A 55,649-nucleotide genomic window follows, 5' to 3' on the forward strand; every position below is an offset into this window, starting at 1 on the left:
GCGGCGTTATATTTCCTAAATTCGAAGCGAATTCTGTCGGTTTCCGGCCTATTGAGGGGGTGGGGATCGCTCCGGCCTTCTTTCGGACATCCACCTCCGGGCGGAGCGATCACCGAAAGACCACATCCGTAGAGGTGGTTGCTTGCTCTTGGATAGGCTTTGTCGAACGTTGACCGAACGCGCGAGGCACTCCTGATGATGGCCATACTTCCTGACCGGACGCTCGTGACCCCCGCCCCCCAGGCGATCGGCGGCACGGTGATCGTCGTGGACGACGACGCCTCCATCGTCGAAGGGCTGGCCCTGCTGCTGGATGGCTGGGGATACGAGGTCCTGACGGCGATGACCCTGGCGCAGCTCGACGACCGTCTGCGCCAGCGGCCGGTCCTGCCCGATCTGGTGGTCGCCGACCATTTCCTGCCCGGCGGCGAGACCGGCGTGCAGGCGGTGGAGCTGGTGCGCAGCCATGCCGGCCGGCCGGTGCCGGCGATCATCCTGACCGGCGACACCACGCCGGAGCGCGAGACGGAGGCGGCGGCGCTGGGCTGCCGGCTGCTGCACAAGCCGGTGCAGGTCGCCCCGCTGCGCGACGCGGTGGACGCCCTGATCCGCTGCTGAGGCGTCCGGCGGTCCCCGCTCCCCCTACAGCTCTTCGGCGATGTCGAGAAAGGCGTCGACCACCCGGGGATCGTAGCGGATGCCCGACAGGCGGCGGATGTCCTCCACCGCCGCCTGATGGCTGCGGGCGGGGCGGTAGGGACGGTCGCGGGTGATGGCGTCGTAGGCGTCGGCCACCGCGACGATCCGGGCACTCAGCGGGATCCGCTCTCCGCGCAGCCCGTCGGGATAGCCGCTGCCGTCCCAGTTCTCGTGATGCGACCGGGCGATCTCCGCCCCCAGATGCAGATGGCTGCGGTCTTCCGCCAGACGGCTCGCCCGGTCCAGCAGGGTGGCGCCGGCCAGCGTGTGCTTCTGCATCGCCGCCCGCTCCGACTCGTCGAGCGGGCCGGACTTGCCGAGGATCGCCGGCTCCACCGTCGCATTGCCCACGTCGTGCAGGATGGCGGCGAGCCCGACCATGCCCAGGAAGGGCTCGTCGATGGTGTCGCGGTAGAACCCCTGCTGGTGCAGCCGGCGGGCCAGCCGCTCCGTCACCGCGGCGATGCGCAGCGAGCGTTCGAACCGGCTGCCGCTGCGGCTCTCCTCCGGCTCGCCGCCCGCCCGCTCGGCAAGGTCGGCCAGCGCCGCCAGCGTGCCCTCCTGCGCCCGGTGCAGCATCTCGTAGCGGTGCAGGTTGTCGAATCCGATGGAGATCTTGCCGCAGAACAGCTCGATCAGCCGGCGGTCGAGGTCGGACAGCGGCCGGTCGGACCGCAGGTAGACGACGTTCTCACGGTCGTTCGGCGCCCGGATGTAGAGCGTGCAGTGGTCGCCGGCGAACTGGTGTCCGCGGCTCTCCAGGCAGCGGCGCACCGCCTCCAGCACGGCGGGATCGACATGCTCGGTCGCCGGCTCGTCGATCAGCGCCTCGTACCGGCCCGATCCGGCCAGGACATAGAGCCCCTCGGGCGCATTGTCGCGCACGTCGCGGCGCTGCACGCACAGGATGGCGTCCGGCCCCACCCCCAGCATGCCGGAAAGCTGCGTCAGCACCCCGCGGCGAAGAGCTTCATCGAACGCACGCGGAACAGCGACGACGACGCCTCGATGATCTTCTCCAGCCCGCGGCGGTTCGCCTCGATGGTGGTGATGTCCTCGTAGGAGCGCAGCGCCGCGACCGTCGTGGTGAAGAGCTGCTGGGCGGTGAGCTGCGTCTTCGCCTTGTAGTCGTTGATGTCGTAGTCGAGGATCACCGCCCGTTCCGGCGCCTGTCCCGGCTGGCCGGTGCGCAGGATGATGCGGACGTGGCGGTTCTTCAGCTCCTCCCGGATATGGTGGACGAGCTGCAGCCCGGCGTCGTCGGTCTCCATCACCACGTCCAGCAGGATGATGGCGATGTCCGTCTCGCTGGCCAGCACGCGCCGCGCCTCGGCGGCGGAGAAGGCCGAGATGAAGTGGGCCGGGCGGCCCTTGTAGACGAAGTCGGCGAGCACGAGCTTGGTGATCGCATGCACTTCCGGCTCGTCGTCGACGATCAGCATCTTCCAGCATTTGCCGGGTTCCGCCGCGCCGCCGCCGCCATCCGCCTCGTCCAGGAAGAACAGATCGTCGTCCGTGTCGCTCATCGCTTGCTACAGCCCTGCTGCCGGGTGGCCCTTGGCCGGGACGTGAACCGGCGGGCAATATCATGGAAAAAATACATTAAGAAAGGTCAAAAAGTTTCAAGTTCGATCACGTTACAATCGATCCCGCGCTGTGCCAGAGTGCCGCAGACCCCATCCACCTGCAACCGCGTGAACGGCCCTACCCCTACGTCGTACAAGGCCCTGCCGCCGCGGAAGACCGGCCAGACCATCGGCGGCAGCTCCCGGTAGGCAGCCCCCGGTCCGGCGGCGAAGCTCTGCCAGGCGCGCATCCCCTCGGCATGGTTCAGGTACTGGCCGAGCTTCACGGCATAGAGCATGCCGGGCTCCAGCGGCGGCATGCCCGGCAGCGGATAGGGCGCCACCACCCCGATCAGCCCGTCCACCGGGGCGATGGCGCGGGTCCGGCCGGGCAGGGTCAGGGTGGCCTGCCCGTTGGACACGTCGAGCAGTCCGACGACGTCGCCCTTGCGCAGCGTGAAGCCGCGGCGCTTGCGGTTGTCGAGGATCTCGGTGGCGGAGATCGGGCGGGAGGCGACGACATAGCCCTGGGCCGGCACCTGGGCGGCCAGATCCCAGGCGGCCTTCGGCACCACCGCGGCGGTGCGGCCGCTGGCGGCCGCTGCCGGCTCCCCCGGCTTGGCCGGTTTGGGCGGCGCCGCCGTCGCCCCGCCGATGGAGGCGCGGCCGGTGATCATCAGGGCCGGATCCAGCGAATCGGACGGGACGTAGCCGATGGGCTGGCCGCCGATGGCCACCTTGGTCCAGGAGGTGCCGCGCGGCGTGTCGAGCGCGTTCAGCACCTTGCCCTGCTGCAGGGTCATGATGATGCGGGCCTCCTGCGAGGGGCCGATGCGCACCTCCACGTCGCGGTTCAGCACCGCCTCTCCCGACAGCGGGGCGCCGATCGCGACGGGGCTTTCCGCCAGCGCCGGCCCGGGCGGCATCCCGCCCAGCAGCGCCGCCAGCAGCCAGGCCGCCCCCAACGCCCGTCCCCACCAGCCCGTCATCGCCCGCATCCCCGTCTTGGCCGTTCCGTCCCACTATAGATAGGACGGGTTATCCCAACAGGTCGTGAATCGCATCGGCAAGACGGCGCACCGGCGGCGACAGCGGGCCGGGCGCGCGGTGCAGCGCCATGTCCACGTCGGGCAGCTCGGGAAAGCCGTCCGCCGGTCCCAGCCGGCGGAGCTGGGGCGGCACGGTGCAGGCCTCCATGGCGGTGACGCCGAGGCCGCCGAGCACGGCGCCATGGACGGCGACGACGCTCTTGCTGGTGAAGACGGTGCGCCAGCCGCGCCCCATCCGCTCCAACGCCGAAACCGCGAGGTCGCGCACCACGCAGCCCTTGGGAAACAGGGCGAGCGGCAGGGGATCGGACTGCTCCACCCCCGGGGCCGGCGGGGCGACCCAGACCGTGCGCTCCTTGCGGATCAGCTCGCCGGTCCGGTCCTCCGGGTGGCGGGTGACCAGCACCAGGTCGTACTGGCCGCGGCCGATCCCGGCGATCAGGTCCGGGCTGTTGCCGCAGACCACCTCCACCATCACCTCCGGGTCGGTGCCGGCGAAGCGGGCCAGCACGTCGGGCAGCAGCATGGTGGCATAATCGTCGGGCGTGCCGATGCGGACGCTGGCGACCGTGCTGGTGCGGCGCATCAGGGCCATCACCTCGTCGTTCAGCGTCAGCATGCGGCGGGCGTAGGTCAGCAGCACCTCGCCGTCGCGGGTCAGCCGCACGCCCTTGGTGTCGCGTTCGAAGACGCGCTTGCCCACCGCCTCCTCCAGCCGGCGCACCTGCTGGCTGACCGCGGCCTGGGTCCGCCCGACCAGCTCCCCGGCCCGCGTGAAGCTGAGCGTTTCGGCAACCGCCACGAAGGCGCGCAGCAGGTCGGTGTCGAGATTGGCGGGCATGGGAGACTCGGGTTGCACCGGCGGACAGGCGCCGGCCCTGGGACCATCGGCAGGATCATTGAAGCAGACCGTCCCGGCCGCCGCAATGCGGGCCGCGGCGGGTCAGAGGCGCATCCCGCTCATTACGGGGGATAATGACCTCATAAAGCCTATTCGTTTCATCGGCTTTACGGTCCGCGTCATGGTGGGGCCAACCAACCCGAAAAGAACGGAACCACCACCATGGGCGTCTTCGACGCGATCACCACCATCGTGCTGGAGGCCGGCCGCATGGAGCGGCCCCAGCGCCCGATGAAGCCGCTGCGGGAGCCTGTCCGCCTGCGGCTGAGCCATATGCCGGACCTGCGCAACTGCGGTCCGCTGCTGGTCCTGCTGGGCATCCTGATCCCTTGAACCCAGCGACCTGGCCGCCGCCCGATCCCCACGAGGGGCGGGCGGCGGCCTTTCTTTATCGGTCGGGAGCACCTGCCGCGGTTACTGGCCGACGCCGGTGCGCGGCCCCGTGCCCATGGCGCCGGAGTTCATCCCGGTGCCGCTTCCCATGCCCGCGCCGCCGGTGGAGCTGCCGAAGCCGGTGGCCGCCTGACGGGCGAACTGCACGAGCTGGGCGACCTCCTCCCGGTCATGCATCAGGATGATGCTGTTGCCGCGCCGCTCGAAGTCGGACGGGACCATCATCAGCGGCTGGTCGGCGTTCGGCACCTTCAGCGCGATGGCCGGCCGGCCGTCGGTGCCGGTGGTGACGTCCTGGATGGTGCCGGCGACGCCGCCGCCATGGCGGTACATCACCCGCTTGCCGACGAGATCGCGCGACGCGACGATGTCGCGGGCGCCGGTGTCCATGGTCTCGGACGAGCGGGCGGACGACTGGCCCTTGGCGGCGGACCCCGTCTGCGCCATGGCCGGAGCCGCCAGCAGGGCGATGACCGGAACCGCGACCGCGAGAAGCCTGCGCATATCAAATCCTCCCTGGATTAGGGCGGGCCAGCCGAACGCTCCGTCATGGAGCGCGGCCACCCGCACAGGGAAGGACACCTGCCGGCACGGTTTTGTTTCACCGCCCGGCCCGAGTTCGCCGAATGGGAGGGTTGCGGCAGAGGTCAGGCTGGCCGCCGCCGCAGCATCGGCAGGCCCTGCACCGGCCTGAAACAAAAAAGGGGCCCGAAGGCCCCTTTTCTCGCGGCGGCCGGAGCCAGCCGGTTACTCGTCGCCCATCTTGAGCGCGGCGATGAAGGCGCTCTGCGGGATTTCGACCTGGCCGAACTGGCGCATGCGCTTCTTGCCTTCCTTCTGCTTGTCCAGCAGCTTGCGCTTGCGGCTGATGTCACCGCCGTAGCACTTGGCGGTCACGTCCTTGCGCAGCGCGCCGATGCTCTCGCGGGCGATGATCTTGCCGCCGATGGCCGCCTGCACGGCGATCTTGAAGAGCTGGCGCGGGATCAGCTCCTTCAGCCGCTCGCAGAGCTGGCGGCCGCGGCGCTCGGCCTGGCTGCGGTGGACGATCATGGAGAGCGCGTCCACCGGCTCCCCGTTCACCAGGATCGACATCTTCACGAGGTCGCCTTCCTCGTAGCTGTCCATCTGGTAGTCGAAGCTGGCGTAGCCGCGGCTGATCGACTTCAGCCGGTCATAGAAGTCGAACACCACCTCGTTCAGAGGCAGGCGGTAGACCAGCATGGCGCGGGCGCCGGCGTAGGTCAGCTCGATCTGCTGGCCGCGCCGCTCGGTGCAGAGCTGCAGGATGCCGCCGAGATGCTCGTCGGGCAGCATGATCGTGGCCTTGATCCACGGCTCCTCGATGCGGTCGATCTTCATCACGTCGGGCATGTCGGCCGGATTGTGCAAATCCATCACCGTGCCGTCGGTCATGTAGAGCTTGTAGACCACCGAGGGGGCGGTGGTGATCAGGTCCAGGTTGAACTCGCGCTCCAGCCGCTCCTGGATGATCTCCAGATGCAGCAGGCCGAGGAAGCCGCAGCGGAAGCCGAAGCCCAGCGCCGCCGACGTTTCGGCTTCGTAATGGAAGCTGGCGTCGTTCAGCTTCAGCTTGCCCAAGGAATCGCGCAGCCGCTCGAAGTCGGCGGAGTCCACCGGGAACAGGCCGCACCACACCACCGGCACCGAGGGCTTGAAGCCGGCCAGCGGCTCGGCCGCCGGGCGGCGGTCCTCGGTGATGGTGTCGCCGACCTTGGTCAGCGTGATGTCCTTGATGGCGGCGGTGATGAAGCCCATCTCGCCCGGCCCCAGCTCGCCGGTCAGCAGCGCCTTGGGCGTGAAGACGCCGACGCGGTCGACCTCGTGCGCCGAGCCGGTGGACATGAAGCGGACCTTCTGGCCGACCTTCAGCCGCCCGTCGACCACGCGCACCAGGATGACGACGCCGAGATACGGGTCGTACCAGCTGTCGACCAGCAGGGCCTTCAGCTCGGCGTCGGCATCGCCCTTGGGCGGCGGCAGCCGCTCGACGATCGCCTCCAGCACCGCCCCGACGTTCAGGCCGGACTTGGCCGAGATCTCGACGGCGTCGGTGGCGTCCAGCCCGATCACGTCCTCGATCTGCTGCTTGACGCGGTCGGGCTCCGCCGCCGGCAGGTCGATCTTGTTGAGGACGGGGATGATCTCGTGGTTGTTGTCGATCGCCTGATAGACGTTGGCGAGCGTCTGCGCCTCCACGCCCTGGCTGGCGTCGACCACCAGGATGGAGCCCTCGCAGGCGGCGAGGCTGCGGCTGACCTCGTAGGCGAAGTCGACGTGGCCCGGCGTGTCCATCAGGTTCAGCGTGTACTGCCGGCCGTCCTTGGCCTTGTAGAGCAGCCGGACGGTCTGCGCCTTGATGGTGATGCCGCGCTCCCGCTCGATGTCCATGCTGTCGAGCACCTGCTCGCGCATCTCGCGCGCGTCCAGCCCGCCGCAGAGCTGGATCAGCCGGTCGGCCAGCGTGGACTTGCCGTGGTCGATATGCGCGATGATCGAAAAATTGCGGATGTGCGAGAGGTCAGTCATCGGGGCCCGGACGAACGAGAGTTTGCCGGGAACATAGGGCGGACGGGGGATGGGCGCAATGGCGGTGTCGGTCCCCTGCAATCCGTCACACCCGCCCCATCACCCCCCGGTACAGCTCCATGTACTCCTCCGCCGGGCGGTGCCAGCCGAAGTCGCGGGTCATGGCGTGGCGCTGCATGGCCTGCCAGCGCCCGGGCCTGCGGTAGAGGGTGACGGCGCGGCGCAGCGCCCAGATCAGCTCCTGCGCGTTGGCGTTGACGAACTGGAAGCCGGTGGCGCTGCCGTCGGCCGCCGCCGCCGGGTTGGCGTCCACGATGGTGTCGGCCAGCCCGCCGGTGCGGCGGACCAGCGGCAGCGTGCCGTACTTCAGCGCGTACATCTGCGTCAGGCCGCAGGGCTCCGAGCGCGAGGGCACGAGGAACAGGTCGGCCCCGGCCTGGATGCGGTGGGACAGCGCCTCGTCATAGCCGATGCGCACGCCGACCGATTGCGGGTTGGCCTGGGCGAGCTGCTTGAAGCCGCCCTCCAGCCCCGGCTCGCTGTTGCCCAGCACGACGAGCTGGCCGCCCCAGGACAGCCAGTGCCCGGCCGCCTCCAGCACGAGGTCGAGCCCCTTGTGCCAGGTCAGGCGGCTGACCACCGCGGCGACCGGCGCGTCCGCCCGGCGGTCGAGGCCGAAGGCCGACTGCAGCTCCGCCTTGCACAGTTCCTTGCCGCCGAGGTCGCCGGCGCCGTAGCGGGCCGGCAGATGCGGGTCGCGCGCCGGATCCCACACGGCATAGTCGACGCCGTTCAGGATGCCGCTCAGCGTGTCCGCCCGCCCGGCGAGCAGCCCCTGCAGGCCGGCGCCCTGCTCCTCCGTCTGGATCTCGTGGGCGTAGGTCGGGCTGACCGTGGTCAGGCGGTCGGCATAGAAGCAGCCGGCCTTCAGGTAGCCGATGCCGCCGTAATACTCGACCCCGTCGACCCGGAAGGCGGAGGACGGCAACCCGACGTCGCCCATCATCCAGGCGCCGAACCAGCCCTGATAGGCGATGTTGTGGATGGTCAGCACCGTCCCCGGCCGCCGCGGCCCGGCGAAGCGGTCGGGACGCAGGGCGAGATAGGCCGGCACCAGGCCGGTCTGCCAGTCATGGCCGTGCAGCACGTCGGGCCGCCACCAGGGATCGTAGCCCTCCTCCGCCGCGAAGCCGGCCGCCGCCCAGGACAGCGCGGCGAAGCGCATCGCGTTGTCCGGCCAGTCCTTGCCGTCCGGCCCCAGGTAGGGGTTGCCCGGGCGGTTGAACAGCGCCGGCGCGTCCAGCGCATAGGCCAGGACCCCGTCCGGCGTGCGGCCGATGCGCAGCCGGGCGCGGTCGCAACCCGGCAGGTCGGTGATCAGCTCGCCCACCTCGTGCAGGTTGGACAGCCCGTCGAGCACCGCCGGATAGCCCGGCAGCAGGAGCCGCACATCCGCCCCGGCGGCGTTCAGCGCGGGCGGCAGGGCGGCCGACACGTCGGCCAGCCCCCCCGTCTTGACCAGCGGGTAGCATTCCGGCGTGACGAACAGGACGCGCATGGACGATGGGCCTTTCTTGCTCTTCTTGTACTTCCTGTACTTCGGTCTTCCCCGCGCCCCGGAGGCCGGGACTCAGCCCTGCAGCCGCTCGATCATCTCGGCGGTGATCAGGCAGACCCCGCCCTCGCTGCGGTAGAAGCGCCGGGCGTCCTCCTCCGGATCCTCGCCGACGACGAGGCCGTTGGGGATCACCACGCCGCGGTCGATCACCACCTTCTTCAGGCGGCAGTGGCGGCCGATGTCGACCTCCGGCAGGACCACCGCCTGGTCGAGCTCGCTGTAGGAGTTGACGCGGACCGAGCTGAACAGCAGCGACTGCCGCACCGTCGAGCCGGAGATGATGCAGCCGCCCGACACCAGGCTGTCCACCGCCATGCCGCGCCGGTCCTCGTCGTCGAAGACGAACTTCGCCGGGGGAAGCTGCTCCTGGTAGGTGAAGATCGGCCAGTCGCGGTCGTACATGTTGAGCTGCGGCGTGACGTGGCAGAGGTCCAGGTTGGCCTCCCAATAGGCGTCGATGGTGCCGACGTCGCGCCAGTAGGGCTCCGAATCCGGGCCGTTCAGGATCGCGCTGTCGGCGAAGTCGTGCGCCATCACGCGGGCGCCGCTCTTCACCAGATGCGGGATGATGTCCTTGCCGAAATCGCGGCTCGACCCCGGCTGGTCGGCGTCGCGTTCGAGCTGGGCATAGAGGAAGTCGGCGTTGAAGACGTAGATGCCCATGCTGGCCAGCGCCTTGTCGGGCTTGCCGGGGATGGCGGGCGGATCGGCCGGCTTCTCCACGAAGTCGATGACGCGGTGCGTCTCGTCGATGTGCATGACGCCGAAGCCGGTGGCCTGTTCCCGCGGCACCTCGACGCAGGGGACCGTCACGTCGGCCTGCCGCGCGATGTGGTCCAGCAGCAGCGCACCGTAATCCATCTTGTAGATGTGGTCGCCGGCCAGGATCAGGATGTACTCCGGCTCGTGCGCGCGCAGGATGTCCAGGTTCTGGTACACGGCGTCGGCGGTGCCCTGGTACCAGGCGGTCTCGCTGATGCGCTGCTGCGCCGGCAGCAGGTCGCAGAACTCGTTCATCTCGCCGCGGAAGAAGTTCCAGCCGCGCTGCAGGTGGCGCAGCAGGCTGTGCGACTTGTACTGCGTCAGCACGCCGATGCGGCGGAAGCCCGAGTTGATGCAGTTCGACAGCGCGAAGTCGATGATGCGGAACTTGCCGCCGAAATAGGTGGCGGGCTTGGCGCGGCGGTCGGTCAGCTGCTTCAGCCGGCTGCCGCGTCCCCCGCGAGCACCAGGGCGATCGCGCGCCGCGGCGCAAGACGCAGATCCCGTTTGTCGAGCATGGCGGTGTTCCTCTCCCTAAGCCGTCTTCTTGCCGTTTTCCGCGCGGCCGGCGCAGGCGTGACCGTGCCACAATCCCCGACCAGGGCCAATAGGCCGAGGAGGCGGAAAGCGGCCTACACCGGTGGACCTGTCGCCGCAGGGGCGGACTACGGCGAAAGCGCAAGGCCGCATGCCCCGGACCGCAAAAACTGCACAAAAATTCATCATCTGGCCGGCAGGCGGTCACTCTGCCGGGCCGGTTCGCGCGCTTCGACAGGAATCAACAGCCCAAGGCACGGAAGTTGCGCGGAAAACAGCCTCCGGAAAACAGCCTATTTTTTGAGCAGAGAGGGTCCGCGACTCGCCGGAGGCTGCCCGTTGCCGATCCTGCGGCGGCGACAACCCTGGCGATTCATAGCCCTTTCGACGTGGCACGCTTCTTGTAGATGAAGGGCTGTCCTTGGTCCCGCCCGCCGCCCCGCCATCGCCGGGGATGGGGCGGCCGGGACGGGGTCACCCAACGCGGCCCCCCGGCGGTTCCACCGGAGCCCCGGACCAGCCGCGACGGGCCGAAAGCGATTAGCGAGAAAGAGGAGCCTCGATGAACCGTCTGTTCCTTCTGGCCGCACCGACACTGGCGGTGACTCTGGGCTTGGCCGGGCTGCCCGGCGACGCCCTTGCGCAGGATGCGGCCGCCGCCGCCGCGCCGGCCGGTCCCACCCTCAGCAACGGCGACACCGCGTGGATGCTGGTATCGACGGCGCTGGTGCTGATGATGACCATCCCGGGCCTGGCCCTGTTCTACGGCGGCATGGTCCGCAAGATGAACGTGCTGGCCACCGTGATGCAGAGCTTCGCGATCACCGCGCTGATCAGCGTGCTGTGGTACGTCATCGGCTACAGCCTGGCCTTCACCGGCGAGGGCGCCTACGTCGGCGGCCTGGACCGGCTGTTCCTGAAGGGGCTGGACTTCACCAAGGCCTTCACGCTCGGCGAGGGCACCTCGGCGGCGGTCCCGACGACCATCCCCGAGCCGGTCTTCATGATGTTCCAGATGACCTTCGCGATCATCACCCCGGCGCTGATCACCGGCGCCTTCGCGGACCGCATGAAGTTCTCGTCGCTGCTGGTCTTCACCGCCCTGTGGTCGCTGGTCGTCTATGCGCCGATCGCGCACTGGGTCTGGCACCCGGCGGGCTTCCTGTTCGGCCTGGGCGTGCTCGACTTCGCCGGCGGCACCGTCGTCCACATCAATGCCGGCGTGGCCGGTCTGGTCGCGGCGCTGGTCATCGGCAAGCGCAAGGGCTACCCGAACGAGAACTTCATGCCGCACAACCTGGTGCTGTCGCTGATCGGCGCCTCGCTGCTGTGGGTCGGCTGGTTCGGCTTCAACGCGGGTTCCGCGCTGACCGCCGGTCCGCGCGCCGGCATGGCCTTCGCCGCCACGCACATCGCCACCGCCGGTGCGGCGCTGGGCTGGATGTTCGCGGAGTGGGCCGCCAAGGGCAAGCCGTCGGTGCTCGGCATCATCTCGGGTGCGGTCGCCGGCCTGGTCGCCGTGACCCCGGCCGCGGGCTTCGTCGATCCGACGGGCGCCATCATCATCGGCATCGTCGCCGGCGTCATCTGCTTCTGGTCGGCCACCAGCCTGAAGCGCATGCTGGGCTATGACGACAGCCTGGACGCCTTCGGCGTGCACGGCGTCGGCGGCCTGATCGGCGCCATCCTGACCGGCGTGTTCGCCAAGATGTCGGTCGCCAACAGCGAGGGCGCCTTCGCCGCCGTCCTGAAGGACGCCCCGGACACCACGCTGGGCATGCTGGAAGGCAACGCCGCCGCCCTGTGGATCCAGATCCAGGGCGTGGTCTGGACGATCGGCTGGTGCGCCATCGCCACCTTCGTCCTGCTGAAGGTCGTGGACGTGGTGATGGGCCTGCGCGTCGACGAGGATGTGGAGCGCGACGGCCTGGATCTCGCCCTGCACGGCGAAACGATCCACTGAGCCCGCTCCGACCGGATCACTCTGTCCCTCCATCCGAACTGCCGCCGGGTCTCCCCCGGCGGCTTTTCTTTTGGGGGCTGGCAAGCCGGGGGACGGGCCGGCGGGGGACGGGCGCCGCCGCCGCGCCGTCAGACGCGCAGCACGCGGTCGGGCGGGAAGGACAGGGTCGTGGTGGTGCCCTGGCCGGGGTTGCTGACGATGGCGAGGCTGCCGCCATGCAGTTCGATCAGCCGCTTGGTCAGCGGCAGCCCCAGCCCGGTGCCGACATGGCGGCGGCTCAGCGCGCTGTCGATCTGGCCCCAGGGCTCCAGGGCCTTCGCCAGCTCCTGGTCGCTCATGCCGATGCCGGTGTCCTGCACCGACAGCTCCAGCCCGCCCGCCTCCGGCAACCGGCCGGTCAGCAGGACGGTGCCGCCGGCGGGCGTGAACTTCACTGCGTTCGACAGCAGGTTCAGCAGCATCTGGCGCAGCTTGCGCTCGTCGGCGTGCAGCGGCGGCAGGGACTCCGGCACGGCGACCGCGATGCGCACCTGCGCGCGGCCGGCGCGCTCCGTCAGCAGGCGGGCGCAGACCGCGGCGGTGCGGGGCACGTCGACCACCCCCTCATGCAGGACCAGCCGCTCGGCCTCCGCCTTCGACAGGTCCAGCAGGTCGTTGATCAGCTCCATCAGATGCCGGCCGCTCTCGGCGATGTCGTGGGCATAGTCGCGGTAGAGCGGCACGGCATGCGGCCCAGCACCTCCTGCTCCAGCAGTTCGGCGAAGCCCATCATGGCGTTCAGCGGGGTGCGGATCTCGTGGCTCATGTTGGCGAGGAAGGCGGTCTTGCGCTTCACCGCCAGTTCGGTCGCCCGCCGGGCCTCGGCAAGCTGCACGAGACGGTGGTCGGACTGGTCGGCCAGCGCGGCCAGCAGGCCCGCCGTCGTGGCGGTGCCGAGGCAGCGCCCCTGCCCGTCCACCACCAGGAAGAGGCCGCCGGCCGGTTCGGCCCGCGCCACCCGGCGCGCGACATCCTCCAGCGTCAGCGAGCCGTCGACCAGCAGGACCGGCTCCTCCATCACGCGGGTCACCGGCAGGGCCGGCGGGGCCGCCTCCACCGCCGCCCGCCCGACGAGGCCGAGCGGCGCGCCGTCGCGGTCGACCACCGGCAGGGCCGCGGCATCCTGCCCGTGCCGCATCCCCTCGAACAGGCGCAGGGCCGCGGCGCAGGTCGCCTCCGCCGGCACCGGGGGGACCGGGACGGCCAGCGCCGCGGCGCCGGGTTCGGCATCCGCGTCGCAGTGGGGACTCGTCCGGCTGCTCGGGTCGGGACTGGACACGATACTCCTTCGCTCCTGCCGGAAGGGACCGCCTGAACGCCCGGCGGCGACCCGAAGGCCGGACGCGGACGGCGGCCTGATCCAGATAGGCTATCTTCCCTTTATGAGCAATTGGTTGCCGGCCGGGCCACGGCCGGGGCCGCCACTTCGCCGCCCTTTTTTCCGGCGGTGGTTGTCCTGCCCCGGCCGCCGCGCTACTCTGGCGCCATCGCCGCCCGATCCCGATCAGCACCGCGCGCAGCCCGGCCCGTCCGGTACGCGCCGCATCGCCGTGCCCGGCCCCGGCCCACGGCCCGGGCGGGCGTCAGGGCGGACGGCGCAAGGCCGAGTCGCCGCGGCATCGTGCAGCCGATGCACAACGGCCGCCGGAGGGAGGCCCGGACAAGTCCCTGGCGCAAAAGGGAAAAGCGGGGCTTCGGCCCATTGTGCGGCCGGAAGGATCCGCACAATGCGCACCACGCCGCCCGAGGGGGGGTCAGGCCACCGGGGCCGCCGGCATCTGCACCACCGGCTCCCCGGTTCCGGCGGTGACGCGGACGTCCACGGTCATGCCCAGATAGTCGGATGGCGCCCCGGTCCAGGAGCCGCCGAGCGGGATCGCCTGGCCGGGATCGCGGGCGACGGCGACGCGGATCAGGTTCTTGCCGCCGATGATGCCGTTGGTCGGATCGAACTCCACCCAGCCGGCGCCGGGCAGATAGACCTCCACCCAGGCGTGGGTCGCCCCGCCGCCCTGGATGCCGCAGCCGCCGGCGGCGCCGGGGTCGAGCGCCGGATCGTAGAGGTAGCCTGAGACGAAGCGCGCGGCGAAGCCCAGCGAGCGCACCGCCTCCATCATGAACAGGGCGAAGTCGCGGCAGGAGCCGCTGCCGCTCTCCAGCGTCTCCACCGGCGGCTGGGTGCCCTCGGCGTCGCGCGCCTGGTAGGTGAAGCCTTCCTTGATCGCGACGGTCATGGCGGCCAGCATCGCCTGGGTCTCAGGGATGCCGTCGGCCCCGGCGACGAAGCGCTTGGCCCAGTCGTCCACCTTGTGGTCGGGGTCGGGATAATGGCGCTGGGTGGTGCGGGCCAGATCCGGCACCTCCTCCGCCGAATAGCTGAAGGGGTAGGTCCGGGCGTAGTCCTCAATGGGAAACTCGATGGCCTCAGCCCCCGAGTCCGCCAGAGGGAAATGCGCCACCTTGATGTGGCTCTCGAAGGTCAGCTCGGCCGCTTCGCCCGCGAAGCTGGCGACGGCGATGGAGTTGCCGAACACGTCGTGCAGCCAGCGCACGCGGGACGGCGCCGGGGTGATGGTCAGGCCGGTCGCCAGCAGCCGCAGGTCGTGGCTGTCGCGCGGCCGGAACATCAGCCGGTGGTCGCCGAACGTCACCGGCCGGGCATAGCGGTAGGTCGTGGTGTGGCGGATATCGAGAATCTTCATCGCAGCCCCCTTCTGGCTGCCGGGCAGGCCGCGCCGTCGCGGTCGGCCGGTGCGGCGACGACGCAACGGGGACATTTGAGAATGGTTCCGAAACACACTATTATACTTGGGTATTGGTGATATGTGGGCATCGGGCCGGACGGGACGGCGCAGGACCGTCGGGCATGATCGCAAACCGCTGTGGACAGGGACCATCCATGCCGTCGCGCCTCGAAGAGCTCTGCGTTCAGAAGGGGTTGAAGATGACCGACCAGCGGCGCGTGATCTCGCGCGTCCTCTCGGAGGCCACCGACCATCCCGACGTGGAGGAGGTGCACCGGCGGGCGTCCGCCATCGATCCCCGCATCTCCATCGCCACCGTCTACCGCACCATGCGCCTGTTCGAGGAGGCGCACGTCATCGACCGCCTGGACTTCGGCGACGGCCGCGCCCGCTACGAGAAGACGCGGACCGACCACCATCATCATCTGATCGACGTCGAGACCGGCGAGGTGGTGGAGTTCGCCAGCGAGGAGATGGAGCGGCTGAAGGAGGCCATCGCCCGCGAGCTCGGCTACGACCTGATCGGCCACCGGCTGGAGCTGTACGGCGTGGCGCGCAGCCGCCGGCAGGAGCCCCAGGGAGACTCGTGAGGCCGGTGACTCGCAAGGCGGGAGAGTCGGAAGGTCGGGGGCCGTCGTCCGCCGGGCTATCCTCCGGATTCGCCAGCCGGACCGCGCAGGGCTGATCCGGTATCGATTGCGGAGTGCGCCGGGTGCGGATCTGGGCGGACCGCCGCCTCGCCACCACGTTACGCCCACAGCGACGCAACCGATGGACCACGGCCTCGCGATGGACGACAGCAGCAAGGACCCGATTCTCGACCGCCTCGACCGGCTGTCGGAACGGCTGATGGAACGGATGGACCGGCTGGAGGAGCGCCTGCGCGCCCTGGAGCAGGACAATGGCGAGATCATCAGCCTGCTGATCGCCATCCGCGCCCAGCTCGAGGATGCCGCCTGCGACCTGATGATCGAACAGCCGGCCGACCCCGACGACGCCGAGACGGGGGATGGCGCGGGCGGCGGGGCCGCCGGCCGGGCTCCCTACCTGCACTGACGCCGGCCATCCCGCCAGGGCAACTCTGACCTCCGGTCCGTCTTCCGGAAAATCCCTTGCTCCGCCTTGCGGGCGGCCGGATAAGGGGGATCATGACCAGCCTCGCCGCCAGCCTGCCCCCGCGACCGGCCTCGCCGTGCCGCCTCCCCTCGCGATCAGGGCCGCGGGTGCCGCGACCGGCGTCGCCTTCTTCGACTTCGACGGCACGCTGATCCATGGCGACAGCCTCCTGATGTTCGTGGGCGAGGTGATCGGCCGCCACCGCGCCCGGCTGGCCTTCGCCGACGCCCTGCGCTCCGGCATGCACCGCCATGTGCGCGGGCGCGGGCCGGGCGTCGATTTTCCCGGCTCGGTCAAGACCATCCTGCTGAAGCGGACCCTGCGCGGCCTCCCCCTCGCCGACGCCCAGGCCGCCGCCGAACGGCTGGCCCGCCGCATCCGCTGGCACGAGCCGCTGCTGGAAACCCTGCGGACCCACCTCCGCGAGGGCCGCCGCGTGGTGGTGGCCACCGGCGCGCTGGACGTCTACATGCCGACCCTGCTGCGCGGCCTGGAGGTCGACGACCTGCTGGCGACCGGCATGGAGGTGGTGGACGGCCACCTGACCGGCCGGCTGAGCACCGGGAACTGCGTGCGGCTGGACAAGGCCCAGCGCGTCAAGGCCTGGATCGAGCAACACGGTCCCTTTGCCGAGACCTGGGGCTACGGCAACCGGCCGAGCGACCTTCCCATGCTGTCCATCCTCGACCGGGGCGTGGTCGTGACCATAAAAAAATTTCAAAAACGCCGGCCGGATCATTTACAAATTTCCGTTTAGCCGCTATATCCAAGGTCATATCGAGGAGGGGGAGGGGACATGTTCAGCATCGACGTCCCGATCGCGCCGCGCGGCTTCGGCGGCCGCCGCGCCGTCGTCGCCGACCGGGATGCGGAGCAGCGCGCCACCCTGTCCCGTCACCTCAACGACCGCGGCTTCCAGGTGTCGGAGGCCGCCAGCCCGCTCGACGTGCTCTCCATCATCGGCAGCCAGGCGCCGAGCGTCGCCTTCCTGTCCCGCGGCACCGCCGACCTGGAGCAGGAGGAGTGCGAGCGGACGGTGGCGCTCGCCTCGATGCTCTATCCCCGCACCCGCATCGTGCTGACCGCCGACAGTCCCCTGCTGCTGCAGGAGGGCGGGCACTTCACCATCCTGACCCGCCCGGTCCGGCTCGACCAGCTCGACCGCTGCCTGGAAGAGCTGGTGGCCTAACCGCTCGCCGCGGCGGTCTCCAGGTGGCGCAGCTTCTCCGGGTTCAGCACCTGGAACAGGCGCAGGATCCGGCCATCGGCCACCTCCAGCCCGATGATCGAGCGAAAGGTCCCGTTCAGCGAGGTCATCAGCCCCGGCCCGCCATTCACCAGCACCGGCACCATCTCCAGCGTGGTGTCGTACTTTCGCTGGATGCCGATCAGGAAGCGGGCGATGCGGTCGGGTCCGACCAACCTGTTGCGGGCCGTGCGCACGACCCCGCCGCCGTCGCTCAGCCACTCCGCCTGCTCGCCGAGCAAGGCCACGATGCCGGCATAGTCGCGCCGGGCGCTGGCCTCGGCGAAGGCCTCCGCCAGCTTCCGTCCGGCGGCGGCGATGCCGGACCGGGCCGGGGGGTGGCGGACGGTCGTCGCCGGCCCCTGCTCGGCGATCCTCGCCCTGGCGCGCCGCAGGATCTGCCGGCAGGCCTCCGGCGTCTTGCCCAGGATGGCGGCGATCTCGCCATGGTCGAGGTCCATCGCCTCGCGCAGGACGAAGACCGCCCGCTGCTCCGGCGTCAGCGTCTCCAGCAGCAGGAGCATGGCGAAGGGGACGGCATCCCGCTCCGCCAGGCTGTCCGGCGGGCCGTCGGCCCAGGACGCCTGGTCCCAGTGGGACACCTCCGGCTCGGGCAGCCACAGTCCGACATAGCGCTCCCGCGTGTGGCGGGCGCTGCGCAGCCGGTCGAGCGCCAGCCGGGTCACCAGCGTGGTGAGGAAGGCGCGCGGCGCTTCGATCGCCTGCGGGTCGATGCGGGTCAGGCGCAGCCAGGCATCCTGGACGATGTCCTCGGCGTCGCTGACCGAGCCCGTCATGCGATAGGCCAGCGCGCGCAGCCGCGCCCGCTCGGACCGGAACAGATCCAGGCGGGCGCGGCCGTCCTCGTCGCCGCAGGCGGCAGGAGACGCTTCGGTAAGCGGCTGCGCGGTCACGCGACGGCGGCCGCGGCGGGCTGGTCCCGGAACTGGGCGATGCCCAGCCGGTTCCAGGCGTTGATGGTCGCCACCGCCACCGTCAGGGCCGCGACCTGCCCGTCGCTGAAATGCCGGCGCAGCTCGGCGAGCCCCTGCTCGACCGCCCCATGCTCGGTGCGGGTCAGCATCTCGGCCCAGGCGAAGGCGGCCTTCTCGTCGGGATCGAACAGCGGCGACTGCCGCCAGCCGGCCAGCGCATCCAGCCGCTCCTGCGTCTCCCCCTCCCGCAGGGCCTCGCGGCCGTGCATGTCGATGCAGAAGGCGCAGTGGTTGATCTGCGAGACGCGCAGGTCGATCAGGTGGCGCAGCCGCTGCGGCAGGCCCGAGCGGGTGATGGCGGCGGAGACGCCGTGGAGCGCCTTGTAGAGATCGGGCGTGGCGGCGGGGACGGAAAAGCGCATGTCCATGGTGCTTCATCCTGTTCGGGTGACGATCGCCACCAGGACGGGGGCACCCGCCGGGCCGTGACGCATGGCTGCCATGCACGGCCGCCCGCCCCGCGTTCTCAGGCCCGGAGCTGGGCCACGGCCTCGCGGAGGATCGCCGTCTTGTAGGCGAAGCGGCCGGACGGGTCGCTGTCCTCGATCATCCCGATCATGATGCCGACGGCATGGGCAACCTGGGCCGCCAGCGCCGGATCGGCCTTGATCCGCCGCACGAGGTCGGCCAGCGCCGCGTCGTAGGGCTTGCCCTCGAACCCGTCCGCCGCGATGGCCTCGAACCGGTTGGCGAGGTCGAGGACCGACGCCCCCATTGGTGCGGATGCCATACCGCTCATACGAACAGCATGGCGCCACCCTTGGGCGCATCGTTCAGGAAGGTGACGACGCCGCCGGTCTTCACCGGGACATCCGGGCGCAACGCCTTGCCCTGCGGCAGCCCGAGCGCCCGCAGCCCCATCTCGCAGGCCATGACGGTGACGTTCAGGGCGACGCAGGCCTCCAGAAGCTCCTCGAAGGTGGCGAGTCCCTGGGCGGCGAAGAAGCGGTCGCGCTCCACCGGCCTGCTGCCGTCGTCGGCCGCATCCAGATCGTGCCAGCCCAGCACGCCCGGCTCCTCCTCCTGCACCAGCGCGCGCAGGGCGCGGCCGGTGAAGAACAGCGTGACGGGACGGTTGGTCGCCGCCGCCGCGCTGGCCATGACCAGCGCGTAATGGACGCGGTCGTAGCCGCCGGCGAAGACGACGATGGAAAGGCCTTCCGGGCCGGACATGGGAACGCTCCTCAGCTTGAGCGGCAGCGGCCCGGGGTCAGTGGCCGGACAGGTCGCGGATGGTCGGATGGCTGCCGCAGAGCGGGCAGTCCGGGTCCTTGCGCAGGGTGATCCGCTGGTAGGACGCATAGAGCGTGTCCATCATCAGCAGGCTGCCCGACAGGCTCTCGCCCAGCCCCAGCAGTTCCTTCATCACCTCCACCGCCTGCAGCGACCCGATGAAGCCGGCCAGAGCGCCGAGCACGCCGCCCTCCGAACAGCTCGGCACCATGCCGCGCGGCGGCGGTTCGCGGAACAGGCAGCGGTAGCAGGGATGCGGATCGCCGAGATGCGCCTTGAAGGTCGACACCTGCCCGTCGAAGCGCAGGATCGCGGCGGAGACCAGCGTCTTGCCGGCGAGATAGCAGGCATCGTTCAGCAGGAAGCGGGTGGAGAAATTGTCCGACCCGTCGGCCACCACGTCGTAGGGACCGATCAGGTCCATCACGTTGTCGCGGTTCAGCCGGGTCTTGTAAGGCTCCACCCGCACGTCGGGATTCAGCGCGCGGATGCGGGCCGCAGCGCTTTCCACCTTCGGAACGCCGACCGAGCCCTCGTCGTGGATCACCTGGCGCTGCAGGTTCGACAGATCGACCGAGTCGTCGTCCACCACCCCGATGGTGCCGACGCCGGCCGCCGCCAGATAGAGCAGCAGCGGCGCGCCCAGGCCGCCGGCCCCGACGACCAGCACCTTGGACTGCAAGAGCTTTTCCTGCCCCACGCCGCCGACTTCCGGCAGGACGATGTGGCGCGAATAGCGATGAAGCTGGGTGTCCGTGAATTCCATGGGAGGGAGCATAACGCAGTCCCGGCCGCAGCGTGCAGTTTCTTGCGGCAGCCCAGGCGCGGCACGGGCGCGCGGCCGTCAGGCGTCGCGCCGGCCGGGATGCCGCGGCGTGTCAGGCGGTGGTCTTGGTCTTGCCGCCTGTCTTCCTGGCGTCCTGGGCGGCCCACACGCGCAGGCGCTCCTCGCGCTCGCGCAGGATCTTGTCGATCGGCCGCTCTTCCACCGGCATGTCGATCTTGGCGGTCTTCGGGATGAAGTTGAGCTGATAGGGGATCTCGCCCGCCACGTTGCGCGGCGGCACCACCACCAGCTCATACTGGCCGGGCTGGATCTTGTAGCTCGGCTGGTCGAAGAAGCCGACCTGCTTTTCAGGGTTCATCGTGTCGCCGGAAGCGACGACCTTGCCGTCCTTGCCCATCAGCGCCCAGCGGGTGTAGGGCAGGCTGAGGTTGGCGGTGAACTCGCCGCCCTGCACCACGTTGACCGTGTGCTTCTGGACGCCCGGATCGGCCGTCGCGGCCTGCCGGGCCGTCGCCTTCAGCGTGGCGCCGCTCGACAGCATCATCACGTTCTGCCGGACGCTGACGTCCAGCGAATACTCCCGCATGTTCACGCCGCGCATCGTCTGCGAGATGATCGCCGTGTAGGTGCCGGCCCCCAGCTTGGCGCTGGCGTCCGCCGCGTCCTGCTGCGACTTCATCGTCGCCACGACCTTGTTGTTCTGGTCGACGATCTGGACGGAGGTGTAGGAGTTGTTGATCTTGAAGTTGAACTCGCCGGGCTTGCTGACCGTGAACTGGCGGTAGTCGGTCGACATGCCGCGCCCGTTCAGCTCGTTGGTCAAGCCACGGAGCTGGAACCAGTTCATGGTCGATGCGTTCGGTACCGTGACGCCCATGGTGGTATCCCCCCGCCCAGCGAAGCCCACTCAATTTAGTAAAATTCGATCTTTCCGTCGAAAAGAGACGGCCGCGCCGGCCGGCACGGGAGCGCACACCCTCTGCGCCCGAGGGGGTAGTCTACCCCAGACGGCGGGGCCGGGCAATCCTCGCTGTAAGGTTGCGTCGCGGCAAGCCCCGTTACGGGCGGGCCCGAGCGAATGCCCGGACCCGCCCGCCATGCTTACTCCAGCCCTTCGAACAGGCCGGTGGAGAGGTAGCGCTCGGCGAAGGACGGCAGGATGACGACGATCTGCTTGCCCTCGTTCTCCGGACGGGCGCCGACCTCCAGAGCGGCCGCCAGCGCCGCACCCGAGGAGATGCCGACCGGCACGCCTTCCAGCCGGGCGACCTTGCGGCCGGTCTCGAAGGCACGCTGGTTGGAGATGCGCACGACCTCGTCGATCAGATCCTTCTTCAGGACGTCTGGCACGAAGCCGGCGCCGATACCCTGGATCTTGTGCGGGCCGGGCATGCCGCCGGACAGGACGGGGCTGTCCTCCGGCTCCACCGCGACGGTGCGGAAGCCGGGCTTGCGCGCCTTCAGCACCTCGCTGACGCCGGTCAGCGTGCCGCCCGTGCCGACACCGGACACCAGGATGTCGACCTGCCCCGCCGTGTCGGTCCAGATCTCCTCCGCCGTGGTGACGCGGTGGATCGCCGGGTTGGCGGTGTTCTTGAACTGCTGCAGCATGTAGGCGTTGGGATCGCTCGCCACGATCTCCTCCGCCCGCCGGATGGCGCCCTTCATGCCCTCCGACGCCGGGGTGAGGACGAGCTGGGCCCCCAGCAGCTTCAGCATCTTGCGCCGCTCGACCGACATGCTCTCCGGCATGGTCAGGATCAGGGTGTAGCCGCGCGCCGCCGCGACGAAGGCCAGCGCGATGCCGGTGTTGCCCGAGGTCGGCTCGATCAGGGTGGTGCGGCCGGGGGAGATGACGCCCGCCTTCTCCGCCGCGTCGATCATCGCGAAGCCGATGCGATCCTTCACGCTGGCCAGCGGATTGAAGAACTCCAGCTTGCCGATGATCTGCGCCTTCACCCCGGCGTCCGCGGCCAGCCGGTTCAGGCGCACCAGCGGCGTGGCGCCGATGGTGTCGAGGATGCTGTCGTAGATCTTGCCGCGGAATTCGGGAGCCGCCATGGTTCCACCTCTCGGATGTGTGTTATATTCGTGTTTTCACAGCATGCTGTGATTTTACGCCCGTTCAGGCGAGAATCAAATGGTAAAGTCGATCCGGTCTTCCGTCTCGCTCTCCACCCCAGCGCTGCGGGCCCGCATGCAGAGCTCCTCGATCGTCACCTCGTCGAGCTTCTTCATGCATTCCTCCTGCAGTTCCGCCCACAGCGGCCGCACCACCTTGTGGCCGAGGATCGAGCCCGCCGGCTCCTCGATCGGGTCGGTCGCCGTCTCCATGGACCGCACGACCCGCACGATCTCGCCCAGCGTGATCCGCCGCCGCTCGCGCGCCAGGCGATAGCCGCCGCGGGGACCCCGCACGCCGGCGAGGATGCCGTCGCGCACGAGCTGCTGCAGCACCTGCTCCAGATACCGCTTCGGGATGCCTTGGCGGCGGGTGATCTCGCCGGACTGCACCGGTTCGGTGCCGGCGTTGTAGGCGATGTCGAGCACCGCCTCGATGGCGAACATCAGCTTCTTGGAGATGCGGAGCATCAAAGGGACTCCCCTTGGAAACCAGACCGTGGCCGGCTCAGCGGCCGGTCGACCCGAAGCCGCCCGTGCCGCGGGCGCTTTCGGAGAGGGTGGACGCCTCGTGCCAGGTGACGCGGGCATAGCGGGCGACGACGAGCTGGGCGATGCGCTGGCCGCGCTCCACCGTGAAGGCCCGGTCGCCGTGGTTGATCAGGATGACCCCGACCTCGCCGCGATAGTCGGCGTCGATGGTGCCGGGGCTGTTCAGCACCGTCACCCCATGCTTCAGCGCGAGGCCGGAACGGGGACGGACCTGCCCCTCGAACCCGGCGGGCAGGGCCAGCACGATGCCGGTCGGCACCAGGGCGCGGGCGCCGGGCGCGATCTCCACCGGCTCCGTCACCGCCGCCAGCAGGTCGAGTCCCGCCGCCCCGTCCGTCGCATAGGCAGGCAGATCCAGCCCCTCGGCATGGGGAAGGCGCACGATGGGAACGGTGGCGGTCATGCGCTGCTCTCCTGCGGTGGTCATGCGAAATGTCCTGCGATGGCCTCGGCGAGCCGCGCGGCCACCGCGTCCTTGCCCATGGTCGGCCAGGATTCGGCACCGTCGGCACGGATCAGATGGACGGTGTTCTCGCTGCCGCCGAAGGTGCCGGTGCCCGGCGACACATCGTTGGCGACGATCCAGTCGCAGCCCTTGCGCGCCCGCTTGGCGGTGGCATAGGCCAGCACGTCGCCGGTCTCCGCCGCGAAGCCGATGACGAGCGCCGGGCGCCGGGCGCCGGGCTGCGACAGGGTGGCGAGGATGTCGGGGTTCTCCACCAGCACCAGCGAGGGCGGGCCGCCGCCCTCCTTCTTCAGTTTGCGCTCCGCCGCGTCGGCGACGCGCCAGTCGGCCACCGCGGCGGCGCAGACGGCGACGTCCGCCGGCAGGGCGGCCTCGCAGGCGGCCAGCATCTCGCGGGCCGTCTCGACCGGATGGACCGTGCAGCCGGGGGGATCGGGCTCCCGCGTCGGGCCGGTCACCAGCGTCACCGACGCGCCGAGCCGGGCGAGCGCCGCCGCGATGGCGTGGCCCTGCTTGCCGGACGAGCGGTTGGCGATGTAGCGCACCGGGTCGATCGGCTCGTGGGTCGGGCCGCTCGTCACCAGGGCGCGCCGGCCGGCCAGCGGGCGATGGACCGGTCCCGGCGGCAGGCCGGCGAAATGCGCGGCGATCGCATCGACGATCTCCATCGGTTCCGCCATGCGGCCGGGGCCGAACTCGTTGCAGGCCATGATCCCGTCATTCGGGCCGACCCGCCGGACGCCGCGGCTCTCCAGCAGCGCCATGTTGGCCTGGGTCGCCGGGTGCAGCCACATCCGGACATTCATCGCCGGGGCGACCAGCACCGGCTTATCGGTGGCGAGCAGCACGGTCGCGGCGAGGTCGTCGGCCATCCCCGAGGCCATGCGGGCCAGCAGATTGGCGGTGGCCGGGGCCACCACCACCAGGTCGGCCTCGCGCGACAGGCGGATGTGGCCCATCTGCGATTCGTCGGTCAGCGACCACAGGTCCCGGTAGACGGTGTCCTCCGTCAGGGCCTGCACCGACAGCGGGGTGACGAACTCCGCCCCGGCACGGGTCAGCACGGCCCGCACCGAGGCCCCCCGCTCGCGCAGGCGGCGGATCAGATCCAGGCACTTATAGGCGGCGATGCCGCCGGCGATGACCAGCAGGATGCGCTTGCCGGACAGAGCCGCATGATCGGCCGCGCTGTGATTGCCCACCGTCCCGCCGCTCGCCATTTGATCGCTCAATGGGAGATCTCCCGAAACGTCCTTATTGATTATGTACAATTCAGATATTCCATCACGACGTCAGGGACAAGCGTCGTGAAAGGCCCGCCTGCCCTGCAGCACGGGGATTGCGGCGGAAGCCCGGCCGAGGAATCGGCAACCGGTCGCGCGGCGGACCTCCGCACGGGTCTTTCCCCCGTATGGCCTGATGGCGTAACATCGGATTTTAGGAATTGACCGCTAGACGGGGCGTCGCGTTGCCGTCTCCACCTTCAGCCGAACGGCCCATGGCCCCCCGCTCCACTCCCGTCCTCCTGATCGAAGACACGCCTTCCCTTGCTCGGGTCTATGCCGAGTTCCTGAAGAAGGAGTCCTTCACCGTCATCTCGGTGGAGACGGGGAGCGACGCGCTTGACCAGCTCGCCGACGGCGCGCCGAAGGTGGTGCTGCTCGACCTGCAGCTTCCGGACATGAACGGGATGGAGGTGCTGCGCCGCATCGCCGCCCAGGCCCTGCCCTGCGCCGTCATCGTGATCACCGCCCACGGGTCGGTGAAGGCGGCGGTCGAGGCCATGCGCTACGGCGCCTACGACTTCCTGGTGAAGCCCTTTTCCGCCGACCGGCTGCTGGTCACCGTGCGCAACGCCATGGAGCGGCTGCGCCTCGCCCAGATCGTCGAGACCTACGAGCGGGACATCAGCCGCACCCGCTATCACGGCTTCATCGGCTCCTCGCTGGCGATGCAGGCGATCTACCGCATCATCGACAGCGCCGCCTCGTCCCGCGCCACCGTCTTCATCACCGGCGAATCCGGCACCGGCAAGGAGGTCTGCGCCGAGGCGATCCACCGGCAGAGCCCGCGCGGATCGAAGCCCTTCATCGCCATCAACTGCGGGGCGATCCCCAAGGACCTGATGGAGAGCGAGATCTTCGGCCATGTGAAGGGCTCCTTCACCGGGGCGGTGTCCGACCGCGAAGGGGCGGCGGCCCGCGCCGACGGCGGCACCCTGTTCCTGGACGAGATCTGCGAGCTCGCCCCCGACCTGCAGACCAAGCTGCTGCGCTTCATCCAGACCGGCACCTTCACGCCGGTCGGCGGCAGCAAGCTGGAGAAGGTCGACCTGCGCATCATCTGCGCCACCAACCGCGACCCGCTGCGCGAGGTGGAGGAAGGGCGCTTCCGCGAGGATCTCTATTACCGCCTGCACGTCATCCCGATCCACCTGCCCGCCCTGCGCGAGCGGGAGGACGACGTGCTGGAGATCGCCCGCCATTACCTGACCGACTATGCCGCCGAGGAAGGCAAGGGCTTCACCCACTTCACCGCCGAGGCGGAGCAGGCGCTGCGCGGCTACCACTGGCCGGGCAACGTCCGCCAGTTGCAGAACGTCGTGCGCAACATCGTGGTCCTGCATGAGGGCGACACGGTGACCGCCGCCATGCTGCCGCCGCCGCTCTCCACCGGCGGAGCCGGCGCCCATGGGGCCGGTCCCGCCGTGCCGCTCCACCACCCGCACGCCCTGCAGCCCGGGCCGGCGCCCCAGCAGGCCGCGCCGGCCGCCGCGCCCCCGGCTCCCCCGCCCCAACCGCCCGGCCCGAAGCCGATCCGGCCGCTGTGGGAGGTGGAGAAGGACGCCATCGAGGACGCCATCGCCGCTTGCGACGGCAACATCCCCCGGGCCGCCGCCCTGCTGCAGATCAGCGCCTCCACCATCTACCGCAAGCGGCTGACCTGGCAGGCGGAAGGGAAGCTGTGACGCGACCGGGCGGGTTGCTGCCTAAGGTCTATGGCCGCCCCGGGCTTTTACACCCCATCGGTATATGCCGAGAGCCTGCCTTGCCCGCTCCGGTGATGCAGGGATAGCCTTCATTCGCCTTTGTCTTGGTTCCGCTATCGGGTGTGACCCACCCGTCTGGCCGGTGCCATCGACGACAGACTTAGGGGGGAAGGAATGGCAATGGCCACCGGTACCGTTAAATGGTTCAACACCACAAAGGGTTATGGCTTCATCGCTCCGGAAGCGGGTGCCAAGGACGTGTTCGTCCATATCACCGCCGTCCAGCGGTCGGGCCTGCGGGCCCTGTCGGAAGGCCAGCGTGTCCAGTTCGAGGTGTCGCGCGGAACCAACGGCAAGGATGCCGCCGTCAACATCAGCCTGATGGACCAGTGACGGCCGCCGCACCCCGCTCCGGCCCGGCCTGACGCCGGCCAGCCCGCCGGCTGCAGCGTGCCGGCGGGCCTCATCCCAGGTAGCCCGCCCTGCGGTAGGCGTCGATCGCGGCGCGGGCAAGGTCCGGAATGGCGATCCGCAGGGCCTCGGCCTCGTCCGCGGAACCGGCGCGGCAGGCAAGCTCCAGCGCCCGTGCCGCCGCCGCCAGGGTCGGCGCCCCGAAGGTGCCCGCCGTACTCTTCAGCGTATGGGCCTCGCGCGCGAGAAGCGCCAGGTCGGTCTCCGCCGCGATCCGCTCCAGCCGCTCCATCGTTTCGTCGGCGAACTGGCGCAGGACGTCGGCCAGCACTTCCGCGTCCAGGTCGGCGCCGAGCTGGTCGAGCGTGGCGCGGTCCAGCATCTCCACCCCCGCCGTGGCCGCCGCCGGTGCCGTTCCCGGCGTCCGTGCCATGGCGTGCAGGCCGGCCACCCGCCCCAGCCAATGAGCCACCCGCTCCAGCAGGGCGGCGCGGTCGAACGGCTTGGCGAGATGATCGTCCATCCCGGCGGCGAGACAGCGGGCCCGGTCGGACTCCTGCGAATCCGCGGTGATCGCGATGATGGGGATGCGGCAGAGCGGCGGCGGCAGGTCGCGCATCAGGCGGGCGGCGGTCAGGCCGTCCATCTCCGGCATCGCCAGATCCATCAGCACGAGGTCGTAGCCACCGCGCGCCACCGCGGCGACGGCGGTACGGCCGTTCTCCACCACGTCGACCGTATGGCCGGCACTGCCGAGGATCGCGGCGGCCAGCATCTGGTTGGGAGCACAGTCCTCCACCAGCAGGATGCGGCTGCCGGAGGTCGGGGCGTCCAGGGAAGAGGGCGCTGCCGGGGGATGCGTCATCGGCCAGTCCGCTTGATGGAGGTCGCACCACTGTAGGAAGGGCGGAGCGCCGCGGCAACGGGCGGCGCGGCTGCCCCTGTCGATTCAACCGCAGCCACGCTATCCTGACGCCATGATCGTGCTGTTCACCGATTTCGGGTTGTCCGGCCCCTATACCGGCCAGATGAAGGCGGCGCTGGCGCAGCAGGCGCCCGGACTGCCGGTGATCGACCTGTTCGCCGACGTGCCGGCCTTCGATCCGCAGCTTTCCGCCTATCTTCTGGCGGCCTACGCCCCGGCCTTCCCGGCGGGCTCGGTCTTCGTCGCCGTTGTCGATCCCGGCGTCGGCACCGACCGCCGGCCGCTGGTGGTGGAGGCCGACGGACGCCGCTTCGTCGGGCCGGACAACGGCCTGTTCGAGATCGTCCGGCGAAGAGCGGTCCGGTCTACCGCCTCGGCCATCGGCTGGAGGCCGGAGCGGCTCTCCGCCAGCTTCCACGGACGGGATCTCTTCGCGCCGGTCGCGGCGATGCTGGCGACCGGCCGGCCGGTGGATCTGGAGCCGCTGGAGACGGGAGCGGACGCGCGGCCGGACTGGCCCGACGATCTGCCGCGCATCGTCTATATCGACGTCTACGGCAACGCGATGACCGGGCTGCGGGCGGCGACCCTGCCGGCCGATGCGGTGCTGCGCATCGGTGCCCGCGCCGTGCGCCGCGGCCGGACCTTCGCCGACGTGCCGGCCGGCGAGGCGCTGTGGTACGAGAACTCCAACGGGCTGGCGGAGATCGCCGTCAACCGCGGCCGCGCCGACCGCGCCTTGGGCGTCGCGGTCGGCGCGGCCGTCACGGTGACAGGGCGCTAGATCGTCTTGGTGTCGAGCGCGTAGCCGGCCGAGCGAACCGTGCGGATCAGGTCCAGCTCGGTCTCCTCGTTCAGGGCCTTGCGCAGGCGGCGGATGTGGACGTCGACCGTGCGCGGCTCGACATAGACGTCGTGGCCCCAGACGAGGTCGAGAAGCTGCTCGCGCGAGAAGACGCGGCCGGGATGCTGCATGAAATGGCGCAGCAGCCGGAACTCGGTCGGCCCGAGATGGATGTCGCGGCCGTTGCGGCGGACGCGGTGGGCGGCGAGGTCCATCGTCACGTCGGCGAACTGCAGGGTCTCGTCCGTCATGCCGGGGGCGGAGCGGCGCAGCACCGCCCGCATGCGCGCCACCAGTTCGGTCGGCGAGAAGGGCTTGGTGATGTAGTCGTCGGCACCGGAATTCAGGCCGCGCACCCGGTCGCCTTCCTCGCCGCGGGCGGTCAGCATGATGATCGGGATGTCGCGGGTCTTGGCATTGCGGCGGAGCTGGCGGCACACCTCCAGCCCCGACATCAGCGGCAGCATCCAGTCGAGCAGGACGAGGTTCGGCGCCTGTTCGCCGGCCAGCAGCAGGGCCTCCTCGCCGTCGCTCGCGGCGACCACGCGGAACCCCTCCTTCTCCAGATTGTACTTGAGGAGGGTGACGATGTCCGCCTCGTCCTCGACAACCAGCACAAGGGGCTTCAGCGCCGAGGTCATGGCCGCTCCGTTCATCCCGCGCGCTTCGACGTTACCCAGCATTCCATGCCTCTTCAACATGCTCCATGACGCCCCTCCCCCACCGCGGGGGAGGAGGAGGGCCGATCAGCCGTACCGGCCGGTGATGTAGCCCTGGGTGCGCTCGTCGCGCGGGTTGGTGAAGATTTCCTCGGTGTCGTCGCACTCCACCATCTCGCCGAGATGGAAGAAGGCGGTCTTCTGCGAGACGCGGGCCGCCTGCTGCATGTTGTGGGTGACGATGACGATCGTATAGTTCTCGCGCAGCTCGTCGATCAGTTCCTCGATGTGCGCCGTCGCGATGGGGTCGAGCGCCGAGCAGGGCTCGTCCATCAGGATCACCTCCGGGCTGACGGCGATGGCGCGGGCGATGCACAGGCGCTGCTGCTGGCCGCCGGACAGGCCGGTGCCGGGCTCGCGCAGGCGGTCCTTCACCTCGTTCCACAGGCCGGCGCGCTGCAGCGACTTCTGCACCACCTCGTCCAGCTCGTCGCGCTGCGAGGCCAGCCCATGGATGCGCGGGCCGTAGGCGATGTTGTCGTAGATCGACTTGGGGAAGGGGTTCGGCTTCTGGAACACCATGCCGACGCGGGCGCGGAGCTGGACCGCGTCGATGCCCTTGCCGTAGATGTCCTCGCCGTCCAGCGCGATCAGCCCTTCGACGCGGCAGTTCTCGATGGTGTCGTTCATGCGGTTCAGGCAGCGCAGGAACGTCGACTTGCCGCAGCCCGACGGGCCGATCAGGGCCAGGACCTTGTTCTCCTGGATCTCCAGGTTGATGCCCTTCAGCGCCTGCTTGGCGCCGTAGAACACCTTCACGTCGCGGGCGACCATCTTGACGCCGGCCATGGTTTCTCCCTGGGCGCGGGCAGCGGTGTTGGGCTGCGAACCGGACTGCATCTGGGTCATCACGTTCATGACTTACCACCGCCTCTCGAATTTCTTGCGCAGGTACACGGCCAGACCGTTCATCAGGATCAGGAACCCGAGCAGGATCATGATCGCGGCCGAGGTGCGTTCGGTGAAGGCCCGCTCGGGGCTGTCCGCCCACATGTAGATCTGCACGGGCAGCACGGTCGCGCTGTCGGTCCAGCCATGCGGGATGTCGACGATGAAGGCGACCATGCCGATCATCAGCAGCGGCGCCGTCTCGCCGAGCGCACGGGCCATGCCGATGATGGTGCCGGTCAGGATGCCGGGCAGCGCCAGCGGCAGGACATGGTGGGTCACCGTCTGCAGCGGAGAGGCGCCGATCCCCAGCGCCGCCTCGCGGATCGAGGGCGGCACCGACTTCAGGGCGACCCGGGCGGAGATGATGATGACCGGCAGGGTCATCAGCGCCATCACCAGGCCGCCGACCACCGGGGCCGAGCGGGTCATCCCGAAGAAGCCGAGGAAGACCGCCAGGCCGAGCAGGCCGAAGATGATGGACGGCACCGCGGCGAGGTTGTTGATGTTCACCTCGATCAGGTCGGTCCACTTGTTCTTCGGCGCGAACTCCTCCAGGTAGACTGCGGCGGCGACGCCGATCGGCACCGACAGGATCATCGTCACCGACAGCATCAGCAGGGAGCCGACGATGGCGCCCCAGATGCCGGCCTGTTCCGCCTCGCGGCTGTCGCCGGCGGAGAACAGGGTGGTGTTGAAGCTCTGCACCAACGAGCCCTTGGCCGTCAGCGCGTCGATGGCGGCGATCTTCACGTCGCTCAGCCGGCGCTCGGCCTCCGGCACATCGCGGCGGAAATAGCCCTTCATGAACTGGTCCACCTCGTCGTCGGCACGGACCCAGATGGTCTGGGTGGTGCCGACCACCGCCGGATTGCGGGCGACGAAGGCCTCCAGCTCGTAAGGAGCCCCGGAGGACAGCAGGTCGTTCAGCTGCCGGCGGCTGGACCGGTCGGCGACGTCCGGAAGCTGGGCGTAGAGCGCCTGGCGCAGGAGCGGCATGAAGTTGCGCTCCTCCACCTGGGCCTTGTCCAGCGTCACCTCCAGCCGGAGCTGGGTCTGCCAGAAGGCGGTGTAGCCCTTGGTGACGATGGAGCCCAGCAGGATCACCAGCATCAGCGAGGCGATACCCACCGCGGCGATGCCGGCCATCTTGAAGCGCCGCTCGGCGGCGTAGCGGGCCTTCAGGCGGCGGGTGAACTCCTCGCTCTGGTAGCGAGACTTCGAAACGGCGACCGACATGGCCCGCGTATCCTGTTGCACGAGGTCAGTCATATTTCTCTCGATACTTCTGGACCACCCGCAGGGCGACCACGTTGAGGCAGAGAGTGACGGCGAACAGCACGAGGCCAAGGCCGAAGGCCGAAAGCGTCTTGGGGCTGTCGAACTCCTGGTCGCCGACCAGCAGCGTGGCGATCTGGGTCGTCACGGTGGTCACGGCTTCCAGGGGGTTGGCGGTGAGGTTGGCGGTCAGGCCGGACGCCATGGTGACGATCATCGTCTCGCCGATGGCGCGGCTGACGGCCAGCATGATGGCGGCGACGATGCCCGGCAGGGCCGCCGGCATCACCACCTGCCGGATGGTCTCCGACTTGGTGGCGCCCAGCCCGTAGGAGCCGTCGCGCAGGGACTGCGGCACCGCGTTGATGACGTCGTCGGACAGCGAGCTGACGAAGGGGATGATCATCACCCCCATCACGACGCCGGCGGCGAGCGCCGATTCCGAGCTGACGCCGAGGCCGAGGCTCTGCCCGACCGACCGCACGAAGGGTGCCATGGTCAGGGCGGCGAAGAAGCCGTAGACCACCGTCGGGATGCCGGCCAGGATCTCCAGGATCGGCTTCAGCCAGGAACGGACGCGCGGGTTGGCGTATTCCGACATGTAGACCGCCGCCATCAGTCCGACCGGGACCGCCACGACCATGGCGATGACGGTGATCAGCAGCGTGCCGGTGAAGAGCGGGATGGCGCCGAAGGAGCCGGAGGAGCCCACCTGATCGGCGCGCATGGCCATCTGCGGGCTCCAGTGCGTGCCGAGCAGGAAGTCCAGCGGCGACACCACCGTGAAGAAACGCAGCGCCTCGAACAGCAGCGACATCACGATGCCGACCGTGGTCAGGATCGCGACCAGGGAGCAGAGAACGAGCAGGATGCTCACAACCCGCTCTACCTGATTGCGGGCGCGCAGCGACGGCACGATGCGTTGCCGGCCATAGGCGAGCCCGGCGACGGCAAGGCAGGTCCCGATCGCCAGGAGCGACCAGTCGGCGATGGCATGCAGGCTGTTGTAATGTGCCGCCGCGGCATGGACCGCCGGGTCGGAGTCGTGACCGGTGGAGATGCCGTGGGCGAGGTTGAGGATGTCGGCCTTCAGGAGGCTCAGCGACTGCGTATCGCCGGTGGTCAGGCGGTCCGGCAGGCTCGCCAGGACCATCTGCATGACCAGCCATCCTTCCGACGCCGTCCACAGGACAAACAGCAGAAGGGCCGGGAGTCCGGCCCAGAGCGCCACGTAGAAGCCATGGTAGGACGGCACCGAGTGCAATTCCGCGATGCGTCCACCGACCGAAGCGGCGGCGCGCGACCGGCCCGCCTGGAAGCCGATCACGGTAAGCAGGGCCAGGATCAGGACAAGGACTGTGAGCTGCATGCGAGACCGCCGGATCGGGGCTGGGATTGGGCGCTCATAGCACGAAACGGACGTCGGCGGCCTCTTGCAAGACCGCCGACGCCGCCATGCAGGATCAGAGCTGCAGCGGGGTCAGGTTGACCGCCGAGACACGGGCCGACTCGCGGACGTCCTTCGGCTCGGGGATCAGGCCCTTGTCGGCCAGATACCCCTCGTCGCCCATCGCGCGCTCCGAGGTGTACTCGGCGATGAACTCGCGGATGCCGGGGATCACGCCGACATGGGCGTTCTTCACGTAGACGTAGAGGGCGCGGGCGACCTCGTACTTGCCGCTGGCGACGTTCTCGGCCGTCAGCGTCACGCCGTCCATCTTGGCGGCCTGCAGCTTGTCGCGGTTCTGGTCGAGGTAGCTGTAGCCGAACACGCCGAAGGCGGACGGGTTGGCGGTCAGCTTCTGGACGATCAGGTTGTCGTTCTCACCGGCCTCGATATAGCCGCCGTCCTCGCGCACGGCCATGCAGGCCTTCTCGCGCGCCTTCTCGTCGGCGACCAGCGCCTTGACCTCGGCCACCTTCTTGCAGCCTTCGAGCATCACCAGCTCGTTGAAGCTGTCGCGGGTACCGGACGTCGGCGGCGGGCCCAGCACCTCGATCTCGTTGGCCGGCAGCTTCGGGTCGATGTCCGACCACTTCTTGTAGGGGTTGGCGACCATCTTGCCGTTGACCGGCACTTCCTTGGCCAGCGCCTTCCACAGGACCTCGGTGCCCAGCGCGACTTCCGGAGCCTTCTTGGAATAGGCCAGGGCGATGCCGTCGAAGCCGATCTTCAGCTCGGTGATCTGCGTGACGCCGTTGGCGGCGCACTGCTCGACCTCGGACTTCTTGATGCGGCGCGAGGCGTTGGCGATGTCCGGGTGGCCCGGGCCAACGCCGGCGCAGAACAGCTTCAGGCCGCCGCCGGTGCCGGTCGACTCGACCACCGGGGTCTTGAACTTGCCGCCCTTGCCGAATGCCTCGGCCACGGCGGTGGTGAAGGGGAACACCGTCGAAGAACCGACGGCACGGATCTGGTCGCGCGACTGGGCGGACGCGCTGCCGGCGAAGGCGGCGGTCAGGGCCACGGCAGCGGCCGCGGTCAGGGCGAGCTTCCTGGTGTTCACGTGAAATCCCTCCGATGAACCAATGCACCGGCGGGGCATCGTCTCCGGCCCGCGCCGTCGGGCGATCAATTTGTGACCGATCGCTTGCGGGCGGACATTAGTCGGGCAGGGAGACGCAATGATTACAGTTCCATGACCGTTTCATGACAGCGCCCGCCGGCCGGCGCGGCAGCCGGATCACCCCGTCTTCCGGCGGGCCGAAGCCTCCGCCTGCTCCTCGGCGGCGGGCAGATAGACGGTGAAGGTGCTGCCGACCCCGACCTCGCTCTCGATCGTCAGACGGCCCCGGTGGCGGTTCAGGATGTGCTTGACGATGGCCAGCCCCAGGCCGGTGCCGCCCATGGCGCGCGACCGCGCGGCGTCGACGCGGTAGAACCGCTCGGTCAGGCGGGGAAGATGGGTCCGCGCGATCCCCTCGCCCCGGTCGCGCACCGCCACGGCGACCAGCGGCTGCCCACGACCGCCCCGCCGCGAGCCACCGGGAAAGCCGACCACGGCGCCGTCCGCCAGCGTGACGGAGATCGTCACCTCTGTCCCTTCCCGCGCGTACTTGATCGCATTGCTGACGAGGTTCTGGAAGACTTGCGTCAACTGGTCGGCATCGCCGGCCACCGGCGGCAGCTCGTCCGGTGCTTCCAGCCGCAGGCGGATGTCGCGGGCGGCGGCCTTCAGCTCCAGCGCTGCGACGACGTGGTCGACCTGCTCCAGCACGTCCACCCGGTCGGCCGGCGGCATATGCTCGTCCAGCTCGATCCGCGAGAGGGAGAGCAGATCGTTGACCAGCCGGGTCATCCGGCTCGCCTGGTCGTGCATGATCGACAGGAATCGCTCCTGCGCCTCCGGATCGTCGCGGGCGGGGCCGCGCAGCGTCTCGATGAAGCCCAGCAGGGAGGAGAGCGGCGTGCGCAGCTCGTGGCTGGCATTGGCGATGAAGTCGGCGCGCATCTGCTCCGACCGGCGGGCCGCGGTGACGTCGTGAAGCGTCAGGATCGCCATGCGCACCGTCTCGCCCGGCAGCGCCGCCGGCAGCCCGGTGCCGCCGGGCTCCTCCGCACCGCCGGGAACCGGGTCGAGGCGGCGCCGGAAGGGCTTCACCTGCACCTCGAACATCCGTTCCACCGGGACCGGCAGGGTGAACTCCACGACGCGCGAGGCGGCGCCGCGCAGCACGGCATCCACCGCCTCCAGCACCTTGGGATTGCGCAGCGAGGCGGCGAGGTCGCGGCCGACCACCCGCTCGCCGAACAGGCCGCGGGCCGCCAGGTTGGCGCGGGTAACCTGCCGCTCGCCGTCGACAAGCACCAGCGGGTCGTGCAGGGCATCGAGGATCGAGTCGTTGGCGTCGATCTGCGCCTGCACCCGTTCCACCCGGCGGGCCATCGTCCGGTAGAGCCGCAGCGCCGCGAGAACCTGCGACCGCGCCGTCACCGTCAACCGGCCGGGAGGAAGCGCCGCGCTGCCGGTCTCCGCCAGTTGCGTCACGCAGTCGGCGATCCGCGCCGCCTCCTCCCGCGACGCCCGGACCAGCAATGCCATGCCGGCCGCCGCGACCAGGGCGCCGAACAGCGCCGCCGGCAGCGACACCACGCCACGCCCGACCAGCATTCCCAGCGCCACCGCCAGCGGGGCGAGCAGCAGCGCGAAGGCGACCAGGAAGCGGGCGGGCGGCAGTCCCTTGAGGACCTCCCTGATCGACAGAAACTCCCGGGTGGGCATGGGCGGCAACGGCATCCGGATCGAGGGGAGACGGCAGGTTCAACGGACCAACTTACACCATCCCGAGTCGCCGCGCGCGCCGGTCACAAAAGATTAATCGCCCCGGCAGCGAACGGGAGCACCCGCCGCGGCCGGGGCGGAAGGTCTCACCACGGCAGCGAATCGTGCGCCGCCAGGGCCGCGGCGGTGACGATGTCGCCGACCGACGAGCCCATGGAGACGATCTGCACCGGCTTGTCGAGACCGATCAGCAGCGGGCCGATCATCTGGCCGCCGGCCATCTTGTTCAACAGCTTGGCCGAGATGTTGGCGGAATGCAGGCCGGGCATGATCAGCACGTTGGCCGGGCCGGACAGGCGCGAGAAAGGATAGACCCGCTTCATGAGCTGGTAGTCCAGCGCGACGTCGGCCGACATCTCGCCCTCATACTCGAAGTCGATCCGGCGGCCGTCGAGGATGGTCAGGGCCTCGCGCAGCGGATCGGTGTTGGGGTGGGCGTTCTGGCCGAAGTTCGAGAAGGACAGGAAGGCCACCCGCGGCTCGTGCCCCATCTGCCGGGCCTTGGCGGCGGCGCCGACGGCGATCTCCGCCAGCGTCGCGGCATCGGGGCGGACATGCACCGTCGTGTCGGCGATGAAGACCGTGCGGTTGCGGGTGACGAAGACGTGCAGGCCGAAGACGGGACCCTCGCCCTTCGCGTCGATCACCCGGCTGACCTCCTCGAAGGCCACGCCGAAGCTGCGGGTCAGGCCGGTCACCATGGCGTGGGCGTCGCCCTGGGCCACCATGCAGGCGGCGAAGACGTTGCGCTCCTGGTTGACCATGCGCTGGCAGTCGCGCAGCAGGGCGCCCTTGCGCTGCAGCCGGCGATAGAGATGGTCGGTGTAGCGCCGGTTGGCGTCCGACAGCCGGGCATTGTGGATCTCGAAGGTGACGTTGGGCTGGCCCATGGCGGCGAGCTGTTCCTTGATCACCTCCTCCCGGCCGATCAGCACGGGAGTACCGAAGCCGCCGGCCCGGAAGGCCATGGCGGCGCGGATGGTCCGCTCCTCCTCGCCCTCGGTGAAGACGACGCGGCGCGGGTTGGCCCGCACCTTCTCCAGGATCAGCTCCAGGCTGTCCGCCGTCGGGTCGAGACGGGTGCGCAGGCTGTGCCGATAGCCCGTCATGTCGACGATCGGCTTGCGCGCCACCCCGGATTCCATGGCGGCCTGCGCCACCGCGGCCGGAACCGTCACGATCAGGCGCGGGTCGAAGGGCACGGGGATGATGTATTCCGGGCCGTAGCGCAGGCGCCGGCCGGAATAGGCGGCATCCACCTCGTCCGGCACGTCCTCGCGGGCCAGCGCCGCCAGCGCCCTGGCGGCGGCGACCTTCATCGCCTCGTTGATGGTGGTGGCGCGGACGTCGAGCGCGCCGCGGAACAGGTAGGGGAAGCCCAGGACGTTGTTGACCTGGTTCGGGTAGTCGGAGCGGCCGGTCGCGACGATGGCGTCGTTCCGCACCGCCTTCACCTCCTCCGGCGTGATCTCCGGATCGGGGTTGGCGAGCGCGAAGATGATCGGCTTGGCCGCCATCGACCTGACCATCTCCGGGGTCATGGCTCCCTTGGCCGACAGGCCGACGAAGACGTCGGAGCCCTCGACCGCCTCCTGCAGCGTGCGCTTGTCGGTGTCGACGGCGAAGGCCGACTTCCACTGGTTCATGCCCTCGGTGCGGCCGCGGTAGACCACGCCCTTGGTGTCGCAGAGCATGATGTTCTCGCGCGGCACGCCCATGGTGGTGAACAGCTCGGCGCAGGCGATGCCCGCGGCGCCGGCGCCGTTCACCACCATCTTCACGTCCTCCAGCTTGCGCCCGGTGATGTCGCAGGCGTTGATCAGGCCGGCGGCGGCGATGATGGCGGTGCCGTGCTGGTCGTCGTGGAAGACCGGGATGTCCAGAAGCTCGCGCAGACGCTCCTCGATGATGAAGCAGTCCGGCGCCTTGATGTCCTCGAGGTTGATGCCGCCGAAGCTGGGGCCGAGGAAGCGTACGCAGTTGACGAACTCGTCCACGTCGCGGGTGTCGACCTCCAGGTCGATGCCGTCCACGTCGGCGAAGCGCTTGAACAGGACGGCCTTGCCCTCCATCACCGGCTTGCCCGCCAGCGCGCCCAGGTCGCCGAGGCCGAGCACCGCCGTGCCGTTGGAGATGACCGCCACCACGTTGCCCTTGGCCGTGTAGTCGTAGGCCAGCGCCGGATCCTCCGCGATGCGCAGGCAGGGCACGGCCACGCCCGGCGAATAGGCGAGCGACAGGTCCCGCTGCGTGGTCAGCGGCTTGGTCGGGGTGATCTCCAGCTTGCCCGGGCGCCCGCTGGAATGCAGCAGGAGGGCTTCTTCGTCGGTGACGCGCTTGTTGTCGGCCATGGATATCGTGTTCCTCAAGGGGGAGTGCTGATGCTCCGCCGGTCGTTGTGGGAGTCCCATGCCGACGGTGGGGGCGGGATGTTAGCCGTGCCGGAAGCGCTCCGCCAAGGGGGCACGATCAGACGATCGTACGAATCGTGCAAAAAAATGGCCCGGCGCGACATTTCGGACCACCGAAACCGCGCCGGGCCACCCCCGGGCTCCGCTCACGCCTCGGCGAGGAAGGTGGTGTACTGCTTCGCGATCGCCTCGACCGCCGCATCGTACAGGCGCTTGCCGTGCTCCGGCGTCGCGAGGCCGGGGGCGGAGCCGATGCGCCCGTCGGGATAGCGGCGGCGGAAGTCGCGGGCGTCGTAGAAGCTGCCGGCCGGGGCCTGCTCCGGCTCCATGGCGGCGGTCTTGATCGAGTCGGGATAGGCATATTGCGTCACCGACACCTCGCTGGGTGTGGCGTGCGAGCCCTCCTTGCCCTGGAACAGCTCGCGGGACAGGCGGCCGATCTCGGCATTCTCCCACCAGTTGACCAGCGTGCAGCGCAGGTCCGGCGCGTCGCGGCCGCGCAGGGCGCGCTGCTCGGCATAGACCTCGTAGAAGGCGGCGCGCAGCGTGGCGACGTTGCCGCCATGGCCGTTGACGAAGAAGAAGCGCTGGAACCCGTGCTCCGCCAGCGACCCCACATAGTCGCGCACCAGCGCGATCAGGGTGGAGGGCTTCAGCGTCATCGAGCCGGGGAATTCCATGTGATGGACCGCCATGCCCACGGGGATCGTCGGACCGACCAGCGCGCCGGTCGCCTCCCCCACCCCGCGGGCGATCACCTCGGCGCAGATGGCGTCGGTCCCGACCAGCCCGTTCGGTCCGTGCTGCTCGGTGGAGCCGATGGGCATGATGATGCCCCTGGACGTCTTCAGATAGGCCTCGACCTCGACCCAGGTGGTGAGATGCAGTTGCACGGCGGCTGTTCCTTCGGTGTCGGGATGTCCTGCGGACCATCTTAGGGTCCGTCCCGCCCGCGGCAACCGGCGTCTTGGGCGGAACCGCCCGGCGCAGGGCGCAGGGCGCAGGGCGCAGAGCGGGGCGGGCCAATCCGTCTTTCGGGGCGCCGCCCCGCTGGACGGATTGGCCCGCCCGGCACATCCCCCACTAGCGCCCGGCCGCCGGCACCCATACAATCGCGTGCATTTCCCATTTTCGGGAGCTGGGCGTGGTTGCGCGGGTCAATACGGTGGCGTTTCAAGGCATCGAGGTGCTGGGGATCGATGTCCAGGTGCAGATGTCCGGCGGGATCGTCGCCTTCACCGTCGTCGGCCTGCCCGACAAGGCGGTGGGCGAGAGCCGGGAGCGGGTCCGGGCGGCGCTGCATGCGCTGGGACTCGCCCTGCCGGCCAAGCGGATCACCGTCAACCTCGCCCCTGCCGACGTGCTGAAGGAGGGCAGCCACTTCGACCTCCCCATCGCGCTCGCCCTGCTGACCGTCATGGGGGTGCTGCCGGATGCCGAGATGCAGCGCTTCGTGGCGCTGGGAGAGCTGGCGCTCGACGGGGCGCTGACCCCGGTGGCCGGCGTGCTGCCGGCGGCGATCGATGCGCTGGCGCAGGACCGCGGCCTGATCTGCCCCGAGTCCTGCGGCGGCGAGGCGGCCTGGGCCGGCCCGGACCTGGAGGTTCTGGCGCCTGCGAACCTGCTGGCCCTGATCAACCATTTCAAGGGAACGCAGGTGCTGACCCGCCCCAGGCCGCGCCTGCAGGAGGTGGGAGGACCACCGCTCGACCTGCGCGACGTGAAGGGGAACGAGACCGCCAAGCGGGCGCTGGAGGTCGCCGCCGCCGGATCCCACAACCTGCTGATGATCGGGCCTCCGGGATCGGGCAAGTCGATGCTTGCCGCCCGGCTGCCCGGACTCCTGCCGCCGCTCGACCCGGCGGAGGCGCTGGAGGTGTCGATGATCCACAGCGTCGGCGGGCTGCTGGAGGGCGGCAAGCTGCTGCGCCAGCGTCCCTTCCGCTCGCCCCACCAGTCGGCCAGCCTGCCGGCGCTGGTCGGCGGCGGCACGCGGGCCAAGCCCGGCGAGATATCCCTGGCCCACCAGGGGGTCCTCTTCCTCGACGAACTGCCCGAGTTTCCCCGGCCGCTGCTGGAGGCGCTGCGCCAGCCGCTGGAAACCGGCAAGGCGGTGGTCAGCCGCGCCAACCACCATGTCACCTATCCGGCGCGGGTCCAGCTGGTCGCCGCGATGAACCCCTGCCGGTGCGGGCATCTCGACGACGCCTCGCTGGCCTGCGCCCGTGCGCCGAAATGCGCCGCGGACTACCAGTCGAAGATCTCCGGCCCGCTGTTCGACCGCATCGACCTGCATATCGACGTGCCGGCGGTCAGCCCGGCCGACCTCAGCCTGCCGCCGCCGGCCGAGGGAAGTGCCGAGGTCGCCGCCCGCGTCGCCGTCGCCCGCGCCATCCAGGCGGAGCGCTATGCCGGACACGGCCCCTATCCCGCCGGGCGCGCGGTGCGGACCAACGCGGAGGCGGACGGCGAGCTGCTGGAAAAGGTCGCCGCCCCCGACCAGCCCGGCCGCGCCCTGCTGACCGAGGCGGCCGACCGGCTGAAGCTGTCCGCCCGCGGCTACCACCGCGTGATGCGCGTCGCCCGCACGCTGGCCGACCTCGACGGGGCGGCCGGGGTCCGGCGGCGCCATGTCGCCGAAGCGCTGGGCTACCGGCGGATCGCGCCCGGGCGGTAGGCCTCCGCCGTCAGCCCGCGTCACGCGCCGCCGCGATGGCGGCTGTGATCGCGCTGCGCGCCTGGGGGCTGTTCTTCCAGCAACTGCTTCCAACCAAATCGGCTGCGGCAGCACAGAGCGTCGCTGCGTCGCAGCGGGCCAACTCGGCAAGGCTGCAGATGCCGAGTTGCTCAAGCCGCTCGACGACCTTCGGTCCCACTCCTCTGACCAGCAGCAGCCGGGCACGATCCTCGCTGGAAAACGGCATGGGCTGATCCTCCGGCTTGTTCCTGCTCAGGGCGTGGTGAAGCGCGGCGGCTTGCCGGCCCCCGGGCAGGCGTTGGCCGGCAGCGACTCGGTCTCGATGAAGGTGGTCGCGGCGGCCAGCGCGCAGGGTTCCCCGGAGGTGACGAGGTGGCCGGCACTGCGGAAGACCAGCCGCCGGCTCTTCGGCAGGGTGGTTGCCGCCCGCTCCGCCCATTCCGGCGGCGTCACCGGGTCGTAGGCACCGGACAGCAGGAGCACCGGCACCGGGCTCGCCACCGGCAGCCGCTCCCCGGCTCCTGATGGCCGGCCGGCCACAGGCGGCAGATGCGCTGGCCCGGATCGTCCGTGGCGACGGCGCCATAGGGGGCGAAGCGGCGGGCGGTCTCGGCGAGGCGCAGCGGATCGGACGGGTTCACCGTCTCGCGGCACTCGATGGCGAAGGCCAACCCGTCGGCGGTGTCGGGGTCGCCGGCCCAGGGATTCGGCACCCACTCGGCCAGCGGGCCGTACCGCCCGCGGGTGGCGCGGTCCAGCATGGCCGGCAACTGCGGCACCGCCTCGCCGGAGGTCATCGCCTCCAGCCCGGCGGCGATCATGGTGGCCGGTGTCAGGCGCAGCGTCTCGGGAACCTCCGATTCGTCATGGTCGGTCACCGGCAGATCGACCGGCGACCGTTCCAGCCGCGCCAGCAGGGCAAGCCAGCGCTTCTCGAGGTCGGGGTAGGCGGCACGACAGGCGCGGTTGGCCGCGCAATCGTCGAACAGCCGGCGGAAGGCGCGCTGCGCCAGCCAGGGCGCCTCCTCCACCGCGTTCACGTCGGGCGGATAGGCCGAGTCGAGCACCGCCGCCCGCACCCGCCCGCCATGGCGGCGCAGCATCTCCAGGGCGACCCGCGTGCCGTAGGACACCGCGAACAGGTTGACGCGCGACGCCCCCAGCGCCGTCGCCACATCCAGCGCATCATCCGCCGCGATGGGCGTGGAGAAGGAGGCACCGTCCAGCCCCTTGCCCTTGAAGCGGGCGGCACAGGCGAGGACGGCCGTCCGCTCCTGCTGCACCCGCTCTTCCGAGGAGGCGGGGGCCGCCGGCATGCGGCTTCCCAGCGCGTCCAGTTCCGGACAGTCGGTGTCCGGCTCCGCCCGGCCGACGCCGCGCGGATCGAACAGGATGACGTTGCGCGTGCGGCGGAAGGGGGCGGACAGATCCCACCACACCTCCATCCGCTCCTCCACCGCCTCGCCGGTTCCGAAGGGCGAGGCGCCGGGGCCGCCTTCTATGAAGAGGACCGGATCCGCGGCAGGCTGGCGCGCCGTGCTCAGCAGCACGGCGACCGGCAGTTGGAAGCTGCCGGCCGAGGGGCGGTCGCGGCGGTCGGGAACGGCGACCGTGCCGCACAGCGCGGCCTCGCCCTCCGGCACGGTGAACCAGCAGGGGCCGGGGGTGAAGCGCGCTTCGGCCAGCGCCGGCGGCGCCCCGGAGAACAGGACGGGCAGCAGGCTGGCGAGAAACGTCAGGCTCTGGGCGATCGGCGGCCACCAGGGCCGCGCAACAGAGATGCGGTCGGGCACGGAACTCCGCAACGGCAGACTGCCGCAGATTGCGGCATGACCTCTGTATTGGCGCAGCCGGCGCCACTTGTCCAGAACTGTGGTGTTACAGCCACCACAAGTGCGGAAATGCCACAGTCTGGCAATTTCGTTTCCAGGGAGCCTTGACGAATTACATCCGATCACGGAACTATTTCCGTCCGGGAAGCGGTGGGGACCCGTGCGTCCAGCCCCTCCGCAAGCCCCGCTCCCTTCCCTTCCAAGCCATAGGAGACGACGATGCCGAGTTTATGGAGCGACCTGCGCCGAAGATGGCTGGATGCGCCCGGCCGGCTGCCCGCCCGGGAGGTGGACCGGCTCTGCCCGCATCTGCGCCGCGACATCGGCCTGACCGCGCTGGAGCCCCACGATCCGGAGGGCGCCCCGGCCGCCGACCCCCTCGCGGACCGCCTGCAGGGCGATCCCATCCGTGACCGGAACTTTTCAAAGGCTCCGACCTTTTTGACGTTGCAACCCTGCCGCTGACGGGCGATACCCGACCGAGCCGCCGGGTGCTGCCGGCCTTCTTTCAACCCCTGGAGAACCCCCATGAAAACCATCGTACCGACCGTCGCGAATCGACGTCTTGCCGATCATCCGATGCGAGCTTGCTGGCAAAAGCCTGCCGGCCACGGCTTTGGCGGACATCTGGCTGAACGAGAATTCCGGTCGTCGAGAGGATATTATGAGTGTCTATCTGGATATACGCGGTCATCGAGTCTTCGCTGAGCATGCCCTTTGGGCCTCTCCGGATTGTTTGTTCGACATCCGGCGGGAGAACGGGGAAGTCGTCGTATGGCTTGGACGCCTGAACATCATCTACACACCGGCCCGGTGGGGACCGCGTCACCGCGGGGGGCTTGCTGATGCCGGCCCAGACTCGCACAGACGCTCGCACTGACACCCGCACCGGCGGCCGCCCCGACGAGGGCGCCACCGTCGTCCAGGTGCTTGAGGCGTTCCGCACGCTCGATCCCGACCTGCCGATCCAGTATGCGCTGAGTTTCATGACGATCGCGCAGAGCGAGGGCATCTCGATCGGGAGCTGGCGGAACGCCTGGGCATCGCCCAGTCCTCCGCGTCGCGCAACGTCGCGGCCCTGAGCCGCTGGCACAGCTTCGGCAAGGCCGGGCTGGATCTCGTCCAGGCGCAGGAAGACCCGCGGGAGCGCCGCCGCAAGATCGTCACCCTGACCGAAAAGGGCCGCGCCTTCCTGGACCAGTTGCGCGCTATCGTCGCCGGCGCCACGCAGGAGCCCGAACCGCGCCGCGCCCGTTCGGCATGAGAACGGCGCTCCCCGCCTGAACCGTCAGCCCGCGCGGTACCGCGCGCGGTAGGAGGGCCACGGCCCCAGCGACTCGGCCTCGTAGACTCCGCGGCCGATGGCGCGGGCGACGCAGTCGGCGGCGAGCGCTCCCAGCCGCGCCAGCGCGACCGCCCGCGCCGGACCATCGGGCAGCGCTTGGGTGCCGGTGGCCAGCCCGAACAGCGTGTCGCCGTCGAAGGGAGTGTGCGCCGGGCGGATGGCCCGTCCCATCCCGTCATGCGCCATGGTGGCGAGGCGCAGCGCCTCCGCCTTGGTCAGCACCGCGTTGGTCGCGACCACTCCGATGGTGGTGTTGGCACCGGGAACCGCGGCGTCGAGGAACGGCAGCACCGGGTCGAGCGGCACCGGACCGGCGGGCGGCGTCTGTCCGCCCATCTCGCCATCCTGCTCCCACGCCCAGGCCCACAGCGTGTCCCGGCCGGGCATCACTGCGGAGCCCACCGGATTCACCGCGATCAGCGCCCCGACCTGCAGCCCGTCCGGCATGACGGCCGAGGCGCTGCCGAGCCCGCCCTTGATGTCCCCCGCCTTGGCACCGAGCCCGGCGCCGGCATTGCCCAGCGCGAAGGCCGGCCCCGCCGCGTCGCAGGCCGCGGCGGCGAGGGCACGATAGGGCGGGGTCTCCCCCCACTCCTTGTCGCCGCCGTTCAGCAGATCGAAGAGGACGGCGGCCGGAACGATCGGCACCCGCCGGTCGCCGACCGGGAAACCGCGTCCGCGCGCCGCCAGCCAGCCCATCGCGCCGGCGGCGGCGTCCAGCCCGAAGGCGGAGCCGCCGGTCAGCACGACGGCATCCACCTGCTCCACGAGGCAGGTCGGGTTCAGGGCGTCGGTCTCGCGGGTTCCGGGGGCCCCGCCGCGCACATCCACCGCGGCCACCGCCGGACGGTCGGGCAGGACCACCGTGACGCCGGAACGCACGGTCTGGTCCTGGGCATTTCCCACCAGGATGCCGTCGACGTCGGTGATGAGGTTGCGCGGTCCCGGCCGGACGGCCACGCTCAGCCGCCCTCGGCCAGATCGTACATGGCGTCCATGTCGGCGATCTGGACCTTGTTGCCTTCCTGCAACGAGATCACCCCGGCCGTCTTCAACTGGGTGAAGGTCCGGCTGACGGTCTCGGTCGTCAGCCCCAGATAATCGGCGATGTCGGCCCGGCTCATCGGAACGAAGACCGGGTTCTCCTTGTGGCCGCGGCGGGCCGCCCGCTGCGACAGCATCAGCAGGAAGGAGCAGATCTTCTCCTTCGCCGTCTTGCGGCCGAGCAGCAGCATCTGGTCCTGCGCCACCGCCAGCTCGTTGGAGGCCATGGAGAACAGGCGCCGCTGCATCTTGGGGAACTCGTCCATCAGCGCGTCGATCTTCTTGCGCGGGAAGCGGCAGAGCGAGGAGCTGGTGACGGTTTCCGCCGTGTAGGCGTAGCTTTCGTTGACGGCGAGGCCGAGGAAGTCGCCGGTCATCAGGAAGCCGGTGATCTGCCGCCGGCCGTCGGGCAGCAGCTTGTACAGCTTCACCGTGCCGGAGGTGACGTTGTAGAGCGCGTCGGCCGCGTCGCCTTCGGCGAAGAGCGTATGCCCGGCGTCCACCCGGACGGTCTGCAGAATATCGGCGAGACGGCGCACCTCCTCAGGGTCCAGTGCCGCGCACACAGTCAGACTGCGCACGGGACAGGCCCCGCAGGGGTTCATCTCCGTCGAAGCGCTCTTTTCACGAGCGCGGCCCATGTCAAAGGGCGGCATTGATTGACCCGACCTTTCGCCGTTCATCGGGCCATATTGGTGCGAAACGTTCTATTTCGCAACCATTGACGCAACGTCAGACTGACTGTCCAGCCCCACCATCGACATAACGCCCCTGGATTAGCGGCCTTTTTCCGATTGAGTGGGCTGCGGCGTTTCGTCGTCGAACAAAATCCGGTGGGCCGCCCCGTCCAGGTCGTCAAACTGCCCGGACTTCAGCGCCCACAGGAAGCTGCCCAGACCCAGGAGCCCCAGGCTCAGCGCGATCGTGATCAGATAGAGAAGCTCGGTCATTCACCACATCCTTGACCAGAGCGCCCCGCGACAGGCGCAGCGCGTTGGCGATAACGATAAGGGAGGAGGAGGACATCGCCAAGGCGGCCAGAAGGGGCGTCAGCATCCCGGCCATGGCGAGCGGCACCGCGAACAGGTTGTAGACCAGCGCGATGGCGAAATTCTGCTTCACCAGCCGGCCGGAGCGCCGCGCCACCTCGTAGGCCTCGACGATCGGGCGCAGCATGCGGCCCTGGAACACCACGTCGGCGGCGGTCTGGCTGACGTCCACCGCGGTGGAGGGCGACATCGAGACCGAGGCGGCCGCCAGCGCCGGCGCGTCGTTCAGGCCGTCGCCGACCATCAGGACCTTGTGGCCGGCCGCCGCCAGCTCGGCCAGCGCGGCGGTCTTGTCGGCCGGGCTCTGTTCCGCCCGCCAGTCGGCGATGCCCAGCCGGCCGGCGACCGCCGCCACCGCCCCGCGCCGGTCGCCCGACAGCAGCCGCACCTGCAGCCCGCGCGCCTTCAGGGCGGCGACCACCGCCGCCGCGTCGGGGCGCGGCGCGTCGAGGAACAGGATACGCAGCGGGGCCGCCCCCGGCTTCGCCAGCCACAGCTCCGGCCCGGCGGCATCCTCGACCTCCTCCGGCGCGCCGGTGAAGCGGCGGCTGCCCAGCCGCAGTTCGCCCTCCGGCGTCGTCAGCGACAGACCGGCGCCCGGAACCTCCGTCACGCCTTCGGCGACCGGAACGCCCGGGACGGCCTGCGCAAGGGCGCGGGCCAGCGGATGGCGGCTGGTCCCGGCCAGCGCGGCGGCGAGCCGCAGATCCTGCGGGTCGATCCCGTCGAGCTGCGGGACCGGCCGCCCCTCCGTCAAGGTGCCCGTCTTGTCGAACACCACCGTGTCGATGGCGGCCAGCCGCTCCAGCGCGGTGGCGGTCTTCAGCAGGGTGCCCTGGCGCATCAGCCGGCCGCTGGCGATCACCTGGACCACCGGCACGGCCAGCGCCAGCGCGCAGGGGCAGGTGATGATCAGCACGGCGACCGCGTTCATCAGCGCCACCTGCCAGGGAACGCCGAAGCCGAACAGCCACATCAGGAAGGTGCTGAGCGCCGTGACATGCACGACCGGCGCATAGAGCCGCGAGACCCGGTCGGCGATGGCGACGTACTTGGCGCGGCCCTGCTCCGCCACCTCCATCAGCCGGACGATCTCGGCCAGCAGCGTGCCCTCGCCCACCGCGGTGACCGTCAGGCGCAGCGGCGCGGTCAGGTTCAGCATGCCGGCGAAGACTTGGTCGCCCGGGCGCACGGTGCCGGGCACCGTCTCGCCGGTGATGAGGCCGGTGTCGAGGTCGGAGGTGCCGTCGCCGACCCGGCCGTCGACCGGGATGCGCTCGCCGACCGCGACCAGCACGGTGGTGCCCGGCGCCACCTGCTCCGGCGGAACGATGCGGCTGCGGCCGTCGGGGTCGAGCACGGTGACGGAGGCGGCGCGCAGGCCGAGGAGCTGTTCCGCGGCCGACCGCGCCCGGCCGCGGGCCCGCTGGTCGAGATAGCGGCCGATCAGCAGGAAGAACAGCAGCATCACCGCGCCGTCGAAATAGGCGTGCGGCCCGCTGTTCATCGTCTCGAACAGGCTCATGCCGGTGGCGAGCAGGACGCCGATGGTCACCGGCACGTCCATGTTGGTCCGACCGTGGCGCAGCGCCGAAAAGGCCGAATAGGCGAAGGGGCGCAGGCTGTAGGCGATGGCCGGCATGCAGATCAGGGCGGAGAGCCAGTGCATCAGGTCGCGCGTGGCGCTCCCCATGTCCTGGACATGGCCGGCCCACACCGATACCGACAGCAGCATCACGTTGCCGGCCGCGAAGCCGGCGACCGCCATGGACCGCAGGAGCCGCGTCTCCGACTTCTTCTGCTCGTCGCCCAGCCGTTCCGGATTGAAGGGAACGACGCGGTAGCCGAGCCGGGCGACCGTTCCCACCACCGCGTTGGCATCGGTCGCCGCCGGATCCCAGCGGACGGTCAGGCGCCGGGTCGTCATGTTGAGCCGGGCATGACGCACCCCCGGCTGGCGGGCCAGCGCCGTCTCGATCAGCCAGACGCAGGCGGCGCACTGCAGCCCGTCCACCATCAGGTGCAGCGAGCGGCTGCCGTCCTGCTCCTCGCCGGCGTGGGGGGAATAGTCGATGACGGGAGCGTCGTCGCCTTCGGGACGCAGCGGACGGGCTGCGGGATCGACGCAGCGGCGCTCGTAGTAGCGCTCCAGCCCCAGCCCGCGGACGAGGTCGTAGGCCGCCGCACAGCCGGTGCAGCAGAAGGGGCCGCTCCCGTCGGAGGCGGTGGTGCCGCTGCCCTCCGGGTGGTCCTGTCCGCAGTGGAGGCAGGCCGTCATGTCGCTGTTTCCCTTGCCGTGCCGAACCCGGTCCGCGCGTCGGTGGACCGCCTCACTTCACCCAGATGCGCTTCTGGTCCTGGTAGTCGCCGCTGGAATGGTCGACCACCAGGCGCATGTCCCACTGGCCGGGCAGCGTCAGCGTCACCGGAGCGGCGTAGCGGCCCTCGCCCAGATAGGGCAGGTCCAGCGTCTGGTCGTGCCCCTCGCTGGTCGGACGGATGAAGGTGACGCGGACCTTGGCATCCTTCAGCAGGTTGCCGTGCTTGTCGTGCAGGGTCACCGCGACGAGCCCCTTCAGCGGATCGGTGCCGGTGAACTCCAGCCCGACCTTCCAGCCGCGCTCCGCCTGGGCGCGGGCACCAGCGAGATCCTCGTTGTAGCGGATGCCTTTCAGGAAATGCTGTTCGGTCTGGACGCCGGTCCAGGTGGAGAGCGCGAAGTGCAGCATCACGCCGTTCACCGCGATCACCACGGCGAAGCCGGCCACGAACAGCCAGGGAATGTACCAGCCCGGCTGACGGGGGGAGCGGGGCGTGGAGCGGCGGGAATGGCCGGCGGCGGAGCTCATGGACATGCGTCTCTCTCGGGGATTGCTGCGTCAGATGGGGAGGCTTGTCCGGAAAGGAAGGCCTCGTTGGCGGCTCGGCGGTTTTCCTCAGCGGCTTTCGGGAGCCATGAAGACCGTCTCGTACTGCGCCGTCTCGCCGTCGGCCGATCGCAGGACCATCCGCAGGGGCTGCGAGGGGGCCTTCAGGCTGCCGCCGGGCGCCGTCACGAAGACGCGGTAGGTCGCCACCATGTCCGGGTCCGCGGTCAGCCGCTGGCTGGAGGCCTGCGCCTCCTGCCCGTCGCCGGCCAGCGCGATGGTGGCCCCGGGCAGGCCGTCCACCGTCAGCGTGTAGGCCCGCGGGTCGCGCGTCATGTTGGCGATCTTGAAGGTGTAGGCGTTGCGCACGCTGCCGTCGGACAGGGCGACATAGAGCGGCGCGCGGTCGCGCAGCACGCTGATGTCCAGCCCCGGCTTCAGGATCAGGCCGACCGTGATGGCGCCGCCGATGACCAGCATCAGCAGGCTGTAGATGACGGTGCGCGGGCGGATCAGGCGGAAGGGCGTCGGCTTGCCGGTGGCGGCGACGGAGACCTGGCTGGTCTGGGTGTCGAAGCGCACCAAGCCGGTCGGCCGGCCGATCTTGGTCATGATGTCGTCGCAGGCGTCGACGCACAGCCCGCAGCCGATACACTGCATCTGCAGCCCGTCGCGGATGTCGATGCCCATCGGGCAGACCTGGACGCAGTTGTAGCAGTCGATGCAGTCGCCGAGACCGGCCGCCTGCCGCTCCTCCCAGCTCTGCGACTTGCGCACCGGCCCGCGCCCCTCGCCGCGCCACTCCTCATAGGTGACGATCAGGCTGTCCTCGTCGATCATTGCCGACTGGAAGCGCGGCCACGGGCACATGTAGGTGCAGACCTGCTCGCGCGCGAAGCCGGCGAGCAGGTAGGTCGTGGCGGTGAAGAGGCCGATGAAGCCGATGGCGGTCATCGGCGCCTCGAACCGCAGCATCTGGCCCAGCAGCGTGGGCGCGTCGGTGAAGTAGAAGATCCAGGCGCCGCCGGTCGCCAGCGCGATCAGCAGCCAGATGGCGTTCTTCAGCAGCTTGCGGCCCAGCTTCGCCGGCGTCCATTTGCCCTGGTCCAGACGGATGCGCTGGCTGCGGTCCCCTTCGACCAGCCGCTCCACCCAGACATAGAGGTCGGTCCACACGGTCTGCGGACAGGCGAAGCCGCACCATACGCGCCCGGCCAGCGAGGTCGCGAGGAACAGTCCCAGCGCCGCCAGGATCAGCGCACCGGTCAGGAAATAGATCTGCTGCGGCCACAGCTCGACGAAGAACAGGTAGAAGCGGCGGTTGGCGAGATCGAGCAGAACCGCCTGGTCCGGCGCGTTCGGCCCGCGGTCCCAGCGGATCCAGGGCAGGATGTAGTAGATGCCCAGCATGATCGCCAACGCGATCCACTTGATCCGCCGAAACGTCCCGTGCACGGCCTTGGGATAGACCTTGCTGTGCTTCTGGTACAGCGAGCGGGAGGGGCGCTTCTCGACCTTGGTTGGTGCTTCGGCGGTCGTGGTCATCGGCATTTGCCTCTTGTGCGGGCCATTCTGGCGGAATAGGCCGCGTGGGCGCGGCCGAGCCGAGATTGGACGGCTGAACCGCGACAACTATGGCGACCGATTGCCGCAGGAGCATTGCGCTGGATCAAAAGCGGGGGCGGCGCGCCCCGCGCCCCGCTCCCCGGCCATCCGCAAAAGAAAAGTGCCGGGAAGTTTCCCTCCCGGCACGATTCGAACCATCCGGAACCCCGGCGGCCAGCTTACTTGCCGCCGCCCAGGTTGTGGACGTAGACGGCCAGCGACTTGATCGTCGCATCGTCCAGGCGCTTCGCCCAAGCGGGCATCATGCCGGCGCGGCCGTTGGTGATCGTCTCGACAAGGTTGGCCTTGTCGCCGCCGTAGAGCCAGTTGCTCTGCACCAGCGGCGGAGCGCCGATACCGTCGAGGCCGGCCGCGACCGAGCCCTGGGCCTGGTCGCCGTGGCAGGCGACGCAGTTCTCCTCGAACACCGTCTTGCCCTTGGCGACCTTGGCCGGGTCGGCCTGCTTCTTGTTCAGCGACAGGATGTAGTCCGTCACCTGATCGATCTGCTCACGGTTCAGGATGCCGTCCTTGCCGAACGCCGTCATGCCGGTACCCGGAGTGCCGCGGGTCGCGCCGTCATCCGCACGGATGCCGTGCTGGATGGTCTGGTAGATGTCGGCGGTGCTGCCGCCCCACAGCCAGACGTCGTCCGCCAGCGTCGGGAAGCCCTTGCCGCCCTGGCCGCCGGCGCCGTGGCACGCCGCGCAGTTCTCGTTGAAGTAGGAGCGCCCGCCGGCCATGGCGAAGGCCAGCAGATCCTTGTCCTTCTGGATCTCGTCCACCGACTTGCCGGCGATGGCGTCCAGGTACTTCTTCTGGCCGGCCTTCGCCTCGGCGATCTTCTGGACCACGTCCTCGCGCTGCGAGTAGCCGAGCAGACCCTTGGTGTAGGTGCTGCCCAGCGGCCACGCCGGGTAGAGGACATAGTAGACCAGAGACCAGGCGATGCAGACGTAGAAGATGTACAGCCACCACTTGGGCAGCGGGTTGTTCAGCTCGCGCAGGCCGTCCCACTCGTGGCCGGTGGTTTCGACCCCGGACAGCTCGTCCTTGATTTTCTGTGCCATGGTCTAAAACTCCTGACCATCATCCTTGAGCGGGATCCGGGCGGCCTCTTCGAAGGTACGCCGGTTTCCGGGCCACATGGCGTAGACCAGAATCCCGGTGAGCAGCAGCATCAGCCAGATCGTCCAGAACGACCGGAGCGCGACCGTAATCGAATCAAGGTCCATGGATCCCTCCGATTACTGCTGGAGCTGCTTGGGCGACTGGTACTTGGTGAAGTCCACCATGGTGCCCAGCACCTGCAGGTAGGCCACAAGGGCGTCCATTTCGGTGACGGTCTTGTTGCCGGTGAAGTTCGCGACCACGGCCTTCGGGTAGCGCTTCAGCAGGGCGGCGCTGTCGCCGTCCGGGTTCTTCTGCGCTTCCAGGTCGGCCTTGGCGTTGGCGATCTGCTCATCCGTGTAGGGAACGCCGACGACCCGCAGGGTCTTCATGTGATCCTGGATGTCGCCATAGCTCAGCGGACGGTCCTTCATCCAGGAATAGCCCGGCATGATGGATTCCGGCACCACGGCCCGCGGGTCGACCAGGTGGGCGACCTGCCAGTCGTTGGAGTACTTGCCGCCGACGCGCGCAAGGTCCGGACCGGTACGCTTGGAGCCCCACTGGAACGGGTGGTCGTACATGCTCTCCGCCGCCAGCGAGTAGTGGCCGTAACGCTCCACCTCGTCGCGGAACGGACGGACCTGCTGGCTGTGGCAGTTGTAGCAGCCTTCGCGGTAGTAGATGTTCTGGCCGGCCAGTTCGAGCGGCGAATAGGGACGGACCCCGTCCACCTTCTCGATGGTCGATTCGATGGTGAAGAGCGGGACGATCTGCACCAGACCACCGATGGACACGGTGATCAGGATCAGGACGATGAGCAGAAGGGTGTTCCGCTCGATCGTGTCGTGGCTGAAGCCCTGGTTTTGCTGCTGTGCCATTATGGGTTCCTCCGGGCGTCAGGCCGCACCGACCGCCGCCTTGTGCGGGGCGGAGGCGTAAGGCTTCTCGATGCGGACGTCACCCTTGGCCGTGCGCCACAGGTTGTAGACCATGATCAGGGCACCGGCGACGAACAGGACGCCACCGCAGGCACGGATCACGTAGAACGGATGCATGGCGGCGACCGTCTCGACGAACGAGTACTGCAGGAAGCCCAGGTTGTCGTACGCGCGCCACATCAGGCCCTGCATGATGCCGGACACCCACATGGCGGTGATGTAGAGGACGATGCCGATGGTGGCGGTCCAGAAGTGGTAGCTGACCAGACGCAGGCTGTAGAGCTGCTTGCGCTTCCACAGGACCGGGACGAGGTAGTAGATCGCGCCGAAGGAGATGAAGGCCACCCAGCCCAGCGCACCGGAGTGCACGTGGCCGACCGTCCAGTCCGTGTAGTGGGACAGGGCGTTGACCGGCTTCACCGACATCAGCGGGCCTTCGAAGGTGGACATGCCGTAGAAGGCGACCGAGGTGACCAGGAAGCGCAGGACCGGGTCGGTGCGCAGCTTGTCCCAGGCACCCGACAGGGTCATGATGCCGTTGATCATGCCGCCCCAGGAGGGCATCCACAGCATCACCGAGAAGGTCATGCCCAGCGTCTGCGCCCAGTCCGGCAGGGCGGTGTAGTGCAGGTGGTGCGGACCGGCCCAGATGTAGAGGAAGATCAGGGTCCAGAAGTGGACGATCGACAGGCGGTAGGAGTAGACCGGCCGCTCGGCGCGCTTCGGCACGAAATAGTACATGATGCCGAGGAAGCCGGCGGTCAGGAAGAAGCCGACCGCGTTGTGGCCGTACCACCACTGCACCATCGCGCTCTGCACGCCCGACACGACCGAGTAGGACTTCATGCCGAACAGCGACACCGGCACGTTGATGTTGTTGCCGAGGTGCAGGATGGCGACGGTCAGGATGAACGCCATGAAGAACCAGTTCGCCACGTAGATGTGCGACTCACGCCGCGTCATCACCGTGCCGACGAACTGGACCGCATAGAGCACCCAGATGACCGTCAGGTACAGGTCGAGGATCCACTCGGGCTCCGCGTACTCCTTGCCCTGGGTGTAGCCCAGCACGTAGGACAAAGCGGCGAGCACGATGAAGATGTTGTAGTTCCAGAACAGGAACTTCGCCAGCCCTTCGCCCCGAAGAGATGCTGACGGCAGGTGCGCTGCACCGAATAGAGCGACGTCGCGAACAGGACGTTGCCGCCGAACGCGAAGATCACGGCCGAGGTGTGGACCGGGCGCAGACGGCCGAAGCTCGTCCACTCCAGGCCCAGGTTCAGCGCGGGGAACGCCAGCTGGAACGCGATGAACGTGCCGGCCAGGAAGCCGACCACACCCCAGAACACTGCAGCGATCACGAAAAGTCGGACGGCTTCCTCATGGTAACGCACGTCGTCCGACACCCGCTGGCTGCCCAGGGCGGCCCCTGGAGTCAGAGTCGCTGATGTCATTCAATCTCTCCCGTTTGCCCCGGGCGGCTGGACGCCGCACCCTCTGGGATGCACCACCGCTGGGTACGTACTGTTAAGGAGGGGGACAGATCGCGGACGGATACGCGCAAAAACGGTGCCGATCGCTTCTGCCTCCAATAATCGGCAATATGTGGAGGGGGGGTTCCGGCAACATTGATCTACGTCAACGACGCCTGTGGGTGAGGGTCGTCATCGTCCGATGTCCTCGCAATCCGACAGAACGGGAATGGACGAGAGCTTCATCGCGAAACCGCTTGGACGGCGCCAGATCGACCAGGCCTACCCCTTGATCTGCGCGATCTCACCGGGTCTCGCGGTCGAGCGGTGGCGCGCATTTGCCGCAGCCCTGCTCGACCGGAACGGGCAGTCCGCCCTGCCGGCGGGCATCATGACGGTGCAGAACGCCAACGGCTACATCCACGGCCTCTTCTCCTATGCGGTGGAGGAGGACCTGCGCCATGGGCCGGCGCTGGTGGTGGACAATTTCGTGGTCATGGACCTGTTCGACCTCGGCGGTGCCGCCGAGGTGCTGCTGCGCGCGATGGAGGCGCTGGCCGCCCGGCTCGGCTGCACCGCCATCCACACCAACCTGCCGGAGGCCTATGCCATCCTGACCGGGGCGGAGAACCCGGTGATGGCCTGTTTCCGCGGCCAGGGCCACCGGATGGAGACGATGCGGCTGTGCAAGCCGCTGGGTGGCGCCAACGACAACGGCAGCCGGGACGGGGATGCCGCCGGCTGCGCCGGAAGCGACGGCGGCGAAGCCGCCGCGACGGGGCGGACGCCCAGCCGGCCATTGCGCCACAACGATTAGCCGCTAGGATGCGGCGTCATGAGCGATACCGCCCCCAAGCCCGTCAAGTATCCGACGATCCACCTCCAGGCCGGCCGCCAGCGGCGCGTCCTGCAGGGCCACCCCTGGGTCTATTCCAACGAAGTCCAGATGGACACCGCCGCCAAGGCCGTGCCGCCGGGAAGCCCGGTGCGGCTGGTCGACGCGGGCGGCACCCCCATCGGCATCGCCACCTTCAACCCGCACACGCTGATCGCCGCGCGTCTGCTGACCCGCGACCCGGCGACGGTGATCGACCACGGGTTCCTGGCCGGACGGCTGCGGCGCGCGGTGGACCTGCGCGACCGGCTGTTCCCCGGCACGCCCTATTACCGCGTCGTCCATGCCGAGGCGGACGGGCTGCCCGGCCTGATCGTCGACCGCTTCGGCGAGGTGGTGACGGTCCAGGCGAACTCCGTCTTCATGGACCAGCGGATCGACGCGATCCTGGCGGCGCTGGACGAGGTGCTGGCGCCGAAGGCCGTCATCCTGCGCAACGACAGCACCCAGCGCGCGCTGGAAGGACTGCCGGAGGAGACCCGGCTGGCCAAGGGCGAGCTGGACGGGCCGATCCGGCTGGAGGAGAACGGCGTCACCTTCTTCGCCAATCCCCTGGACGGCCAGAAGACCGGCTGGTTCTACGACCAGCGCGACAACCGCGCCTTCATCGCCTCCCTGGCGAAGGGCGGCCGGGCGATCGACTTCTTCAGCTACAATGGCGGGTTCGGCATCCAGTGCGCGGTGGCCGGGGCGACCTCCGTGGTGTC

At 69.6% G+C, this 55,649-nt stretch carries 55 protein-coding genes and 3 pseudogenes (1 of these 58 only partly in view); 15 read left to right on the forward strand and 43 right to left on the reverse strand.

Translation table 11 applies throughout. The annotated features are described in order from the left end of the window. Positions 1 to 195: 195 nt before the first annotated feature. Positions 196 to 618: a response regulator gene (locus DEW08_RS17985; protein WP_245986400.1), complete on the forward strand. Its 423-nt coding sequence runs from the start codon at positions 196 to 198 to the stop codon at positions 616 to 618. Positions 619 to 642: 24 nt separating this feature from the next. On the opposite strand, the gene DEW08_RS33880 is transcribed toward DEW08_RS17985, so the two are convergent. The 4 genes and pseudogenes from DEW08_RS33880 to DEW08_RS18000 form a co-directional block, all read right to left on the reverse strand. Continuing rightward, positions 643 to 1,278, reverse strand: a complete 636-nt coding sequence (locus DEW08_RS33880; RefSeq protein WP_425429123.1) for an HD-GYP domain-containing protein — start codon at positions 1,276 to 1,278, stop codon at positions 643 to 645. A 60-nt stretch (positions 1,279 to 1,338) separates the two neighbouring features. Next, a pseudogene (locus DEW08_RS32580) lies at positions 1,339 to 2,225 on the reverse strand (DUF3369 domain-containing protein); the annotation flags it as partial. An 86-nt stretch (positions 2,226 to 2,311) separates the two neighbouring features. Continuing rightward, positions 2,312 to 3,253 carry an SH3 domain-containing protein gene (locus DEW08_RS17995; protein WP_245986403.1) on the reverse strand — a complete coding sequence of 314 codons (942 nt, stop codon included), beginning with the start codon at positions 3,251 to 3,253 and terminating at the stop codon, positions 2,312 to 2,314. Between the two features lie 49 nt (positions 3,254 to 3,302). Continuing rightward, complete coding sequence (locus tag DEW08_RS18000) at positions 3,303 to 4,154, reverse strand: LysR substrate-binding domain-containing protein (RefSeq protein ID WP_109329459.1); 852 nt, start codon at positions 4,152 to 4,154, stop codon at positions 3,303 to 3,305. Positions 4,155 to 4,376: 222 nt separating this feature from the next. Between DEW08_RS18000 and DEW08_RS31270 the strand changes: the two genes are divergently transcribed. Further along, complete coding sequence (locus DEW08_RS31270) at positions 4,377 to 4,547, forward strand: hypothetical protein (RefSeq protein ID WP_168220390.1); 171 nt, start codon at positions 4,377 to 4,379, stop codon at positions 4,545 to 4,547. A gap of 81 nt (positions 4,548 to 4,628) precedes the next feature. On the opposite strand, the gene DEW08_RS18005 is transcribed toward DEW08_RS31270, so the two are convergent. The 4 genes and pseudogenes from DEW08_RS18005 to glgC form a co-directional block, all read right to left on the reverse strand. Next, entirely contained in the window at positions 4,629 to 5,111 is a 483-nt protein-coding gene (locus DEW08_RS18005) for a hypothetical protein (RefSeq protein WP_109329461.1), read from the reverse strand. A gap of 243 nt (positions 5,112 to 5,354) precedes the next feature. Beyond that, complete coding sequence (gene lepA / locus DEW08_RS18010; protein ID WP_109329971.1) at positions 5,355 to 7,157, reverse strand: translation elongation factor 4; 1,803 nt, start codon at positions 7,155 to 7,157, stop codon at positions 5,355 to 5,357. 85 nt (positions 7,158 to 7,242) lie between these two features. Then, a complete protein-coding gene (gene glgA, locus DEW08_RS18015; RefSeq protein ID WP_109329463.1) occupies positions 7,243 to 8,715 on the reverse strand; it encodes a glycogen synthase GlgA in 1,473 nt (490 codons plus the stop codon). Between the two features lie 72 nt (positions 8,716 to 8,787). Further along, positions 8,788 to 10,055: pseudogene (gene glgC, locus DEW08_RS18020) on the reverse strand (glucose-1-phosphate adenylyltransferase). A gap of 581 nt (positions 10,056 to 10,636) precedes the next feature. Between glgC and DEW08_RS18025 the strand changes: the two are divergent. Beyond that, positions 10,637 to 12,037, forward strand: a complete 1,401-nt coding sequence (locus DEW08_RS18025) for an ammonium transporter (RefSeq protein ID WP_109329465.1) — start codon at positions 10,637 to 10,639, stop codon at positions 12,035 to 12,037. 128 nt (positions 12,038 to 12,165) lie between these two features. Here DEW08_RS18025 and DEW08_RS32585 read toward each other — a convergent pair whose 3' ends face one another. The 3 genes from DEW08_RS32585 to DEW08_RS18035 all read right to left on the reverse strand — a co-directional run bounded on the left by DEW08_RS32585 (position 12,166) and on the right by DEW08_RS18035 (position 14,778). Further along, entirely contained in the window at positions 12,166 to 12,759 is a 594-nt protein-coding gene (locus DEW08_RS32585; protein ID WP_245986406.1) for a sensor histidine kinase, read from the reverse strand. Next, positions 12,705 to 13,355, reverse strand: a complete 651-nt coding sequence (locus tag DEW08_RS32590) for a CBS domain-containing protein (protein ID WP_245986408.1) — start codon at positions 13,353 to 13,355, stop codon at positions 12,705 to 12,707. Before DEW08_RS32590 ends, DEW08_RS32585 begins: the two co-directional genes overlap by 55 nt. 475 nt (positions 13,356 to 13,830) lie before the next feature. Further along, complete coding sequence (locus DEW08_RS18035) at positions 13,831 to 14,778, reverse strand: transglutaminase family protein (RefSeq protein WP_109329467.1); 948 nt, start codon at positions 14,776 to 14,778, stop codon at positions 13,831 to 13,833. Between the two features lie 197 nt (positions 14,779 to 14,975). Here DEW08_RS18035 and DEW08_RS18040 point away from each other — a divergent pair, with 197 nt between their 5' ends. The 4 genes from DEW08_RS18040 to DEW08_RS18055 all read left to right on the forward strand — a co-directional run bounded on the left by DEW08_RS18040 (position 14,976) and on the right by DEW08_RS18055 (position 17,125). After that, on the forward strand, positions 14,976 to 15,410 hold the full coding sequence (locus DEW08_RS18040; RefSeq protein ID WP_109329469.1) for a Fur family transcriptional regulator: 435 nt from the start codon (positions 14,976 to 14,978) through the stop codon (positions 15,408 to 15,410). A gap of 181 nt (positions 15,411 to 15,591) precedes the next feature. Continuing rightward, positions 15,592 to 15,876 carry a hypothetical protein gene (locus tag DEW08_RS18045; protein WP_109329471.1) on the forward strand — a complete coding sequence of 95 codons (285 nt, stop codon included), beginning with the start codon at positions 15,592 to 15,594 and terminating at the stop codon, positions 15,874 to 15,876. Between the two features lie 136 nt (positions 15,877 to 16,012). Continuing rightward, the gene (locus DEW08_RS18050; RefSeq protein WP_109329473.1) at positions 16,013 to 16,693 is read left to right on the forward strand and encodes an HAD family hydrolase; all 681 of its coding nucleotides are present in this window, start codon (positions 16,013 to 16,015) and stop codon (positions 16,691 to 16,693) included. A gap of 39 nt (positions 16,694 to 16,732) precedes the next feature. Next, the gene (locus tag DEW08_RS18055) at positions 16,733 to 17,125 is read left to right on the forward strand and encodes a DNA-binding transcriptional response regulator (RefSeq protein WP_109329475.1); all 393 of its coding nucleotides are present in this window, start codon (positions 16,733 to 16,735) and stop codon (positions 17,123 to 17,125) included. On the opposite strand, the gene sigJ is transcribed toward DEW08_RS18055, so the two are convergent. From sigJ to coaBC, 10 genes are all read right to left on the reverse strand, one after another. Next, positions 17,122 to 18,096: an RNA polymerase sigma factor SigJ gene (gene sigJ, locus DEW08_RS18060; protein ID WP_245986410.1), complete on the reverse strand. Its 975-nt coding sequence runs from the start codon at positions 18,094 to 18,096 to the stop codon at positions 17,122 to 17,124. The two genes, DEW08_RS18055 and sigJ, sit on opposite strands and share 4 nt — an antisense overlap. Beyond that, complete coding sequence (locus DEW08_RS18065; RefSeq protein WP_109329477.1) at positions 18,093 to 18,545, reverse strand: carboxymuconolactone decarboxylase family protein; 453 nt, start codon at positions 18,543 to 18,545, stop codon at positions 18,093 to 18,095. The genes sigJ and DEW08_RS18065 overlap by 4 nt, the downstream gene beginning before the upstream one ends. A gap of 98 nt (positions 18,546 to 18,643) precedes the next feature. Continuing rightward, positions 18,644 to 18,907, reverse strand: a complete 264-nt coding sequence (locus DEW08_RS18070; protein WP_245986411.1) for a hypothetical protein — start codon at positions 18,905 to 18,907, stop codon at positions 18,644 to 18,646. 5 nt (positions 18,908 to 18,912) lie between these two features. After that, positions 18,913 to 19,350, reverse strand: coding sequence for a DsrE family protein (locus DEW08_RS18075; RefSeq protein WP_109329481.1), 438 nt, complete (start codon positions 19,348 to 19,350; stop codon positions 18,913 to 18,915). A gap of 37 nt (positions 19,351 to 19,387) precedes the next feature. Next, complete coding sequence (locus tag DEW08_RS18080) at positions 19,388 to 20,176, reverse strand: HesA/MoeB/ThiF family protein (protein ID WP_168220391.1); 789 nt, start codon at positions 20,174 to 20,176, stop codon at positions 19,388 to 19,390. 112 nt (positions 20,177 to 20,288) lie between these two features. Then, positions 20,289 to 21,074, reverse strand: coding sequence for a hypothetical protein (locus tag DEW08_RS18085; RefSeq protein ID WP_109329486.1), 786 nt, complete (start codon positions 21,072 to 21,074; stop codon positions 20,289 to 20,291). A 224-nt stretch (positions 21,075 to 21,298) separates the two neighbouring features. Beyond that, complete coding sequence (gene cysK, locus DEW08_RS18090) at positions 21,299 to 22,258, reverse strand: cysteine synthase A (protein ID WP_109329488.1); 960 nt, start codon at positions 22,256 to 22,258, stop codon at positions 21,299 to 21,301. Positions 22,259 to 22,333: 75 nt separating this feature from the next. Then, positions 22,334 to 22,789 (reverse strand): RrF2 family transcriptional regulator, encoded by a 456-nt coding sequence (locus DEW08_RS18095; RefSeq protein WP_109329490.1) that lies wholly within the window; start codon positions 22,787 to 22,789, stop codon positions 22,334 to 22,336. 37 nt (positions 22,790 to 22,826) lie between these two features. Continuing rightward, the gene (gene dut, locus DEW08_RS18100) at positions 22,827 to 23,297 is read right to left on the reverse strand and encodes a dUTP diphosphatase (protein WP_425429109.1); all 471 of its coding nucleotides are present in this window, start codon (positions 23,295 to 23,297) and stop codon (positions 22,827 to 22,829) included. Beyond that, positions 23,294 to 24,556: a bifunctional phosphopantothenoylcysteine decarboxylase/phosphopantothenate--cysteine ligase CoaBC gene (coaBC, locus tag DEW08_RS18105; protein WP_109329494.1), complete on the reverse strand. Its 1,263-nt coding sequence runs from the start codon at positions 24,554 to 24,556 to the stop codon at positions 23,294 to 23,296. Before coaBC ends, dut begins: the two co-directional genes overlap by 4 nt. A 278-nt stretch (positions 24,557 to 24,834) precedes the next feature. On the opposite strand from coaBC, the gene DEW08_RS18110 reads away from it, so the two are divergent. Further along, the gene (locus DEW08_RS18110; protein WP_109329496.1) at positions 24,835 to 26,304 is read left to right on the forward strand and encodes a sigma-54-dependent transcriptional regulator; all 1,470 of its coding nucleotides are present in this window, start codon (positions 24,835 to 24,837) and stop codon (positions 26,302 to 26,304) included. Positions 26,305 to 26,505: 201 nt separating this feature from the next. Next, complete coding sequence (locus DEW08_RS18115; protein WP_109329498.1) at positions 26,506 to 26,718, forward strand: cold-shock protein; 213 nt, start codon at positions 26,506 to 26,508, stop codon at positions 26,716 to 26,718. A gap of 70 nt (positions 26,719 to 26,788) precedes the next feature. Here DEW08_RS18115 and DEW08_RS18120 read toward each other — a convergent pair whose 3' ends face one another. Beyond that, positions 26,789 to 27,601 carry a response regulator gene (locus DEW08_RS18120; protein WP_109329500.1) on the reverse strand — a complete coding sequence of 271 codons (813 nt, stop codon included), beginning with the start codon at positions 27,599 to 27,601 and terminating at the stop codon, positions 26,789 to 26,791. A 112-nt stretch (positions 27,602 to 27,713) separates the two neighbouring features. Between DEW08_RS18120 and DEW08_RS18125 the strand changes: the two genes are divergently transcribed. Beyond that, the gene (locus DEW08_RS18125; protein WP_109329502.1) at positions 27,714 to 28,445 is read left to right on the forward strand and encodes an SAM hydrolase/SAM-dependent halogenase family protein; all 732 of its coding nucleotides are present in this window, start codon (positions 27,714 to 27,716) and stop codon (positions 28,443 to 28,445) included. Here the strand turns inward: DEW08_RS18125 and phoB are convergent. The 8 genes from phoB to DEW08_RS18165 form a co-directional block, all read right to left on the reverse strand. Beyond that, the gene (gene phoB, locus DEW08_RS18130) at positions 28,442 to 29,146 is read right to left on the reverse strand and encodes a phosphate regulon transcriptional regulator PhoB (RefSeq protein WP_109329975.1); all 705 of its coding nucleotides are present in this window, start codon (positions 29,144 to 29,146) and stop codon (positions 28,442 to 28,444) included. The genes DEW08_RS18125 and phoB overlap by 4 nt on opposite strands. A 105-nt stretch (positions 29,147 to 29,251) precedes the next feature. Next, positions 29,252 to 30,013: a phosphate ABC transporter ATP-binding protein PstB gene (pstB, locus tag DEW08_RS18135; protein WP_245986669.1), complete on the reverse strand. Its 762-nt coding sequence runs from the start codon at positions 30,011 to 30,013 to the stop codon at positions 29,252 to 29,254. 72 nt (positions 30,014 to 30,085) lie between these two features. Next, entirely contained in the window at positions 30,086 to 31,384 is a 1,299-nt protein-coding gene (gene pstA, locus DEW08_RS18140) for a phosphate ABC transporter permease PstA (protein ID WP_109329506.1), read from the reverse strand. Beyond that, on the reverse strand, positions 31,377 to 32,759 hold the full coding sequence (gene pstC, locus DEW08_RS18145; protein WP_109329508.1) for a phosphate ABC transporter permease subunit PstC: 1,383 nt from the start codon (positions 32,757 to 32,759) through the stop codon (positions 31,377 to 31,379). The genes pstA and pstC overlap by 8 nt, the downstream gene beginning before the upstream one ends. 94 nt (positions 32,760 to 32,853) lie before the next feature. Continuing rightward, positions 32,854 to 33,897, reverse strand: a complete 1,044-nt coding sequence (locus DEW08_RS18150) for a PstS family phosphate ABC transporter substrate-binding protein (protein ID WP_168220392.1) — start codon at positions 33,895 to 33,897, stop codon at positions 32,854 to 32,856. 177 nt (positions 33,898 to 34,074) lie between these two features. Then, complete coding sequence (locus tag DEW08_RS18155) at positions 34,075 to 35,613, reverse strand: ATP-binding protein (protein ID WP_109329512.1); 1,539 nt, start codon at positions 35,611 to 35,613, stop codon at positions 34,075 to 34,077. A 146-nt stretch (positions 35,614 to 35,759) separates the two neighbouring features. Then, positions 35,760 to 38,024, reverse strand: coding sequence for an NADP-dependent malic enzyme (locus DEW08_RS18160; protein WP_109329514.1), 2,265 nt, complete (start codon positions 38,022 to 38,024; stop codon positions 35,760 to 35,762). Between the two features lie 206 nt (positions 38,025 to 38,230). Next, on the reverse strand, positions 38,231 to 38,977 hold the full coding sequence (locus DEW08_RS18165; protein ID WP_109329516.1) for a creatininase family protein: 747 nt from the start codon (positions 38,975 to 38,977) through the stop codon (positions 38,231 to 38,233). A 251-nt stretch (positions 38,978 to 39,228) separates the two neighbouring features. Here DEW08_RS18165 and DEW08_RS18170 point away from each other — a divergent pair, with 251 nt between their 5' ends. Further along, positions 39,229 to 40,761, forward strand: a complete 1,533-nt coding sequence (locus tag DEW08_RS18170; RefSeq protein ID WP_109329518.1) for a YifB family Mg chelatase-like AAA ATPase — start codon at positions 39,229 to 39,231, stop codon at positions 40,759 to 40,761. 10 nt (positions 40,762 to 40,771) lie between these two features. Here the strand turns inward: DEW08_RS18170 and DEW08_RS18175 are convergent, their stop codons facing one another. Genes DEW08_RS18175 through DEW08_RS31550 form a run of 3 tightly spaced genes read right to left on the reverse strand, consistent with a single transcriptional unit; the run spans position 40,772 to position 42,575 of the window. Then, positions 40,772 to 41,008, reverse strand: a complete 237-nt coding sequence (locus tag DEW08_RS18175; RefSeq protein WP_109329520.1) for a helix-hairpin-helix domain-containing protein — start codon at positions 41,006 to 41,008, stop codon at positions 40,772 to 40,774. 26 nt (positions 41,009 to 41,034) lie between these two features. Then, entirely contained in the window at positions 41,035 to 41,283 is a 249-nt protein-coding gene (locus DEW08_RS32595; RefSeq protein WP_245986414.1) for an alpha/beta hydrolase, read from the reverse strand. After that, positions 41,232 to 42,575 (reverse strand): alpha/beta fold hydrolase, encoded by a 1,344-nt coding sequence (locus DEW08_RS31550; protein ID WP_245986416.1) that lies wholly within the window; start codon positions 42,573 to 42,575, stop codon positions 41,232 to 41,234. The genes DEW08_RS32595 and DEW08_RS31550 overlap by 52 nt, the downstream gene beginning before the upstream one ends. Positions 42,576 to 42,833: 258 nt before the next feature. Between DEW08_RS31550 and DEW08_RS18185 the strand changes: the two genes are divergently transcribed. Both DEW08_RS18185 and DEW08_RS32600 read left to right on the forward strand, forming a co-directional pair. Further along, positions 42,834 to 43,079, forward strand: a complete 246-nt coding sequence (locus DEW08_RS18185; protein WP_109329522.1) for a hypothetical protein — start codon at positions 42,834 to 42,836, stop codon at positions 43,077 to 43,079. 380 nt (positions 43,080 to 43,459) lie between these two features. Continuing rightward, positions 43,460 to 43,696, forward strand: a complete 237-nt coding sequence (locus DEW08_RS32600) for a hypothetical protein (protein WP_245986418.1) — start codon at positions 43,460 to 43,462, stop codon at positions 43,694 to 43,696. A 206-nt stretch (positions 43,697 to 43,902) separates the two neighbouring features. Here DEW08_RS32600 and DEW08_RS18195 read toward each other — a convergent pair whose 3' ends face one another. The 10 genes and pseudogenes from DEW08_RS18195 to ccoN form a co-directional block, all read right to left on the reverse strand. Further along, entirely contained in the window at positions 43,903 to 44,919 is a 1,017-nt protein-coding gene (locus tag DEW08_RS18195) for a P1 family peptidase (protein ID WP_109329524.1), read from the reverse strand. A 2-nt stretch (positions 44,920 to 44,921) separates the two neighbouring features. Then, entirely contained in the window at positions 44,922 to 45,584 is a 663-nt protein-coding gene (locus DEW08_RS18200) for a Crp/Fnr family transcriptional regulator (RefSeq protein ID WP_245986419.1), read from the reverse strand. A 195-nt stretch (positions 45,585 to 45,779) separates the two neighbouring features. Then, a complete protein-coding gene (gene ccoS / locus DEW08_RS32605) occupies positions 45,780 to 45,932 on the reverse strand; it encodes a cbb3-type cytochrome oxidase assembly protein CcoS (protein ID WP_245986671.1) in 153 nt (50 codons plus the stop codon). After that, complete coding sequence (locus DEW08_RS18210) at positions 45,859 to 48,330, reverse strand: heavy metal translocating P-type ATPase (protein ID WP_109329530.1); 2,472 nt, start codon at positions 48,328 to 48,330, stop codon at positions 45,859 to 45,861. Before DEW08_RS18210 ends, ccoS begins: the two co-directional genes overlap by 74 nt. A 52-nt stretch (positions 48,331 to 48,382) precedes the next feature. Continuing rightward, positions 48,383 to 48,907, reverse strand: coding sequence for a FixH family protein (locus DEW08_RS18215; protein ID WP_109329532.1), 525 nt, complete (start codon positions 48,905 to 48,907; stop codon positions 48,383 to 48,385). 81 nt (positions 48,908 to 48,988) lie between these two features. After that, positions 48,989 to 50,464: a cytochrome c oxidase accessory protein CcoG gene (gene ccoG / locus DEW08_RS18220; protein ID WP_245986421.1), complete on the reverse strand. Its 1,476-nt coding sequence runs from the start codon at positions 50,462 to 50,464 to the stop codon at positions 48,989 to 48,991. A 239-nt stretch (positions 50,465 to 50,703) separates the two neighbouring features. Next, positions 50,704 to 51,594, reverse strand: a complete 891-nt coding sequence (gene ccoP, locus DEW08_RS18225; protein ID WP_109329538.1) for a cytochrome-c oxidase, cbb3-type subunit III — start codon at positions 51,592 to 51,594, stop codon at positions 50,704 to 50,706. A gap of 3 nt (positions 51,595 to 51,597) precedes the next feature. After that, entirely contained in the window at positions 51,598 to 51,759 is a 162-nt protein-coding gene (locus tag DEW08_RS18230) for a cbb3-type cytochrome c oxidase subunit 3 (RefSeq protein WP_109329540.1), read from the reverse strand. Between the two features lie 12 nt (positions 51,760 to 51,771). Then, on the reverse strand, positions 51,772 to 52,515 hold the full coding sequence (gene ccoO, locus DEW08_RS18235; RefSeq protein ID WP_109329543.1) for a cytochrome-c oxidase, cbb3-type subunit II: 744 nt from the start codon (positions 52,513 to 52,515) through the stop codon (positions 51,772 to 51,774). Positions 52,516 to 52,533: 18 nt separating this feature from the next. Then, positions 52,534 to 54,029, reverse strand: a pseudogene (ccoN, locus tag DEW08_RS18240) (cytochrome-c oxidase, cbb3-type subunit I). Positions 54,030 to 54,276: 247 nt separating this feature from the next. Between ccoN and DEW08_RS18245 the strand changes: the two are divergent. Next, complete coding sequence (locus tag DEW08_RS18245; RefSeq protein ID WP_181449429.1) at positions 54,277 to 54,864, forward strand: hypothetical protein; 588 nt, start codon at positions 54,277 to 54,279, stop codon at positions 54,862 to 54,864. 18 nt (positions 54,865 to 54,882) lie between these two features. Continuing rightward, positions 54,883 to 55,649, forward strand: partial view of a class I SAM-dependent rRNA methyltransferase gene (locus tag DEW08_RS18250; protein WP_109329545.1) — the 5' portion only. 445 nt of this gene lie beyond the right edge of the window; the window shows 767 of its 1,212 coding nt (coding positions 1–767); it begins with the start codon at positions 54,883 to 54,885; its stop codon lies beyond the right edge, outside the window.

The sequence above is a fragment of the Azospirillum thermophilum genome, assembly GCF_003130795.1.
GTDB classification, from domain to species: domain Bacteria; phylum Pseudomonadota; class Alphaproteobacteria; order Azospirillales; family Azospirillaceae; genus Azospirillum; species Azospirillum thermophilum.

Bases quoted from the DNA above. Each gene is read 5' to 3' on its own strand.
- DEW08_RS18000 (WP_109329459.1), bottom strand. From the start codon at position 4,154: ATGCCCGCCAATCTCGACACCGACCTGCTGCGCGCCTTCGTGGCGGTT.
- ccoO (WP_109329543.1), bottom strand. From the start codon at position 52,515: ATGGCACAGCAGCAAAACCAGGGCTTCAGCCACGACACGATCGAGCGG.
- DEW08_RS18070 (WP_245986411.1), bottom strand. From the start codon at position 18,907: ATGGCATCCGCACCAATGGGGGCGTCGGTCCTCGACCTCGCCAACCGG.
- DEW08_RS18175 (WP_109329520.1), bottom strand. From the start codon at position 41,008: ATGCCGTTTTCCAGCGAGGATCGTGCCCGGCTGCTGCTGGTCAGAGGA.
- pstB (WP_245986669.1), bottom strand. From the start codon at position 30,013: ATGGCCGGCGTCAAGATGGTCGCCCGCGACGTGAAGGTGTTCTACGGC.
- DEW08_RS18215 (WP_109329532.1), bottom strand. From the start codon at position 48,907: ATGTCCATGAGCTCCGCCGCCGGCCATTCCCGCCGCTCCACGCCCCGC.
- DEW08_RS18035 (WP_109329467.1), bottom strand. From the start codon at position 14,778: ATGAAGATTCTCGATATCCGCCACACCACGACCTACCGCTATGCCCGG.
- DEW08_RS32600 (WP_245986418.1), top strand. From the start codon at position 43,460: ATGCCGGCCCAGACTCGCACAGACGCTCGCACTGACACCCGCACCGGC.
- DEW08_RS17985 (WP_245986400.1), top strand. From the start codon at position 196: ATGATGGCCATACTTCCTGACCGGACGCTCGTGACCCCCGCCCCCCAG.
- ccoG (WP_245986421.1), bottom strand. From the start codon at position 50,464: ATGACCACGACCGCCGAAGCACCAACCAAGGTCGAGAAGCGCCCCTCC.
- DEW08_RS18095 (WP_109329490.1), bottom strand. From the start codon at position 22,789: ATGCTCCGCATCTCCAAGAAGCTGATGTTCGCCATCGAGGCGGTGCTC.
- DEW08_RS18120 (WP_109329500.1), bottom strand. From the start codon at position 27,601: ATGACGCATCCCCCGGCAGCGCCCTCTTCCCTGGACGCCCCGACCTCC.
- DEW08_RS18230 (WP_109329540.1), bottom strand. From the start codon at position 51,759: ATGGACCTTGATTCGATTACGGTCGCGCTCCGGTCGTTCTGGACGATC.
- DEW08_RS18040 (WP_109329469.1), top strand. From the start codon at position 14,976: ATGCCGTCGCGCCTCGAAGAGCTCTGCGTTCAGAAGGGGTTGAAGATG.
- DEW08_RS18025 (WP_109329465.1), top strand. From the start codon at position 10,637: ATGAACCGTCTGTTCCTTCTGGCCGCACCGACACTGGCGGTGACTCTG.
- DEW08_RS18155 (WP_109329512.1), bottom strand. From the start codon at position 35,613: ATGCCCACCCGGGAGTTTCTGTCGATCAGGGAGGTCCTCAAGGGACTG.
- pstA (WP_109329506.1), bottom strand. From the start codon at position 31,384: ATGACTGACCTCGTGCAACAGGATACGCGGGCCATGTCGGTCGCCGTT.
- DEW08_RS31270 (WP_168220390.1), top strand. From the start codon at position 4,377: ATGGGCGTCTTCGACGCGATCACCACCATCGTGCTGGAGGCCGGCCGC.
- lepA (WP_109329971.1), bottom strand. From the start codon at position 7,157: ATGACTGACCTCTCGCACATCCGCAATTTTTCGATCATCGCGCATATC.
- coaBC (WP_109329494.1), bottom strand. From the start codon at position 24,556: ATGGCGAGCGGCGGGACGGTGGGCAATCACAGCGCGGCCGATCATGCG.
- DEW08_RS18055 (WP_109329475.1), top strand. From the start codon at position 16,733: ATGTTCAGCATCGACGTCCCGATCGCGCCGCGCGGCTTCGGCGGCCGC.
- DEW08_RS33880 (WP_425429123.1), bottom strand. From the start codon at position 1,278: ATGCTGCACCGGGCGCAGGAGGGCACGCTGGCGGCGCTGGCCGACCTT.
- DEW08_RS18125 (WP_109329502.1), top strand. From the start codon at position 27,714: ATGATCGTGCTGTTCACCGATTTCGGGTTGTCCGGCCCCTATACCGGC.
- DEW08_RS18110 (WP_109329496.1), top strand. From the start codon at position 24,835: ATGGCCCCCCGCTCCACTCCCGTCCTCCTGATCGAAGACACGCCTTCC.
- DEW08_RS18160 (WP_109329514.1), bottom strand. From the start codon at position 38,024: ATGGCCGACAACAAGCGCGTCACCGACGAAGAAGCCCTCCTGCTGCAT.
- DEW08_RS18005 (WP_109329461.1), bottom strand. From the start codon at position 5,111: ATGCGCAGGCTTCTCGCGGTCGCGGTTCCGGTCATCGCCCTGCTGGCG.
- DEW08_RS18075 (WP_109329481.1), bottom strand. From the start codon at position 19,350: ATGTCCGGCCCGGAAGGCCTTTCCATCGTCGTCTTCGCCGGCGGCTAC.
- ccoP (WP_109329538.1), bottom strand. From the start codon at position 51,594: ATGGCACAGAAAATCAAGGACGAGCTGTCCGGGGTCGAAACCACCGGC.
- cysK (WP_109329488.1), bottom strand. From the start codon at position 22,258: ATGGCGGCTCCCGAATTCCGCGGCAAGATCTACGACAGCATCCTCGAC.
- phoB (WP_109329975.1), bottom strand. From the start codon at position 29,146: ATGACCTCGGCGCTGAAGCCCCTTGTGCTGGTTGTCGAGGACGAGGCG.
- dut (WP_425429109.1), bottom strand. From the start codon at position 23,297: ATGACCACCGCAGGAGAGCAGCGCATGACCGCCACCGTTCCCATCGTG.
- DEW08_RS18210 (WP_109329530.1), bottom strand. From the start codon at position 48,330: ATGACGGCCTGCCTCCACTGCGGACAGGACCACCCGGAGGGCAGCGGC.
- DEW08_RS18065 (WP_109329477.1), bottom strand. From the start codon at position 18,545: ATGGACATGCGCTTTTCCGTCCCCGCCGCCACGCCCGATCTCTACAAG.
- glgA (WP_109329463.1), bottom strand. From the start codon at position 8,715: ATGCGCGTCCTGTTCGTCACGCCGGAATGCTACCCGCTGGTCAAGACG.
- DEW08_RS18085 (WP_109329486.1), bottom strand. From the start codon at position 21,074: ATGGGCGTCACGGTACCGAACGCATCGACCATGAACTGGTTCCAGCTC.
- DEW08_RS18245 (WP_181449429.1), top strand. From the start codon at position 54,277: ATGGACGAGAGCTTCATCGCGAAACCGCTTGGACGGCGCCAGATCGAC.
- pstC (WP_109329508.1), bottom strand. From the start codon at position 32,759: ATGCAGCTCACAGTCCTTGTCCTGATCCTGGCCCTGCTTACCGTGATC.
- DEW08_RS18080 (WP_168220391.1), bottom strand. From the start codon at position 20,176: ATGGAATTCACGGACACCCAGCTTCATCGCTATTCGCGCCACATCGTC.
- DEW08_RS18045 (WP_109329471.1), top strand. From the start codon at position 15,592: ATGGACCACGGCCTCGCGATGGACGACAGCAGCAAGGACCCGATTCTC.
- DEW08_RS17995 (WP_245986403.1), bottom strand. From the start codon at position 3,253: ATGACGGGCTGGTGGGGACGGGCGTTGGGGGCGGCCTGGCTGCTGGCG.
- DEW08_RS18115 (WP_109329498.1), top strand. From the start codon at position 26,506: ATGGCCACCGGTACCGTTAAATGGTTCAACACCACAAAGGGTTATGGC.
- DEW08_RS18185 (WP_109329522.1), top strand. From the start codon at position 42,834: ATGCCGAGTTTATGGAGCGACCTGCGCCGAAGATGGCTGGATGCGCCC.